Annotated in this window: 50 protein-coding genes (2 of these 50 only partly in view); 22 read left to right on the top strand and 28 right to left on the bottom strand. The window is 59.3% G+C overall.

The features are described from left to right. Window positions 1-1,603, top strand: the end of a protein-coding gene (locus J4D99_RS03165) for a hybrid sensor histidine kinase/response regulator transcription factor (protein WP_208130258.1). It extends 2,717 nt beyond the left edge of the window; 1,603 of the gene's 4,320 nt are visible here — the last part of the coding sequence; its start codon lies beyond the left edge, outside the window; the stop codon is at window positions 1,601-1,603. Between the two features lie 21 nt (window positions 1,604-1,624). Here J4D99_RS03165 and J4D99_RS22145 read toward each other — a convergent pair whose 3' ends face one another. The 6 genes from J4D99_RS22145 to J4D99_RS03135 all read right to left on the bottom strand — a co-directional run bounded on the left by J4D99_RS22145 (window position 1,625) and on the right by J4D99_RS03135 (window position 9,060). Continuing rightward, entirely contained in the window at window positions 1,625-1,867 is a 243-nt protein-coding gene (locus tag J4D99_RS22145) for an energy transducer TonB (RefSeq protein WP_370551398.1), read from the bottom strand. A 249-nt stretch (window positions 1,868-2,116) separates the two neighbouring features. Then, on the bottom strand, window positions 2,117-3,301 hold the full coding sequence (locus J4D99_RS03155; protein ID WP_208130256.1) for an acetyl-CoA C-acyltransferase: 1,185 nt from the start codon (window positions 3,299-3,301) through the stop codon (window positions 2,117-2,119). Window positions 3,302-3,319: 18 nt separating this feature from the next. Beyond that, a complete protein-coding gene (locus J4D99_RS03150; RefSeq protein ID WP_208130255.1) occupies window positions 3,320-4,126 on the bottom strand; it encodes a hypothetical protein in 807 nt (268 codons plus the stop codon). A 15-nt stretch (window positions 4,127-4,141) separates the two neighbouring features. Continuing rightward, window positions 4,142-6,547: a 3-hydroxyacyl-CoA dehydrogenase/enoyl-CoA hydratase family protein gene (locus J4D99_RS03145; RefSeq protein ID WP_208130254.1), complete on the bottom strand. Its 2,406-nt coding sequence runs from the start codon at window positions 6,545-6,547 to the stop codon at window positions 4,142-4,144. A gap of 87 nt (window positions 6,548-6,634) precedes the next feature. Further along, window positions 6,635-7,111 (bottom strand): MarR family winged helix-turn-helix transcriptional regulator, encoded by a 477-nt coding sequence (locus J4D99_RS03140; protein WP_208130253.1) that lies wholly within the window; start codon window positions 7,109-7,111, stop codon window positions 6,635-6,637. Between the two features lie 185 nt (window positions 7,112-7,296). Continuing rightward, complete coding sequence (locus J4D99_RS03135; RefSeq protein ID WP_208130252.1) at window positions 7,297-9,060, bottom strand: AMP-dependent synthetase/ligase; 1,764 nt, start codon at window positions 9,058-9,060, stop codon at window positions 7,297-7,299. Window positions 9,061-9,213: 153 nt separating this feature from the next. Here J4D99_RS03135 and J4D99_RS03130 point away from each other — a divergent pair, with 153 nt between their 5' ends. From J4D99_RS03130 to J4D99_RS03115, 4 genes are all read left to right on the top strand, one after another. Further along, window positions 9,214-10,401: a formimidoylglutamase gene (locus J4D99_RS03130; RefSeq protein WP_208130251.1), complete on the top strand. Its 1,188-nt coding sequence runs from the start codon at window positions 9,214-9,216 to the stop codon at window positions 10,399-10,401. Between the two features lie 120 nt (window positions 10,402-10,521). Next, a complete protein-coding gene (locus tag J4D99_RS03125) occupies window positions 10,522-10,758 on the top strand; it encodes a cytochrome b5 domain-containing protein (protein WP_208130250.1) in 237 nt (78 codons plus the stop codon). Between the two features lie 29 nt (window positions 10,759-10,787). Continuing rightward, on the top strand, window positions 10,788-11,585 hold the full coding sequence (gene murQ, locus J4D99_RS03120; RefSeq protein WP_208130249.1) for an N-acetylmuramic acid 6-phosphate etherase: 798 nt from the start codon (window positions 10,788-10,790) through the stop codon (window positions 11,583-11,585). A gap of 134 nt (window positions 11,586-11,719) precedes the next feature. Further along, window positions 11,720-12,286 (top strand): hypothetical protein, encoded by a 567-nt coding sequence (locus J4D99_RS03115; protein ID WP_208130248.1) that lies wholly within the window; start codon window positions 11,720-11,722, stop codon window positions 12,284-12,286. Between the two features lie 69 nt (window positions 12,287-12,355). Here J4D99_RS03115 and J4D99_RS03110 read toward each other — a convergent pair whose 3' ends face one another. From J4D99_RS03110 to era, 4 genes are all read right to left on the bottom strand, one after another. Continuing rightward, window positions 12,356-12,655 (bottom strand): hypothetical protein, encoded by a 300-nt coding sequence (locus tag J4D99_RS03110; protein WP_208130247.1) that lies wholly within the window; start codon window positions 12,653-12,655, stop codon window positions 12,356-12,358. Between the two features lie 258 nt (window positions 12,656-12,913). After that, window positions 12,914-13,135: a hypothetical protein gene (locus tag J4D99_RS03105; RefSeq protein WP_208130246.1), complete on the bottom strand. Its 222-nt coding sequence runs from the start codon at window positions 13,133-13,135 to the stop codon at window positions 12,914-12,916. Window positions 13,136-13,217: 82 nt separating this feature from the next. Beyond that, window positions 13,218-14,537, bottom strand: a complete 1,320-nt coding sequence (gene der, locus J4D99_RS03100; protein WP_208130245.1) for a ribosome biogenesis GTPase Der — start codon at window positions 14,535-14,537, stop codon at window positions 13,218-13,220. A 176-nt stretch (window positions 14,538-14,713) separates the two neighbouring features. Beyond that, complete coding sequence (gene era / locus J4D99_RS03095; RefSeq protein ID WP_208130244.1) at window positions 14,714-15,610, bottom strand: GTPase Era; 897 nt, start codon at window positions 15,608-15,610, stop codon at window positions 14,714-14,716. Window positions 15,611-15,827: 217 nt separating this feature from the next. On the opposite strand from era, the gene hemH reads away from it, so the two are divergent. Further along, the gene (gene hemH, locus J4D99_RS03090) at window positions 15,828-16,865 is read left to right on the top strand and encodes a ferrochelatase (protein WP_208130243.1); all 1,038 of its coding nucleotides are present in this window, start codon (window positions 15,828-15,830) and stop codon (window positions 16,863-16,865) included. Window positions 16,866-16,868: 3 nt separating this feature from the next. Here the strand turns inward: hemH and J4D99_RS03085 are convergent, their stop codons facing one another. Together J4D99_RS03085 and J4D99_RS03080 are read right to left on the bottom strand one after the other, a co-directional pair. Next, on the bottom strand, window positions 16,869-17,309 hold the full coding sequence (locus J4D99_RS03085) for a PRC-barrel domain-containing protein (RefSeq protein ID WP_208130242.1): 441 nt from the start codon (window positions 17,307-17,309) through the stop codon (window positions 16,869-16,871). Window positions 17,310-17,321: 12 nt separating this feature from the next. Continuing rightward, a complete protein-coding gene (locus J4D99_RS03080; protein ID WP_208130241.1) occupies window positions 17,322-17,954 on the bottom strand; it encodes a hypothetical protein in 633 nt (210 codons plus the stop codon). Between the two features lie 151 nt (window positions 17,955-18,105). On the opposite strand from J4D99_RS03080, the gene J4D99_RS03075 reads away from it, so the two are divergent. Further along, window positions 18,106-19,125, top strand: a complete 1,020-nt coding sequence (locus J4D99_RS03075) for a tellurite resistance/C4-dicarboxylate transporter family protein (protein WP_208130240.1) — start codon at window positions 18,106-18,108, stop codon at window positions 19,123-19,125. Between the two features lie 8 nt (window positions 19,126-19,133). Here the strand turns inward: J4D99_RS03075 and J4D99_RS03070 are convergent, their stop codons facing one another. The 3 genes from J4D99_RS03070 to J4D99_RS03060 all read right to left on the bottom strand — a co-directional run bounded on the left by J4D99_RS03070 (window position 19,134) and on the right by J4D99_RS03060 (window position 23,142). After that, the gene (locus tag J4D99_RS03070; RefSeq protein WP_208130239.1) at window positions 19,134-19,592 is read right to left on the bottom strand and encodes a molybdopterin oxidoreductase; all 459 of its coding nucleotides are present in this window, start codon (window positions 19,590-19,592) and stop codon (window positions 19,134-19,136) included. 11 nt (window positions 19,593-19,603) lie between these two features. Further along, window positions 19,604-21,907 carry a molybdopterin oxidoreductase family protein gene (locus J4D99_RS03065; protein WP_208130238.1) on the bottom strand — a complete coding sequence of 768 codons (2,304 nt, stop codon included), beginning with the start codon at window positions 21,905-21,907 and terminating at the stop codon, window positions 19,604-19,606. A 413-nt stretch (window positions 21,908-22,320) separates the two neighbouring features. Next, window positions 22,321-23,142 carry a hypothetical protein gene (locus J4D99_RS03060; RefSeq protein ID WP_208130237.1) on the bottom strand — a complete coding sequence of 274 codons (822 nt, stop codon included), beginning with the start codon at window positions 23,140-23,142 and terminating at the stop codon, window positions 22,321-22,323. A 288-nt stretch (window positions 23,143-23,430) separates the two neighbouring features. On the opposite strand from J4D99_RS03060, the gene uvrA reads away from it, so the two are divergent. The 5 genes from uvrA to J4D99_RS03035 all read left to right on the top strand — a co-directional run bounded on the left by uvrA (window position 23,431) and on the right by J4D99_RS03035 (window position 32,917). Then, window positions 23,431-26,277 (top strand): excinuclease ABC subunit UvrA, encoded by a 2,847-nt coding sequence (gene uvrA / locus J4D99_RS03055; RefSeq protein ID WP_208130236.1) that lies wholly within the window; start codon window positions 23,431-23,433, stop codon window positions 26,275-26,277. Window positions 26,278-26,283: 6 nt separating this feature from the next. Then, complete coding sequence (locus tag J4D99_RS03050; RefSeq protein WP_236018512.1) at window positions 26,284-26,706, top strand: hypothetical protein; 423 nt, start codon at window positions 26,284-26,286, stop codon at window positions 26,704-26,706. 467 nt (window positions 26,707-27,173) lie between these two features. Then, window positions 27,174-28,256: an efflux RND transporter periplasmic adaptor subunit gene (locus tag J4D99_RS03045; protein ID WP_208130235.1), complete on the top strand. Its 1,083-nt coding sequence runs from the start codon at window positions 27,174-27,176 to the stop codon at window positions 28,254-28,256. Between the two features lie 37 nt (window positions 28,257-28,293). Beyond that, window positions 28,294-31,485, top strand: coding sequence for an efflux RND transporter permease subunit (locus tag J4D99_RS03040; RefSeq protein ID WP_208130234.1), 3,192 nt, complete (start codon window positions 28,294-28,296; stop codon window positions 31,483-31,485). Continuing rightward, window positions 31,478-32,917 carry a TolC family protein gene (locus J4D99_RS03035; RefSeq protein WP_208130233.1) on the top strand — a complete coding sequence of 480 codons (1,440 nt, stop codon included), beginning with the start codon at window positions 31,478-31,480 and terminating at the stop codon, window positions 32,915-32,917. Before J4D99_RS03040 ends, J4D99_RS03035 begins: the two co-directional genes overlap by 8 nt. 73 nt (window positions 32,918-32,990) lie before the next feature. Here the strand turns inward: J4D99_RS03035 and J4D99_RS03030 are convergent, their stop codons facing one another. The 10 genes from J4D99_RS03030 to J4D99_RS02985 all read right to left on the bottom strand — a co-directional run bounded on the left by J4D99_RS03030 (window position 32,991) and on the right by J4D99_RS02985 (window position 44,730). After that, complete coding sequence (locus J4D99_RS03030; protein ID WP_208130232.1) at window positions 32,991-34,115, bottom strand: PepSY-associated TM helix domain-containing protein; 1,125 nt, start codon at window positions 34,113-34,115, stop codon at window positions 32,991-32,993. A 99-nt stretch (window positions 34,116-34,214) separates the two neighbouring features. After that, the gene (locus J4D99_RS03025) at window positions 34,215-36,602 is read right to left on the bottom strand and encodes a TonB-dependent receptor domain-containing protein (RefSeq protein ID WP_309509595.1); all 2,388 of its coding nucleotides are present in this window, start codon (window positions 36,600-36,602) and stop codon (window positions 34,215-34,217) included. 211 nt (window positions 36,603-36,813) lie between these two features. Continuing rightward, a complete protein-coding gene (gene trpA / locus J4D99_RS03020) occupies window positions 36,814-37,611 on the bottom strand; it encodes a tryptophan synthase subunit alpha (RefSeq protein WP_208130230.1) in 798 nt (265 codons plus the stop codon). Window positions 37,612-37,740: 129 nt separating this feature from the next. After that, entirely contained in the window at window positions 37,741-38,949 is a 1,209-nt protein-coding gene (gene trpB, locus J4D99_RS03015) for a tryptophan synthase subunit beta (RefSeq protein WP_208130229.1), read from the bottom strand. A 28-nt stretch (window positions 38,950-38,977) separates the two neighbouring features. Beyond that, entirely contained in the window at window positions 38,978-39,616 is a 639-nt protein-coding gene (locus tag J4D99_RS03010; protein ID WP_208130228.1) for a phosphoribosylanthranilate isomerase, read from the bottom strand. 6 nt (window positions 39,617-39,622) lie between these two features. Beyond that, window positions 39,623-40,429: an indole-3-glycerol phosphate synthase TrpC gene (gene trpC / locus J4D99_RS03005; RefSeq protein WP_208130227.1), complete on the bottom strand. Its 807-nt coding sequence runs from the start codon at window positions 40,427-40,429 to the stop codon at window positions 39,623-39,625. Window positions 40,430-40,437: 8 nt separating this feature from the next. Beyond that, window positions 40,438-41,433 (bottom strand): anthranilate phosphoribosyltransferase, encoded by a 996-nt coding sequence (gene trpD / locus J4D99_RS03000; protein ID WP_208130226.1) that lies wholly within the window; start codon window positions 41,431-41,433, stop codon window positions 40,438-40,440. A gap of 136 nt (window positions 41,434-41,569) precedes the next feature. After that, a complete protein-coding gene (locus J4D99_RS02995; RefSeq protein WP_208130225.1) occupies window positions 41,570-42,142 on the bottom strand; it encodes an anthranilate synthase component II in 573 nt (190 codons plus the stop codon). 38 nt (window positions 42,143-42,180) lie between these two features. Further along, window positions 42,181-43,623 carry an anthranilate synthase component I family protein gene (locus tag J4D99_RS02990; protein WP_208130224.1) on the bottom strand — a complete coding sequence of 481 codons (1,443 nt, stop codon included), beginning with the start codon at window positions 43,621-43,623 and terminating at the stop codon, window positions 42,181-42,183. 270 nt (window positions 43,624-43,893) lie between these two features. After that, window positions 43,894-44,730, bottom strand: a complete 837-nt coding sequence (locus J4D99_RS02985; RefSeq protein ID WP_208130223.1) for a CvfB family protein — start codon at window positions 44,728-44,730, stop codon at window positions 43,894-43,896. A 446-nt stretch (window positions 44,731-45,176) separates the two neighbouring features. Between J4D99_RS02985 and J4D99_RS02980 the strand changes: the two genes are divergently transcribed. Next, entirely contained in the window at window positions 45,177-45,422 is a 246-nt protein-coding gene (locus J4D99_RS02980; protein ID WP_208130222.1) for an energy transducer TonB, read from the top strand. Between the two features lie 195 nt (window positions 45,423-45,617). Here J4D99_RS02980 and J4D99_RS02975 read toward each other — a convergent pair whose 3' ends face one another. After that, entirely contained in the window at window positions 45,618-47,567 is a 1,950-nt protein-coding gene (locus J4D99_RS02975; protein ID WP_208130221.1) for a BamA/TamA family outer membrane protein, read from the bottom strand. Between the two features lie 214 nt (window positions 47,568-47,781). Here J4D99_RS02975 and J4D99_RS02970 point away from each other — a divergent pair, with 214 nt between their 5' ends. From J4D99_RS02970 to J4D99_RS02940, 7 genes are all read left to right on the top strand, one after another. Further along, window positions 47,782-49,050, top strand: coding sequence for a putative DNA modification/repair radical SAM protein (locus J4D99_RS02970; protein ID WP_208130220.1), 1,269 nt, complete (start codon window positions 47,782-47,784; stop codon window positions 49,048-49,050). A 107-nt stretch (window positions 49,051-49,157) separates the two neighbouring features. After that, window positions 49,158-49,538, top strand: a complete 381-nt coding sequence (locus J4D99_RS02965; protein ID WP_208130219.1) for a hypothetical protein — start codon at window positions 49,158-49,160, stop codon at window positions 49,536-49,538. Between the two features lie 59 nt (window positions 49,539-49,597). Further along, entirely contained in the window at window positions 49,598-49,819 is a 222-nt protein-coding gene (locus J4D99_RS02960) for a hypothetical protein (RefSeq protein ID WP_208130218.1), read from the top strand. Between the two features lie 45 nt (window positions 49,820-49,864). Further along, window positions 49,865-50,737 (top strand): alpha/beta fold hydrolase, encoded by an 873-nt coding sequence (locus J4D99_RS02955; protein WP_208130217.1) that lies wholly within the window; start codon window positions 49,865-49,867, stop codon window positions 50,735-50,737. Between the two features lie 16 nt (window positions 50,738-50,753). After that, window positions 50,754-51,683 (top strand): TIGR03915 family putative DNA repair protein, encoded by a 930-nt coding sequence (locus tag J4D99_RS02950; RefSeq protein WP_309509594.1) that lies wholly within the window; start codon window positions 50,754-50,756, stop codon window positions 51,681-51,683. Window positions 51,684-51,723: 40 nt separating this feature from the next. Beyond that, window positions 51,724-52,587: a dTDP-4-dehydrorhamnose reductase gene (rfbD, locus tag J4D99_RS02945; RefSeq protein WP_208130216.1), complete on the top strand. Its 864-nt coding sequence runs from the start codon at window positions 51,724-51,726 to the stop codon at window positions 52,585-52,587. Window positions 52,588-52,664: 77 nt separating this feature from the next. After that, a complete protein-coding gene (locus J4D99_RS02940) occupies window positions 52,665-53,126 on the top strand; it encodes a BLUF domain-containing protein (protein ID WP_208130215.1) in 462 nt (153 codons plus the stop codon). Between the two features lie 16 nt (window positions 53,127-53,142). Here the strand turns inward: J4D99_RS02940 and J4D99_RS02935 are convergent, their stop codons facing one another. Then, window positions 53,143-54,369, bottom strand: a complete 1,227-nt coding sequence (locus tag J4D99_RS02935) for an MFS transporter (RefSeq protein WP_208130214.1) — start codon at window positions 54,367-54,369, stop codon at window positions 53,143-53,145. A gap of 77 nt (window positions 54,370-54,446) precedes the next feature. Between J4D99_RS02935 and J4D99_RS02930 the strand changes: the two genes are divergently transcribed. Continuing rightward, on the top strand, window positions 54,447-54,968 hold the full coding sequence (locus tag J4D99_RS02930) for a GreA/GreB family elongation factor (RefSeq protein WP_208130213.1): 522 nt from the start codon (window positions 54,447-54,449) through the stop codon (window positions 54,966-54,968). A 13-nt stretch (window positions 54,969-54,981) separates the two neighbouring features. On the opposite strand, the gene J4D99_RS02925 is transcribed toward J4D99_RS02930, so the two are convergent. Next, window positions 54,982-55,902: an AraC family transcriptional regulator gene (locus tag J4D99_RS02925; RefSeq protein WP_208130212.1), complete on the bottom strand. Its 921-nt coding sequence runs from the start codon at window positions 55,900-55,902 to the stop codon at window positions 54,982-54,984. Between the two features lie 136 nt (window positions 55,903-56,038). Here J4D99_RS02925 and J4D99_RS02920 point away from each other — a divergent pair, with 136 nt between their 5' ends. Then, window positions 56,039-57,186, top strand: partial view of an aldehyde dehydrogenase family protein gene (locus J4D99_RS02920; RefSeq protein ID WP_208130211.1) — the 5' portion only. Its footprint extends 382 nt past the window's final position; the window shows 1,148 of its 1,530 coding nt (coding positions 1-1,148); its start codon is at window positions 56,039-56,041; its stop codon lies beyond the right edge, outside the window.

Below are 57,186 nucleotides of genomic sequence, written 5' to 3'. Positions count from 1 at the left end.
CGAGCTGCGCACGCCGCTCACGCTCATTCTGGGGCCGATGGAGGAGATAATCGGTGCGCATGGCCCCGTGAGTGGCCTCCGCGACAAGGTGCTGCTCATGCACAAGCAAACCCGCAAGCTGCTTGACTTGGTTAATCAATTGCTCGACTTCCGCAAAGTTGAAACGGGGCACGTGCCTCTGCGCGCCAGTGCCGGCAACGCCGTGCAGTTTCTCACCGACATCTTTCAGGTATTCAAGCAAAAAGCAGAGGAGCGCCGCCTTACCTATACCCTAGACGTGCCCGCCGAGCCGGTAGTGCTCTTCTTTGACCGCAGCAAGCTCGAAATTATCCTGACCAACTTGCTCGCCAACGCCTTTAAGTACACCCCCGAGGGCGGGCAGCTCACGCTCGCGGCCACGGTGGTGGGCAGCCCCGGCGGCGAGGCCGTGTTTCAGAACGGCCAGCTGCAGGGCAATCATCTGGAAATAAGCGTAGTAGATACCGGCGTCGGCATTCAGCCGACTGAGTTGGCGCGCATCTTTGACCCGTACTACCAAGCCTCGCACACCGACACGCTGCGCATGACGGGCACTGGCATTGGGCTTTCGCTCGTGCGGCAGTTTGCCGAGCGCCATCAGGGTAGCATCGAGGTCGAGAGCGTGGTGGATGCGGGTACTGCGTTCCGGTTGCGGCTGCCTTTTGGGCAGGCCCATTTACAGCCCGGCGACTTGCTGCCCGATGCCGACCAGCCGGCCCTAGCCGAAGCGCTCACCGATTTCGAAGCCGCCCCGCTAGCCCTCACCAACGAACCGCTAACCCTCGCCACCCTGCCGCGCCTGCTCGTGGTGGAAGACAACGACGAAGTAAGCCAGTACCTGCAGCAGCTCTTTGCTGCCGACTTTGAAGTGAGCACCGCCCCCGATGGCCTCGAAGGCTGGGAAAAAGCGCTTGCCCAGCTACCCGACCTCGTTATCTCCGACGTGATGATGCCGCGCAGCGACGGCCTGGAGCTGTGCCGCAAGCTCAAGCAACACCCCAAAACGGCCCACATTCCGGTGCTGCTGCTCACCGCCCGCACCGCCGCCCTACACGAAGTAGAAGGCCTTGACCTGGGCGCCGACGATTACATAAGCAAGCCTTTTAACCCGCAAGTACTGCAAGCCAAAGCCGCCGCCCTGCTGCGCAACCGCAGCAAATTGCGCGAGTACTACCAGCGCCAGCTGCTGCTCGAACCCACCGAAATTGTCATCGCCGATGCCGACCGCACCTTCCTGGAGCAGGCCATGCGCGCCGTGGAGCAGCATCTCGACGACCCCGCCTTCGGCGTGCAGGTGCTGGCCAGCGATATGTGCATGAGCCAGTCGGTGCTCTACCGCCGCATCAAGCAGATTACGGGCCAAACCACCGTCGAGTTTATTCGCGATGTGCGCATGAAACGAGCAGCCCAATTGCTCACTCACAGCCAATTACGCATTACCGAAATCGCCTTTCAGGTGGGAGTGGAGAACGTGAAGTACTTCCGCAAGACGTTCCAGAAAATCTACGGCATGGCCCCATCAGAATACGCCAAGCAGCACCGGCCCGAGGCCGAGCATAAGCTCTTGAATTTGCTGGATGAGTAGCTTGCCGGAAAGTCTACGCAGTTACTGGGTTGCTATTCGGAGAGGGATAGTAAAGCTTACGGTAACGGGCTTGCCTTGCTGGTAGCCCGGCCGAAAGGGCGGGAGTAAACGCACCGCTCGTAGTACTGCGGAGTCTACCGTCGATGACACGCTTGCCACCTTGATTCTGGCGTGTTGTACTGTTTCTGTCGGGCTCACCTCGAAGTAGACAAAAGTGCGGTAGCAACTCGGCTCAATATGGCTAGTAAGCCGCAGGCGGCTCATAATATCCGCCGCAACCTGTTGGTACCCACCGCCTCGTGGCAGCTGTGGCATTTGCTCCACGTAGGTATACACGCGGGAGGCTGGGTGTTTTTGGCCGATAGCTACTTGGCTAGCAACTGCCAAAAAAACAATCATGCTGAGCTTGCCAAGATATCTCTTGTGCGCCGTTGCCAGAATCAGGTTGATGCAGGCAACAGTTCGGTAGAGATGCTTCGGCAAGCTCAGCATGACAAGCGTTTTTAGAAGTAATTACTTCAGCAACTCGTAAATACCCGCTACGCCTTGGCCACCGCCCACGCAGGCTGTCACCATACCGTACTTCTGGCCGCGGTCGCGCAGCTCATCGAAAAGCTGGATGGAGAGTTTAGCGCCCGAGCAGCCCAGCGGGTGGCCTAGCGCGATGGCGCCGCCGTTCACGTTCAGCTTGTCGGGGTTGATGCCCAGCTCGCGCACTACGGCCAGCGACTGTGAGGCGAAGGCTTCGTTTAGCTCAATCAGGTCGAGGTCCTCGAGCTTCATGCCGGCTTGGCGTAGCGCTTTAGGCACCGCCTTAATGGGGCCCATGCCCATAATACGTGGGTCAACACCCTCCACGGCGTAGGTAACCATACGGGCAATGGGCTCCAGATTCAGTTCCTTTACCATGCGCTCGCTCATCACGAGCACGAAGGCTGCCCCGTCGGAGGTTTGCGACGAGTTGCCGGCCGTAACCGTGCCGTTGGCGGCGAACACTGGGCGCAGGCGGGCTAGCGCTTCCACCGACGTGTCGGCGCGGGGGCCTTCATCGGTATCAACTACATAGGAGCGCTTTTTCTTCTTGCCGCTGGCCTGGTCGAGGTAGATTTCCTCTACCGTAATCGGCACGATGCTCTTTTGAAACTTACCCTCTTTAATGGCTTTAATCGCCTTCTGATGCGAGTTGTACGAAAACTCGTCCTGGTCCTGACGGCTGATTTTGTAGTCGTTCGCTACAGCCTCGGCGGTCAGGCCCATGCCCATGTAGTAGTCGGGGTGGGCGTCGGCTAGGGTCGGGTTAGGCACGGTTTTCCAGCCCACGGTGGGCACCATGCTCATGCTTTCGGTGCCGCCCGCGATGATGCACTCGGCCATGCCCGCCGTGATTTTGCCCACGGCCATTGCAATAGTCTCGACGCCCGAGCCGCAGTAGCGGTTCACGATGAGGCCCGGCACATTGATGGGCATGGCCAGCAGCGAGATGAGGCGGCCCATTTGCAAGCCCTGCTCGGCTTCGGGCACCGCGTTGCCCACTATCACGTCGTCGACGCGGCTAGGGTCTAGGGCGGGCACCGATTTAATGAGGTGCTTGATAACATCGGCCGCCAGGTCGTCGGGCCGGGTAAAACGGAAGACGCCCCGGGGCGCTTTGCCTACGGCCGTGCGGTAGCCGGCCACGATATATGCGGTATTAGCCATGATAGTAGGGTTGGATTATCAGATTTGAGGTGCTGTAACCCGCGACTGCGGATTTTTACAGACAATGCTTTGCAGCTTATCCTTGAAGGATAAACAGTTTGAGTAATTGGTCAGCAGCGATGGCTTGCCGTCAAGGTAATTTTTGATTTCCTGCTCTTTCTTGTAAAGTCTGATAAAATCACCTTTTACTTGCTTCGGACTTTGCCATTCATTTACAAAGCCGTCGGTGGATACTGTTAGCAAACCGAAGCCAGAGAGCTTGCAGATTTTTAGAAACTTATTCCACTGTTTACTTGCCGTCAAACGAAATCTGACGTCTTCTGGTAACGCTAACCATTTTTCATTTCCAGCATATCTGCCTAGCTGCTCGTGAACACCTGTTGTCAGTAAGTGAGGAGACTCATTGTAAAAGCCCACTGCTAAAAGTGAAAGCAACAACACGCCACCCACAAGCAGTACTAGCCAGTACCAAGCAAGAAACCAAAAAAGAAAAACAGTTAATAAAACTGGTATAACTAGTAAGGCGCTGATTAACGCATTTTGAAAAATACTTCCTTCCTTAGCTGACGTTAATAAAGAGTAGGCTGTCTTCATTGACTTGGCCTCGATAGCTATTGAGTAATAGTTGGTCTCCTTATTTATACAAATGAGCCCATCAACTCTATCGTAGCCCTTCTTACCCTCGTACTGCTTTTTTAAAAGCATTTCTACATCAGCGAAAATTCTTTTACCAGGATTAGCTTTTGCATAACGAGAATGCAGGTAATGCAAAGCCCACGTTTGCACTACCCGTTCATCCATTACCGCAGTTGCTTGCGAAGCCATAACGATAAGAGAAACTTAGTTTCTCAGAGGTTTCCCAGTGGTAAGAATCGACTGAATGCGCTCCAGCGTCTTGCGTTCGCCGCAGAGGCTTAGGAAGGCTTCGCGCTCCAAATCCAGCAGGTATTGCTCGCTAACCTCGGTAGGGGAGGAAAGGTCGCCACCGCACATTACATAGGCCAACTTGTTGGCAATGAGCTGGTCGTGAGTCGAAATGTACTGGCCTTGCTGCATAGCATACACGCCCGTCTTGAACATGGCCAGCGCGCCCTTACCGTGTACCTTGATGTTGGTTTTCTGGCTGGGCTGCGAATAGCCGGCATCTGCCAGCTCGATGGCGGCTGCCTTAGCTTGAGCAATAACGCGGTTGGGGTTTACCACAATCTCGTCGCCGCGGCGCAGGAAGCCCAGGTCGAATGCCTCGGCTGCCGAGGTTGAAACCTTGGCCGTGCTAATGGTCATGTACGTGTTGCGCAGCAGGTTAAACTCCGGCTCGCCTTCCTCGTACTTGGCCGCCGTGCGCAGCGTCATTTCCTTGGTGCCACCGCCGCCGGGTATCAGGCCCACGCCAAACTCGACGAGGCCGATGTACGACTCGGCCGAAGCCACCACGCGGTCGCAGTGTAGGTTGAGCTCGCAACCACCCCCTAGCGTGAGGCCGTGCGGCGTGCCTACCACCGGAATGCTGCTGTAGCGCATCCGCATCATGGCCTGCTGAAACTGCTGAATCATCATGTTCAGCTCGTCAAACTCCTGCTCCAGCGCCTGCATGTACACGAGGCCCAGGTTGGCGCCGGCCGAGAAATTCGGCGCGTCGTTGCCCACCACCAAGCCGCGGTAGCCGGCTTCGGCCATCTCCACGCCCTTTAGCAATCCCTGGATTACGTCGGTGCCGAGCGAGTTCATCTTAGAGTGAAACTCGACGTTCAGGATACCGTCGCCCAGGTCGATTACCGATGCGCCAGCATTCTTCCACAGCACCTTGCCGCTAGCCCGCAGGTTGTCGAGAATAATGAAATTCTCCACGCCTGCCACCGGCTGGTACTGCTTGCTTTCCTTGTCGTAGAATTTCCGTACGCCGTTCTCGACCTTGTAAAAGGTTGAGTTGCCAGCAGCTAGCATCTCTTCCACCCAGGGTGCCACCGTGCGCCCAGCCGCTTTGGCCAGGTCAATGCCAGCTTGCACCCCTAGCGCATCCCAGGTTTCAAACGGCCCTAGCTCCCAGCCGAAGCCAGCGCGCAGCGCATCGTCAATCTTGTACAGCTGGTCAGCGATTTCGGGCACGCGGTTGCTCACGTAGGCGAAGAGACTGCCGAAGCTCAGGCGGTAAAACTCCCCCGCCTTGTCCTTGCCGCTCACCAGCACCTTGAAGCGGTCAGCCAGCTTGTCGATGGTCTTGGTTAGCTCCAGCGTGGCAAACTTTACCTTTTGGCTAGGCTTGTATTCGAGCGTGTTGAGGTCCAAGGCGTGGATTTCTGACTTGCCGCCCTCACCTTTTACTTTCTTGTAAAAGCCCTGGCCGGTTTTGTCTCCCAGCCACTTGTTCTCGCCCATCTGCTTCACGAAGTCGGGCAGCGCAAATACGTCTTTGGCCTCGTCATTGGGCAAGCCCTGGGCTAGCCCGTTGGCCACGTTGATGGTCGTGTCCAAGCCCACCACGTCCGAAGTACGCAGCGTAGCCGACTTGGCGTGGCCGATAACCGGGCCGGTCAGCTTATCAGTTTCTTCCACCGTCAGGCCCAGCTTCTGCATGGTCTGCATGGCATCGAGCAAGGCAAATACGCCCACGCGGTTGGCGATAAAGCCGGGCGTGTCCTTCGCCAAAACTACCGTTTTGCCCAGGTACAGGTCGCCGTAGTGCAGCAGGAAATCAACCACTTCCGGCTTGGTTTCCGGCGTCGGAATAATTTCGAGAAGCTTCAGGTAGCGCGGCGGGTTGAAGAAGTGCGTGCCCGCGAAGTTCTCCTTGAAATCTTCTGAGCGGCCCTCGGCCAGCAAGTGAATCGGGATGCCCGAGGTGTTGCTGGTAATGAGCGTGCCCTTCTTGCGAAACTGCTCCACGCGCTCGTAGAGGCTCTTTTTGATGTCGAGGCGTTCTACCACGACCTCAATCACCCAGTCGCACGACGCAATTTCCTTTAGGTTGTCATCGAAGTTGCCGGTCTTGATGCGGCTAGCCTCGCTCTTGCGGTAAAGCGGCGAGGGGTTGGCAACCACCGCGGCTTGCAAGGCGCTGTTTACGATGCGGTTGCGCACGGCAGGCGCGTCTAGCTTCAAGCCTTTTTTCTCCTCGTCGGCCGTCAATTCCTTCGGCGCAATGTCGAGCAGCAGCACCGGCACCCCGATGTTGGCAAAGTGGCAGGCAATACGCGAACCCATCACGCCGGAGCCCAGCACGGCAACTTTCTTGATTACTCGTTTCATATAAAAGTAGCGCGGACTTTCAGTCCGCGTTGGGTGGGGTAGTATAGATTTATTCAATCGCGAGGCGGACTAAAAGTCCGCGCTACTTCATGCCGAAGCTTCCTTGCGCAGCGGTTTCAGCTCAAAGTCATCAAAGAGCGTTTTGCCCTCAATCATACTCGTAATCTGGCTAGCCACCTTAAAGAAGGTATCGAGCTGGCTTTGGGGTATTTTGTCGCGCACCTTCAGGTTGAAGTGGCGCACCGTTTGGCGCGAAACCTCCTTCTTTTCGAGGCCTAGCTCGGTCAGGAAAATGCGCACCGACCGCTTGTCCTGCGTGTCGGCCTGTTTATAAATCAGGCCTTTTTCTTCCATGCTGCGCAAAATGCGCGTGAGAGAGCGCGTTTCGAGGCCTAGCAGGGGCGCTATTTTGGTGGCCGGCGTGCCCAGCTCCTGGTCGATATTCAGCAGCACGAAGCCGATGCTCGTGGTGATGTCGTAGCGGGCGGCCTGCGTGTTGTACATGCGCGAAATGGCATGCCAGGCTACCTTGATATTATAATCGACGGTTTCTTCAGGTTTCATATCGCAGCGAAAGTGCGGTAAACATACGAAGAAATTTGTTAGGCTTGCATACTAGTTGAGAAGTGCTCAAAAAAGAAAGAACGTCCTGCTGCACTTGTCAAAGCGTCTCTCCCGAACGACCCTGGCGGCGCGGGAGAGGCGCTTTGACAAGCGCAGCAGGACGTTGTTTTTGGCTTGAAGGCTAATTACTTATACAACCCTTCGATAAGTGCCTTATTATTCTCGGTTATCACCTTGCGCTTCACTTTCATGGTGGGTGTCATCTCGCCGCTTTCCACGGTCCAGAGCTCGGGTAGCAACACTGATTTCTTCACTTGCTCCCACTGCGCAAAGCCCTGGTTGTATTTCGCCACGAGGTCGTGGTAGAGTTTTACTACCTTCTCATCTTTCACCAGGTCAGCGTTCGACTTAGCGGCTACGCCATTCTTGCTAGCCCACTGCTTTAGCTCGTCGAAGGCAGGGACAATGAGCGCGCCCGGAAACTTCTGGTCAGCGCCCACTACCATCATTTGCTCAACGAGCGGGTCTTCTTTCATCTTGTTCTCAATGACTTGGGGGGCAATGTACTTGCCGCCGCTGGTCTTGAACATCTCCTTCTTGCGGTCAGTGATTTTCAGGAAGCGGCCGTTTACAAACTCGCCAATGTCGCCGGTATGAAACCAGCCCTCTTTGTCGATAGCTTCGGCCGTAAGCTCGGGCTTATTGTAGTAGCCCTTCATCACGGAGGCCGACTTGGTCAGAATCTCGCCATCAGGGGCGATTTTGACCTCCATATTGTCGATGAGCGGGCCCACTGCGCCAATCATGTTGTTTTCGCGTTCGTAGCCATTCACAGCAATCACCGGCGAGGTTTCGGTGAGGCCATAGCCTTCCATTACTCGGATGCCAGCGGCCCAGAACACGCGGGCCAGGCGCGGCTGCAAGGCGCCGCCACCACTCACAATGCAGCGCAAATTGCCCCCTAGCGCCTCGCGCCATTTATTGAAAATGAGCTTGTTGGCCAGGGCTAGCTCGGTGTTGTAAAGGAAGCCCTGGTCTTTCTGGGTGTCATATTTCAGGCCCAGGTCCAGCGCCCAGAAAAAGAGCTTATGCTTGATGCCGGTCTGCTCGTGGCCCTTGGCCACAATCTTGTCGTACACTTTTTCGAGCAGGCGCGGCACGGTGGTAAAGATGCTGGGGTGCACCTCGCGCAGGTTGTCGGCGATGGTTTCCATGCTCTCGGCGTAGTAAATGCTCACGCCGTGAATCATGTACAGGTACGTCACCATGCGCTCAAATATGTGGCACAAAGGCAAGAAACTCAAGGCTTTGTCATCCTTGCCTACCGGCACGTAGCGAGCCGAGTTGCGGCAGTTGCTCAGGAGGTTGTCGTGGCTGAGCATCACGCCTTTGGGGGCGCCGGTAGTACCGCTGGTATAGATAAGCGTGAGCAGGTCGTCGGGCTGCACGGCGGCTTTCAGCGGTTCGAGGTCGGCGGGGTTGCCCTGCTGGCCGAGGGCTAGCAGCTCGCTGAAGTGCCGGGCGCCGGCCACTTTATCGAAGGTGAAGACGTTCTCGGCCGGAATATCGAGGCCGGCCGTGGCTTCTTTCACCTTGTCGAATAAATGCTTGTCGGCCACGAACACGGCCCGTACGCCGGCATCGGTGAAAATGTACTTGTAATCTTCGACCGTGATGCTCGGGTACATAGGCACACTGGTGCCGCCAATTTGGGCAATGCCAAAGTCAGCGATGAGCCATTCGGGCCGGTTCATGCTGATAATAGCAACTTTATCATCTTTTTTCAAGCCCAGCTTCAGCAAGCCCAGGCTTACCTCGTTGGCCTGGTCCTGCACCTGCTGGCTGCTGAGCGGCTCGTAGTGGCCGTTGATTTTGGCCGCTAGGGAGTCACTTTTGGGAAACTTCTCGAGTTGATTGGCTAGGATATCGAAGGAGCGACGGACGTCCATAAGGCGAGGCAAAGTGCGGTCGGCGTGGGAATAAGGGACTAAAGAAACAGGATTTTCGACGAAATCTCTTCAGCTAACGCAAAGCGCGCGGCTAAAAACCCAATCTGGGCCTGACGGGCCGTAAATTTGGCGGCGCCCCGCCGCGCTTGCTGCATGAACCTGGCCCTTTTTTTTGACCCGCTGCCCGACGAGCTGACTGCCCCCACCGCCGCGCCTACTACAGTGGCGGCTTACGTGGCGCGCTTTGCCGAAGACTTTCCGGACTGGCGCTCGGCCGACCTGGCCCTCATTGGCCTCGACGAGTGGCGCGGCACGGTGGCCGGCGCGCCCCCAGCCGGGCAGCACGGCGCTAACCGGGTGCGCGAGCGTTTCTACCAGCTGCAGCGTGGCAATGGCCCGCTGCGCCTCGTCGACCTCGGCAACCTGCGCCCCGGCCTTAGCCTGGAAGATACCTACCAGCGCCTGCGCGAAATAGTGGCTGCTTTGCTGGAAGCCAATACTATACCGCTGCTGCTGGGTGGTGGCCACGACCTCGACTACGGCCAGTTTCTGGCCTACGAGCCGCAGCACGAAGAAGCCGTGCCGGCTATCAATTTCGCCGTTATCGACTCGCGGCCCGATATGGCTATGCCCGGCTACTTTGCCGCGCCCGAAGACAGCCACCTGCGCCGCCTGCTCATGCACTCGCCCAACTTCGTGTTCAGCTGTGCTCACCTGGCTCATCAGCAATATCTTACGCCACCCGATGTGCTGGCGGCCTTCGAGAAGCTGCATTTTGAGACCATGAGCGTGGGCGAGCTGCGCGCCGACCGCCGCCTGGCCGAGCCGGTGCTGCGCCAAGCCAATTTTTTGAGCATCGATATCGCGGCTATTCGCTGGCAGGATGCGCCCGGCTACTATCCGGCTAGCCCCTTCGGGCTCAGCAACGAAGATGCGGCGCAGTTATGCTGGTACGCTGGTCATAATGAGCAGCTTACCTCGGTTGGGTTCTATGGCTACCGGCCCGACCACGACCCCCACGGGCTGGCCGCCGCCACGCTGGCTACCATGCTCTGGTACTTTATCGAAGGCTACTACCACCGCCGGCCCGAAACTGGCTTTGGGACCTATCGTTTTCTCACTTACACGCTCGTGCTGCCCGGTAGCGGCGGCAGCGCCCCTAGCGAGCTGGTATTCTATAAGTCGCGCCGCGCCGACACCGACAAATGGTGGATGGAAGTCGAAAGCCTCGCCGACCACGCCGTTAAGCGCATTGTGCCCTGCACGCATCAGGACTACCTGCACGCCGCCCAAGGCGACCTGCCCCAGCGCTGGATTCGGACGCAAGCCCTGCTAGGCTAGCTTTTCATTTAGCAGCTATCATTTATCATTTGACAAACCACTAAGCACCTGAAGGAGTGATGCTCAAGCAGCTAAGCACGAAAAAGAGGGGATAAAGGATTGTTAAATGTTACTTAATACATGTTAAACGAATATACTCGCCGCCAGCTAGCCCTGCGTAATGGCCAGGACCGCGATGAAATCTGGGTGGCCTACCAGGGCAATATTTACGACGTGACGCGCTCGCGCCTCTGGCAGCGCGGCAACCACTACGAGCACTGGGCCGGCCAAGACCTCACCCGCGAGCTTGATGAGGACGCGCCGCACCTGGCCACCGTATTCGATAAGTTTCCGATTATCGGCACGCTGAAAAGCTAGCCCTCCCTAATTTACTTAAGCAGACGCCCGTGACTACCGAAACGCCTTCCACCTTTCAAGACCTCGAAACGCTACCCACGGCGGCCCTGCTCGCCGGCATGAACCAACTCGACCAGACCGTGCCGCTGGCCGTGCAAAAAGTGTTGCCGCAGGTCGGAGCCCTGGTCGAGGCCATCGTGGCGCGGCTTGAGGCCGGGGGGCGGCTGTTCTACATCGGGGCCGGCACCAGCGGGCGGCTAGGGGTGGTCGATGCCTCGGAGTGCCCGCCCACCTTTGGCGTGCCGGCTGGGCTAGTAGTGGGCATTATGGCCGGTGGCGATGGCGCCATCCGTAAAGCCGTTGAAGGGGCTGAGGACGATGCCGCGCAAGCCTGGGTTGACTTGCAGCAGTTTAAGGCGAATGAGAAAGACGTGCTGGTAGGCATTGCCGCCTCGGGCCGCACGCCCTACGTGATAGGCGGGCTGCAAGCGGCGCGCGCGGCCGGGCTAGCCACCGGCTGCGTGGTGTGCAACGCCGGCTCGGCCGTAGCCGCCGCCTGCGAGTTTCCGGTAGAGGTCGTTACTGGCCCCGAGTTTATCACGGGTAGCACGCGCCTCAAGGCCGGCACCGCTCAAAAGCTGGTGCTCAATATGCTGACTACGGCCACCTTTATCCGGCTAGGCCGGGTGAAAGGCAACAAGATGGTCGATATGCAGCTCAGCAACGACAAGCTCGTGGAGCGCGGCCAGCGCATGCTTATGGACGAACTCGGCATTGCCCAGCCCGAAGCCGCCGACCTGCTGCGCCAGCACGGCTCGGTGCGCGCTGCGCTAGCCGCCCGGCAGTAGCTAGCGCTGGTTGTACAGTCGCAGAATTTGCAACTGACAATCAGGCGGTAGCCTTTCCATAGTGTCGCCTGCCCGAACGATTCGGGCCAGGCGGCGTTTTGGCAAGTGGGCCGGCCCTAGCCAGCCTTGCCGCCATGCATACCATCGAGCCCTATTACAACTGGATTGAGCAATACTCCGCTACGGAGGACGAGCGCTCGCCGCTCTACGGGGCCGAGTATAGCCTCGATACGTTCAGCAATACTATCTACGGCTACTACATTCATCCGCAGTGGGACAGCCTGGAATCAGATACACTGTTCTTTAAAATTCTGTGGGCCGACTACGATGAAGGGGCGGCCGTGCTGGAGTTTATTGGCGAGTGGAACGACGCCATCGAAAACGACATCATGACTCTGAAGCGCAATATCCTCGATGTGCTGCTGCACGAGGGCATTAAGCGCTTTATCCTAATTGGTGAAAACGTGTTCAACTTTCACGGCTCCGATGACAGCTACTACGAAGAGTGGTTTGAGGAAGTCGAGGACGGCTGGATTGCGGGCGTCAACTTTCAGGAGCACGTGCGCCGCGAAATGAGCCAGTATAATCTCGACCATTACATCAACTTTGGCGGCGAACTCGACGACCTGCCGTGGCGCACTTACGAGCCGCGCCGCTTGGTTGAAACAGTAACCGGCTTGCTGCAGCGCCGCCTGGGCTAGCCGGCAGTCTACGCAAAAGCCCCGCCAGCACTAGTGCTGGCGGGGCTTTTTTGTGAATAAGTAACTGAGTTACTTATTCTTCTTCATTTTGCGGTCTTTCTTTGGCGTGTCGCTGGTGTTGTCGTCATCCTTCTCGGCGCCAGGAGCGTCGGTTACAATGCGGCGCTGCTCAGCCACGGTGCCTTTATACACCTCGGGGCCGTTTTGCTTGCGCTGCTTGCGGATGCGCTTCATTTCTTTGGCGCTTGGAGCCTGGCCCGCAGCGGGCGTCGTTTGGCTAATAGTAGCAGGAGCAACTACAGCGGTGGAGGGGGCAGCCTCTACGGCCGAAACACTGCCTAGCAGTGCGGCAAAAAGTAAGGTTTTCATGTTTTTCAAGATGTGTGCGGAAAGATAAGGTGCAATTTTCCGACCAATAGACGGTTAGTGATTAAAAAAGTTTAAATCAGTCGCCATTTTTTGCTATAAAGTCAGCTTGCAGTGGCCAGGGACCCCGCATTACGGGCGCTGGCGCAATAGCAGGGGCTTTGCCAGCCGTAAAAAATAATAATAAAAAAACGCTATCCTGACGGGATAGCGTTTTTAAAAGCTTGGCTGCTTGGTAAGGCCGGCAGCAAAGCCAACGAATTACTTGGGGTCTTTTGCGTCAGCAGCGTCGCCGATAGCTTCGCCTTTCTTGTCGGCTGAGTCACGAACGGCGTCAGCCTTGTTCTCCAGCGCGTCAGCTTTCGCTTCGCCGGCTTCTTTAACGGCAGTGCCTTGAGCCTCAGCAGCATCTTCTTTCTTGCTGTCGCACGAAGCGAGCGAAAGCGACATAGCAGCTACGGCGAGGAAGAGTACTTTTTTCATGGTGATGGTTGGAAAGAGAGGTAGATAGTTTCCAGCCTTAATGCCACGCTACGGAGGAGGTAACCCAAAATTCACCAAAAATTTATTTTTTCCGAAAGGCCAGCCCAATCGGTACGCCCGTGAAGTCGAAATGCTCGCGCAGGCGATTTTCGAGGTAGCGGGCGTAGGAGTCGGGGATGTACTGGGGCAGGTTGCAGAAGAACGCAAACACCGGGTTGTGCGTGGGCAGCTGCGTGGCATACTTAATGCGTACCATTTTGCCCTTCTGAATAGGCGGTGGGTACTTCTCAATCTCCTTCAGCATCACGTCGTTGAGCTGCGAAGTCGGAATTTTGCGGCGCTTGTTGCCGTACACTTCCATAATTACTTCCAGGGCCTTGTGCACACGCTGCTTGTTCAGCACCGAGATAAACACAACGGGTGGGTAAGCAATCGGCGCAATCTTTTCCTTAATCTTGGCTTCAAAATCGCGAGCGGTGTTGGTTTCCTTACCCTCAATTAAGTCCCACTTATTCACCAAGATAACGATGCCTTTGCGGTTTTTGTCGGCTAGGGCAATGATGGCCACATCCTGGGCCTCAATGCCGCGGCTCGCATCGAGTAGCACCACGCACACATCGGCGGCCTCCATGGCGCGCAGCGAGCGCATGTTGGAATAGAACTCCACGTCCTCGTTCACGCGCGCCTTGCGGCGCAGGCCCGCCGTATCAACTAGCATAAACTCGTGGCCGAAGGCGCTGTACTTGGCCTCGATGGCATCGCGGGTAGTGCCGGCCTGGTCGGTAACGATGCTGCGCTCTTCGCCTAGCAACAGATTGACAAACGACGACTTACCCACGTTGGGACGGCCGATGATGGCAATGCGCGGCAGCTCCGAGTCGGGTTCTTCTTCGCCTACTTCCTCGAAGTGGCTCACGATGGCATCGAGCAATTCGCCAGTGCCCGAGCCGTTTTGCGACGAGATAGCGAAAACTTCTGTCTCACCAAGGCCTAGCGCGTAAAACTCGCCCGAGCCGTGCGCACGCAGGTTTGTATCAGCCTTATTTGCAACTAAATAGATAGGTTTTTTAGCTACGTAGCGGCGCAATACCTGGGCAAATTCTTCGTCCAGCCCATGCAGGCCAGCTTCTGCATCTACCATGAACAGGATAACGTCGGCCTCATCAATGGCCAGCTTTACCTGGCGGTTGATTTCGCTCTCGAAAATATCGTCCGAGTTGTGCACGTAGCCGCCGGTGTCAATCACCGTGAAGTTGTGGCCGGTCCAGTCGCCGTGGCCATAGTGGCGGTCACGGGTCACCCCGCTTTGGTTGTCCATAATGGCTTGGCGGCGGCCCACCAGGCGGTTGAACAGGGTGGATTTGCCCACGTTGGGGCGGCCCACTATTGCAATGGTATTCATGTAGTTGGCTCCAGCCGCCGGCCCGACCAATGGCGCGGCAGTACCCGGAGTAGTTAAGTGGATTATGGTCGAATTATTTCATTTACCAGTTATCAATTAACATTTAACAGCCGTTCGACCTGCGGCGTACTATTGATTGAAGAGGTGTTAAATGTTAATTGATAACTGGTAAATGACTATTGGTAGCCGAAGCGGCTCAGGGCCTTGCTGTCGGTGCGCCAGTTTTCGTTCACTTTTACGAAGAGTTCCAGGAACACTTTTTTCTGGAAAAACTTCTCCATTTCCTCCCGGGCCCAGGTGCCTACTTTCTTAAGTGCCTCGCCCTTGGCCCCGATGATGATGCCTTTCTGGCTGCTGCGCTCGACGTAGATAACTCCACGAATGCGGATAATATCGTCGTCTTCCTTAAACTCCTCAATCGTGACTTCGCACGAGTAGGGGACTTCTTTCTTGTAGAGCTTGAATATTTTTTCGCGCACCATTTCGGCGGCAAAAAAGCGTTCGGGTTTGTCTGTTAGCTCATCCTTCGGGTAGTACGGTGGGTGAATGGGCAGCATTTCGAGCACCAACTGCAGCACCCGCTCGGTGCCGAAGGCGTTGAGCGCCGAAATAGGTAAAATCTCGGTAGCGTTGGGCAAGTGCTCCTTCCAGTAAGCCAGCTTGGCCTCCACGTCGGCTTGCTCGGCCTGGTCTATCTTATTGACCAAGACAATGATAGGCGTATCTTCGGTCTTACGCAGGCGCTCAACTACGGGTTCTTCGTCGTGCTTTTCGTAGATGTCCGTAACGAAGAGAATCACGTCGGCATCTTCCAAGGACGAGTACACGAAGGCCATCATGGCATTGTGCAGCTCATACTTGGGCTGAATGATACCCGGGGTATCAGAGTAAACTAGCTGAAAATCATCGCCATTGAGGATGCCCAGAATGCGATGGCGCGTGGTCTGGGCCTTGCTTGTGACGATGCTCAGGCGCTCGCCCACGAGCGCGTTCATCAGGGTCGACTTGCCCACGTTGGGCTTGCCGATGATGCTGACGAAGCCGGCGCGGTGAGGCTTGGGTTCGGGGTTCACGCGAGGTAGGGTTTTGAAAATGAGGCCGCAAAGGTACGGCAGATATCAAGGATTACTGGTTAATGCGTAATGATTGCCGATTTTTGCAACCTAATCGAAGCCTAAGCCCGGTCTTTTTGGTTAAAGGTGCAATCAACGTAAAGCAGATGGCTAGCGGCCACCGAGGTGCTTACCTAAGCATTAGTCCTTAACCACTAACCAGTAATCCGTATAAAAAATGCCTACCCCCGCCCGCCGCATTGGCGTCCTCTTAGTAAACCTCGGCACGCCCGACTCACCGCAAACCGGTGATGTGCGCCGCTACCTCAACGAGTTTCTGACCGATGGCCGGGTTATCGACATGCCGGCTGCCGTGCGCTACCCGCTTTTTCAGGGGCTAGTGGTGCCACTGCGAGCGCCCAAGTCGGCCAAAATCTACCAGCAGCTCTGGGATGCTGAGCGCGGCTCGCCGCTGCTTTTTCACGGGCTCGATTTGAAGGCGCTGGTGCAGCAGCAACTGGGCGATGAGTACGTGGTGGCTTTCGGCATGCGCTACCAGAAACCCAGCATTGAGAGCGCGCTCGAAGAGCTACGCGACGCCGCTGTGGACCGCATTATCGTGTTGCCGCTGTTTCCGCAGTATGCGGCGGCCAGCACCGGCTCGGTGCAGGAGAAGGTGATGGATATTGTAAAAGACTGGTGGATAGTGCCTACCATCAACTTCATCAGCACCTTTGCCGACGACCCGGGCTTCATTGCCAGCTTCGTGGCCAGGGGCAAAGCCGAGATGGCCAAGCACGACTACGACCACATCGTCTTCAGCTACCACGGCATTCCGGAGCGGCACGTGCTTAAGGGCAGCTTTAAGGGGTACTGCCAGCTCGGCAAGTGCTGCAATACCTATAATAAGAACAATCGCTACTGCTACCGCGCACAGTGCTTTGCCACCTCCCGCCTACTGGCGGCCGGGCTAGGCCTGCGCGACGACCAGTACACCGTGACGTTCCAGAGCCGCCTGCAAAGCCGCCTGCGCGACCCCTGGCTGCAGCCCTACACCGACGAGGTTATTAAAGACTTCCCGGCCAAAGGCATTAAAAACGTGCTGGCCTTTTCGCCCGCTTTCGTGGCCGACTGCCTCGAAACCACCGTGGAGGTCGGCATGGAGTTCAAGGAGCTATTCGAAGAGAATGGCGGAGCACACTGGCAGCTAGTGCCTTCGCTCAACTCGGAGCCGCAGTGGGCCAGGGCCGTGGCGGATATGATTCGCAGCAACTAGCTGCTAGACAATGGTCTGAAAGTAGGAGTTGTCGGAAGAAGCCTTTCCTTCTTCCGGCGCTACTCCTAAAGCCTGGAGCATGGAGTGCTCAAAATCGGGTGGCAGCATAAAATCGACGAAGAGGGGGTAGTGCTGCACGGTGTCGCGGCTCAGGGCCGTGACAAACACGCTGCGGCCTTCGCTGTCGAGGTTCACCACCGAAAGCGGCAGCAGAATACGGCGGTCGGCATGGGGGCCGGGCGCTGGCACGCCGGGCAGGCCGGTTTCAAGCTGCACATCGAGGTAAAGCACGCGCTGGGCGGTGGTATCTACCAGCAGCTCGTGCACGGTGCCAAACGAGTGGCCGTCGCTGCCGCGCACGGCCCAGCCCCGCGGGTCGGGGTCGCCGGCTACCAGCTCAAACGTGGGAAGGTCGCGCAGGCGACGCAGAATAGGGGAACTCATAAACAAAGAAGATTAGGGCTGGGGAGTGGCTGGCTCGCTAACGGCTTTCAGCAAGTCGGCTGCCTTGCTGAGGTAGGCGCGGTTTTGGGCCTGCTCGGCGGGCGTGGCGTCGCGGCCCGATAGCTGGCTGGCTTGCAGCGACAGGTTGTTAGCGTCGGTTTCGAGCTGCGGATAGGCCTTTTGCTGCACGGCCAGCAGCAGGTTGGCGGCTGCTACAAAGCCGGGGCGCAGGCTGGCCTGCGGGTCGCCGCTGGCCAGGCGGTCGGTGGCGCTCGTGAAGTTGTCGCGCTGCTCACGCACCTGCGCATCGTCGCGCAGGTCGGCGCGGTCGCCGAGCTGCGTCAGCGGCTCGCGCAGCTGCAGCAGTTGGGCGCTGGCACCCGTGCCGTTGGTGCCAGGAGGGGGGCTAGCCACGGGCGCAGCCGAGCTAGCCGAGTCAGCGCTGCTGGGCGAAGCCGGGGCGCTGCCCGGCGCTGCGAGGCTGTCGGGGGCCACTGTGGTAGCGGCCGGCGCCGGGGCCCGCTCGTCGGCCGGGTCGGGCCGCAGGAAGAAGTAAGCCGCCGCGGCCAGGGCTAGCAGTGCCAGGGCCACCAGTAGCCAGGGGCTGGGAGAAGATTTTTTGGGTTGAATCCGAAGCTCGGCCATAAGAAAAAAAAAGCTGCTGCACTTTACGCAGGCGGCCCGAAGGTAGTTAGCCGGCTACCCGGGCCGGATAAGATTATGCAGGAAAGTAAGCTCACAGCTGTAGCAAGCGGCTCTTGGTACCCGTATAGACGGGCTTCCTTCTCTGCTTGCTATGAAGCTTCTGATTAAGCAGTTTGCACCTGTCTACTTTGCCTTCGTGATGTCGACGGGCATTATCTCGCTGGCGGCGCACGCCCAGCAGCTCGACTGGCTAGCCAAGGGCCTGTTCTACGTCAACCTGGTGGCTTATCCGGTGCTACTGGCCTTGCTAGTGCTGCGGCTGGTCTTGTTTCCGCAGGCGTTTTGGGCGGCCCTTACTTCGCACAAGGACGGCCCTACCTTCCTGACCCTGGTGCCGGCTACGGCGCTGCTAGGCAGCCAGTTTGTGCAGCTAGCCAACAATCAGTCGATGGGCGCGCTGCTGTGGCTCGTGGCGCTGGCGGCCTGGCTAGGGCTGGGTTATTGTTTTGTGCTCGGCGTCAGCCTCAAGAAAGAAAAACCACCGCTGGAGCAGGGCCTGAACGGCGGCTGGCTGCTGCTCGTCGTGGCCACCGAGTCGCTGGCTGTGCTGGGCGCCTTGCTGTTGCCCACAAGCAGCCTGCCGTCCGCCGTGGCCGGGCTGGGCGTGTTAGGGCTGTTTTCGCTCGGCAGCCTGCTGTATGTGCTGCTTAGTACCCTGCTCTTTTATCGCCTCACCTTTGTGCACCTCGGTGAGGAAGAAGTAGGCGCCGCGTATTGGATTAGTGTGGGGGCCAGCGCCATTGTGGTGCTGGCGGGTACTGGCCTGGCCACGGCCATGCAGCACACGCAGACCCTAGCCGAGCTGTTGCCCTTCGTGAAAGGATGCAGCGTGCTGTTTTGGGCCGTGAGCACGTGGTGGCTGCCCATAGTGGCCATACTAAGGTTCTGGAATCACTACACCACGCGCCCGGCCTTCGCCTACAGCCCGGCTTATTGGAGCATGGTTTTCCCGTTGGGCATGTACACAGCCGCTACCGGCAAGCTGGCGCAGGGCCTGCCGGTAGCGGCGTTGCAGGTAGTGCCGCAGTACTTCATTTACCTGGCCCTAGCGGCCTGGGTGCTGACAGTGGGCGCCATGTGCTACCATTTTGTGGCTGGTCGCAAGGCCTAGCCACCAGCTCAGGCAGCCACCAGCAGCGTTTGGGGCGCGGCCTGCTTGATGCGGCCGAGCAGCCACTCGGCCTGGCGCTTGGTGCGGGCGTAGCAAAACGTGTACGTTGCTTTGAGGTCTTCATCGCGCAGGCCCAGCGCAGCTTGCTGAATCACCGTCCAGCAGAGGTGCACCTCCTGGGTTAGTAGCCAGAGGTCGTGGAGGTCGCGGAGCAGCGCCAGGCTGCCGCTGCGCTTCTCCGAAAACAAGTCGCGGCGCAGGTCTTTGGGCTCCTTGCTTTTGTCCTTCGAATATTTTTCGACGAAGGGCATAACCTTGCCGCGGTGCTCGCGCGACCATGCCGAGAGCTTGGCGCACATCTGCTCGATGTCGGGCTCGTCGCGGTGTTTTTTAGAAACGTGCTCGAAGGCGTCGCAGAGCTGCTTTTCGCTGTTTTCGAGCAGGCCGAGGTAGTTGCCGAGATGCATAAGAAGAGAGATTAAGCGAGGACTTTGCGAATGCGAACGGCGGCGTACTTGTAGTGCGGCTGCTTGCTCACCGGGTCCCACTCGGTGATGGTCAGCTCGTTGGCGGCGCGGGGGCGGCCGGGCTTATCCCAGTAGCCGTAGTGGAAGGGAATGAATACCAGCCCCGGCTCGATGTCGCCCACGCGGGCGGGCTCCAGCACGCGGCCCCGGCGCGACGTCACCTCCACCATATCGCCATCGACGATGCCGTAGCGGGCGGCGTCTTCGGTTGCCAGCTGCACGTAGCTGTCGGGCGCGGCGTCGTTCAGGGCTTTCGAGCGGCCGGTTTTGGTGCGCGTATGGAAATGGTACACCAGGCGGCCCGTAGTCAGCCAGAGAGGGTAAGCCTCGTCGGGCACTTCGTGGGGCACCTCGTAGTCCACGCCTTTCAGAAAGGCCTTCCCCTTAGGGTCAATCAGTTTGTAGTCGTCGTGGGTGTGGGGGGCGCCGGTTTCGAGGTCGTGGCCGTAGGCTTCGCAGTTGTCGATTTGGGTGTTGAAGACGCCGTCGGTGTAGAGGTGCTCGGTGCCGTCGGGGTGAGCCTCGTTGCAGGGCCACTGAATGCCCGAGCCTTCGCTAAGCTTGGCGTAGCTCATGCCGGTGTAGTCGCAGGGCCGGCCTTTCGTACATTTTTTCCAGGCCTCGAAGGCGTCTTCGGTGGTTTGCCAGGTGCTGGTGAGCAGTGGCGAACCGTCCTGACCCCGAAAATCCATGCGCCGCGAATAGTCCACGAAAATATCGAAGTCGGAACGCGCCTCGCCGGGCGGGTCAATGGCCTTGTGCGAGATGTGCACCGTCCGGTCGACGTTGGTAAAGCAGCCCGTCTTTTCGCCCCAGATAGCGGCTGGCAGCACCACGTCGGCATACTTGGTGGTTTCGGTCGGGAAAGCATCCTGGGCAATCACAAACAGGTCCTCCTTCTCGATAGTCTTGCGCACACGGTCGAGGTCGGGCAGCGACACCAGCGGGTTGGTGCCGCTAATCCAGAGCATCTTGATGGAGCCGGTTTCGCAGTAGCGCCAGATTTGCATGGCGTGCGTAGGCGGCGACCAGTGCGGAATCTGGTCGGGGTGCACGTTCCACAAGTCGGCCAGCTGCTGAATATGGTCGGGGTTGCCCCAGTTGCGGAAGGCCGGCAGGTCGCCGTCGGCGCCGCACTCGCGGGTGTTTTGCGAGGTAGGCTGGCCGTTCATCTGGTAGATGCCTGCGCCGGGCTTGCCAATGAGGCCGCGCAGCAGGTGCAGGTTGTTGATTTGCACCGCCGCTGCCGTGGCCTGCATCGACTGGTACACGCCCTGCAGCGCCGTTGATACCAGTGTCTTGCAGGTGCCCAGAATGTTTGCTGCTTCGCGCAGCTTATCGGCCGGCACGCCCGTGAGGCGCTCCACGCGCTCGGGCGTCCACTTATCCACGATTTTCTTCAACTCCTCAAAGCCCACGGTGTGCGCCGCGATGTAAGCCGGGTCGATGTGGCCGGCCTCGATGAGTAGGCGCAGCAGCCCGTTCATTACCGGGATATTGGTGCCCACGCGGGGCGCCAGGTGCACGGTAGCTTTTTCGGCCGTAAACGTCAGGCGCGGGTCAATGACGACCAGCTTCGGCGGGTTGGGCCCCGCCAGCCGGTCCAGAATGCGGGCCCAGAGTACCGTTTGCTGCGAAGCCATGTTGTGGCCCACCAGCAGCACGGCCTCGGTGGTATCGAGGTCGGTGTAGGAGCCCGGCTGCCCATCGGTGCCAAATGATACCTTGAGCGCGGCGGCCGCCGTGGCCGTGCACAGGCGCGTGTTGCCGTCCATGTGCGGCGTGCCCAGCCCGGCTTTCCCGATTATGGCTAAGGCATAGTATTCTTCCAGAAACATTTGGCCCGAGGTATAAAAGCCGATGGCGCCGCTGGTATGCTCCTTAATAATCTGCTTGGATTTACTCACAATCAGCTCCATAGCCTCGTCCCAGGTAGCATCTTCCAGCTTGCCGTTGCGCCGAATCTGCGGCTTGGTGAGGCGGTCGGGGCTCTGGTTGGCCACCCAGCCATTCAAGCCTTTAGGCCCGAGCCGGCCGTAGTTGGTGCGGTCGACGGCCCGGCCGCGCACGCCCACAATGCGGCCGTCTTTCACGCCAATATCAATGCCGCAGCCGTTGGAGCAAAGCACGCAGGCCGACTGCACCCAATGGTCGGGGGTTTCGGTGGTTTGTTCATCCACACGCACCGGCCACTGGCCGGTATAGCCCGTGCGGGGCCCCCAAATGTCTTTGATACTGTCGCGCGTTTCAGTCATGGTGTGGGTGGAGGAAATAGCACTGATGAGGAGGGGCTAGCCACTGACCATCGGCGCCGGGTGAAAGAGCAGGCTATTCGCTAAGCACGAATAGCCGCTTGTACGCCCCCACTAGCTCAAAAGGATTAAGCTGAATGTCAAAATTTTAATGAAGTTTTGATGTGTGTGGTCAAGGTAGTTGGTTATCAAAAACTACCACCGTGATACTGCTGAGGCAGCTGCTAAGAATTTTCTGGGTTGCTTTTTGAGAGGCCATGTGCCAGCAGTCATTGTCGGCGTCCCATGCGAGGCCGGTGCTTGCCGGGGGCCGAGTGCTTGGTAACGTTCCATAAGCTGTGACTAGCAGCTTAAGTCGGGGCCTTTGGAGCCCGCGCAAAATCTTATCGCTTTCAGCGCTAATCTTACTGAACTACCTAGAACGCAACGGCCACCTTCTGGCGCCGCACATCGGCCGGAAGCAGCGCTTCTATATAAATGGCGTTGGCAAGATGGTCTTTCGCGCTATAATTGGTATAGATAAAAATTGGTTTTCCCTGATAAGATGCTGATACGCTAGAGCCTTTTAGCGGCTTATTGAAAGAAAACAGGTATGTCTTTTTACCTGCCTTATCTGGCAATGGCAGTGTCAGGTGCTTGTGGTGGAGAAGCAAAAAGCGGCAGACTTCGAGCAAAATATCCTTCCAGGTTTTGATTAACCTAACTGAGCCATCGGGCAGACGCAGGCTGGTGGGCTTCTGCCCAGGCATGAGGGCTAGTGTATTCAAAAAGGCCAGTTCAGTAAACGATTTGCCGACTAGTACAGCCCTCTCGGTGCTTGGCTTTTCATGTCTGACTTTGCCGCTTTTAGCAACCGGCACCGGGCTAGTGAGTGGTGTTGATTGAATAGTTAAAACCTGCGGCAGCCCGTAGCCGCCATGTGCTGCATCCAGTAGCTGGAGCAGCTGAAGCGCCGCTGGCAATAGCGCATCTTCGGTGAGGTGCAGCGAAACAGTGGGCTCATAATGCGAGTGTGCGGGCGAGTAACAGTGCCAGTGCAGCCCGTCGGTAATGAAAAAAGCGGTAGGCTTGAGCGAAAATGCATAGCCAATAAGTGCCCCTACGTGTCCAAGTCGGTCGAGAGGCTCGCCTAGTCTTTTGGCTTCAATTACGGCTTGGATGGTGCCGCTGCGGCTTCGCAGCACGTAGTCGAGCGACTGCTTGTTTTGCACTGTATGCTCGGGCTCTACCATGCGCACATCGGCCGTGTCCCAGCCTAAGGCCCGCAGTACAGGGTCAATAAGAGCAGACCGGGTGGCCGCTTCGTTTTTACTTAGCAGCGACTGATGCTGCCGGGCTTGCTGGCATACATCAGCCAGCGTGTTGATTAGCGTAGCGAGGGGGCTAGGGAGGGGCATTGTAAAGTATTTGGCCACAAGTATACAGGTTCGTTGCAGTAGGGCTCAACCACGCCGCGGGCCCACATTACGCCCGACCTTTGTACCGCCGCCGAAACCTTCCGACCCTTTCGAACGGTTAGTCTATTCATGTCCGACAATTCCGCTCTGCAAGTGGCCGCTCCGGCCCACGACGAAATCGACCACCTCGACCCGCGCCAGTTTATCGTTATTAAAAACGCTAGGGTCCACAATCTGAAAAACCTGAGCGTGGCGCTGCCGCGCAATAAGTTTATCGTGGTCACGGGCCTGTCGGGCTCAGGCAAGTCGAGCCTGGCTTTCGACACCTTGTATGCTGAAGGCCAGCGCATGTACGTGGAAAGCCTGAGCAGCTACGCGCGCCAGTTTCTGGGCCGTATGGACAAGCCCGACGTGGACTACATCCGGGGTATTTCGCCGGCCATCGCCATCGAGCAGAAGGTCAGCATCAAGAACAACCGCTCGACGGTAGGCACCAGCACCGAGATTTACGACTACCTCAAGCTGCTGTTTGCCCGCGTAGGTCGCACGTATTCGCCCAAGAGCGGCGAGCAGGTGCGCAAAGACACGGTGGCCGATGTGGTCGATTATTTGTTTTCGCTGCCCGCCGATACGCGCGTCACTATCCTGGCGCCGCTGCTGCACAACGATGCCGACCGCCCCATGAGCAAGGAGCTCGATTTGCTCTTGCAGAAAGGCTATGGCCGCGTGGTGCTGGCCAGCGGCGAGAATGCGTTTATCGAAGACCTTATTGGTGAGGGCAAGCCCGAGGTGGAAGGCGAGGTGTATATCCTCATCGACCGCTCGGCCATTCAGCCCGACGACGAAGACCTGCAATTCCGCCTCTCCGACTCGGTGCAAACGGCCTTCTTCGAAGGGCACGGCACGTGCATCGTGAAGCTCGATAACGAGACCCGCACGTTCTCCGACAAGTTTGAGCTGGACGGCATGACGTTTGAAGAGCCGAACGTTAACTTCTTCTCCTTCAACAACTCTTACGGCGCCTGCCACACCTGCGAGGGCTTCGGCTCGGTGCTGGGCATTGACGAAGACTTGGTAATACCAGACAAAAGTCTGACGGTGTATGAGGGCGCCATCGCGCCCTGGCGCACCGAGAAGCAGGGCGAGTGGCTCAAGCCGCTGCTCAAGCATGGTATCCGGTTCGACTTCCCCATTCACCGGCCATTCAACGAGCTGAGCGCCGCCGAGCAGCGCCTGCTCTGGACCGGCAACAAGTACTTCGAGGGCCTCGATGCCTACTTCCGCTGGGTGGCCGAGCAGACGCATAAAATCCAGTACCGGGTGCTGCAAAGCCGCTACCGGGGCCGCACCACCTGCCCCGACTGCCGCGGCACCCGCCTGCGCAAAGACGCGCAATACGTGAAAATCGACGGCCGTAGCATCACCGATATCGTGCTGCTGCCCATCTCCGAAGCCCTCACATTCTTCGAAAACCTCAGCCTGAGCGAGCACGAAATGGCCGTTGCCGACCGCCTGCTGGCCGAAATCACCAACCGGCTAGGGTACCTCAACCGCGTGGGCCTGGGCTACCTCACCCTCAACCGCTTGAGCAATACGCTGAGCGGCGGCGAGAGCCAGCGCATCTCGCTGGCCACCTCGCTAGGGTCGGCACTGGTGGGCTCGATGTACGTGCTCGACGAGCCCAGCATTGGGCTGCACCCCAAAGATGCTGAGCAGCTTATCGGCGTGCTGCGCTCGCTGCAAGAGCTGGGCAACACAGTAGTGGTAGTAGAGCACGAGGAGAAAATGATGGAGGCCGCCGACCAGATTATCGACATCGGCCCCGAGGCCGGCAGCGGCGGCGGCAACCTCATGTTTCAGGGCACTTTCCCGGAGCTGATGCAGGATACGGCCACCTACACCGGCAAGTACCTCAGCGGCCAGCTCGACGTGCCGGTGCCCGCCGTGCGCCGCCCCTGGCGCAACGCGCTGGAGCTGAGCGGCGCCCGCGAAAACAACCTGAAGAATGTGAGCGTCAAGGTGCCGCTAGGGGTGATGACGGTTGTAACAGGCGTGTCGGGCTCGGGCAAATCGACGCTCATCCGGCGCATCCTGGCTCCGGCGCTGATGAAAATGCTAGGGGGCGGCGCGGGCGAAACCACCGGTAAATTCGACAAGCTAACCGGCGTGAACGGGCAGGTGACGCACGTCGAATTCGTAGACCAAAATCCTATTGGTAAGTCGTCGCGCTCGAACCCGGTGACCTACGTGAAGGCCTACGACCAGATACGCTCGCTCTTTGCCGAGCAGCCGCTGGCCAAGGCGCGCGGGCTCAAGCCCTCGCACTTCTCGTTCAACGTGGAAGGCGGGCGCTGCGAGGTGTGCCAGGGCGAAGGCCAGGTCAAAATCGAGATGCAGTTCATGGCTGACATCTATCTGACCTGCGAAAGCTGCGGCGGCCACAAGTTCAAGCAGGACATTCTGGAAATTAAATTCCAGGACAAGAACATCTTCGAGGTGCTCGACCTCACGGTGGAAGACGCCGTGGCGTTCTTCAAAGGCCAGCCCAAAGTGGCCGAGCGCCTGCAGCCGCTGCTTGACGTGGGGCTAGGGTACATCCGGCTGGGGCAGTCGGCCAATACGCTCAGTGGGGGCGAGGCCCAGCGCGTGAAGCTGGCAAGCTTCCTCACCAAAGGCGCCACGCTGCAGCAGGATAAAATCCTGTTTATCTTCGACGAGCCCAGCACCGGCCTGCATTTCCACGACATTGCCAAGCTTCTAGCGGCGCTCAACGCGCTGGTAGAGCAGGGCAACTCGGTGCTCATCATCGAGCACAACATGGACATCATCAAGTGCGCCGACTGGCTTATCGACCTGGGCCCCGAGGGCGGCATCAACGGCGGGCACCTGCTCTTCGAGGGTACGCCCGAGCAACTGGTGAAGCTTAAGGCTACCAACCACACGGCGCGCTTCCTGGCCGAAAAAGTGAAGGGCTAGCCATGCATGGCTAGCCCCCTTAAGCAGCAGATAATGAAGCCAAAGTATCTTATTGTGGCCGCAGTAGCCCTGCTGCTAGGCTGGTTTGTGTTCGACTCGCTGAGCCAGCCGGGCGTGGGCGACCTGAAGGGTAATTTTCAGGAAGTTGCCATCTACCGCAACGAGAACAATACCGGGCCCATCGTGCGCGTGTACGCCGTGACGGTGGCCGACACGCTGTGGCGCGAAATGCGCCAGTACGGCGACTTTATGCCCCATACCAAGTACGGGAATACGAAGGTGTATTTCTTCCGGCAGGGCCAGCCGGTGCCCAGCGCTGTGCGGCCGGGTGCCGTCAATTTTGACGCCGTTTTCAACCAATACTGCCTGGCGAAATACGAGAAAGAGGTGATGGGCAACGTGACGTTTCAGCGCTACCCGTTGCGGTAAATGAATGCAATAGGTAGGAGCGGTTGAAAAAAAAGATGAAGCTCAGCCCTAGTTGCTGTAAATACTTGTTAATAAAAGTAAAACGAGTTTGTAATTGGGCTTTTTTTGCCGGTTAGGATGGTTCGACATGCGGTTATTCATGCTTCTTTAATGTAGTTGGAGGCTATTTTGTATTACTCAGCCGCCGCGAGTCAAGGCTTGCGGTCTTTTCCCACGATTCTGCCCATCTAATCTGAACTGGTTACGGGCAATTTTGCTGAACTTCATTGACTTGCTGCCATGTTGGTACTGTCAAGTGCGCAGCTTACAACGGATATGATTTTGGCTACACCTTTTAGTTGACTTAGTGGGATGAAGAGGGCTAGCCGTCATATTACCGACGGGCTGGCCTTTAGCGCGTGGTGTTCCGCCGGTGGGGCGCCTAACTATCAGATTATTAATTACCTACCCTCATACGCATGGTTTTGATGAAAAGAATGTTCTTGTTGCTGAGTTTGTGCAGCGTGTACGGTCTTGCAAGCTGCTCGCACAAAGAGGAAGAAAAAGAAGAACAGATAAAGTTGCTGGTTACTAGCCCCTTGATGAAGGACACGACTGTCACCAAGGAGTACGTAGCCCAGATTCACGCTTACCAGCACATCGACCTGCGGGCCCAGGAGAAGGGCTATCTGCAAAAGATTTTCGTGGATGAAGGCCAGACTGTGCACCAGGGGCAGGCCATGTTCCAGATTCAGCCGCTGCTTTACCAGGCCGACTTGCAGAAGTCGCAGGCCGAAGCCAACTACGTAGGCATCGAGTACAAGAACACCAAGGCGCTGGCCGACAGCAACATCGTGTCGAAGAACGAGTTGGCCCTGTCGCGCGCCAAGTACGACAAGGCAAAGGCTGATGTATCGCTGGCCAAGACGCACCTGCAATTCACCGATATCAAGGCGCCTTTCAACGGCATCATGGACCACTTCCAGGCCCGGCTAGGCAGCCTTGTGAATGAGGGCGACCTGCTGACGAGCATCTCCGACAACAGCAAGATGTGGGTGTATTACAACGTGCCCGAGGCAGAGTATCTGGCTTATAAGGAGCACGTGAAGGGCGACAGCACCATGACCGTGCGGCTGCTGATGGCCAACAACGAGGTATTCCGCTACCCCGGCAAGGTGCAAACCATTGAGGCCGACTTCAACAACGAAACCGGCAACATTGCCTTCCGTGCCACCTTCCCCAACCCCAACAGCCTGCTGCGCAACGGCGAAACCGGCAGCGTGCTCATGACCGTGCCGCTGCGCCATGCGCTGCTCATTCCGCAGAAAGCAACTTTTGAGGTGCTGGAAAAGCGTTTTGTGTATGTGGTGGACAAAAACAACGTGGTGCACCAGCGCGAAGTGAACATCGGTTCGGAAATGCCCGACCTGTACGTCGTTAAAGGTGGGCTGGCCCCGACTGATAAAATTCTGCTCGAAGGCATCCGGAAGGTGAAAGACGGCGAAAAAATCAGCTATACCTACGAGGCACCGGAGAAGGTGCTGCCCAAGCTGAAAGTGTACGCGGAGTAAGCTGCCCCGCTAGGTACTTATTTATTACTAGTGTAATATGTTCAGTAAATTCATTCGTCGGCCGGTGTTTGCCATCGTGATTTCGGTGGTAATCGTGTTCATGGGCATGCTGGCCATCAAGACGCTGCCCACCTCGCAGTTTCCCGAGATTTCGCCGCCCATGGTAATGGTAAGCTGCGCGTATCCGGGGGCTAGCGCTAAGGTGCTCACCGAGTCGGTTCTCATCCCGCTGGAGCAGGCCGTGAACGGCGTGCCCGGTATGAAGTACATGACCTCCGACGCCGTATCGGCCGGTGAGGCCAACATCCAGATTGTGTTCAACCTGGGCACCGACCCCGAGCAGGCGGTAGTAAACGTGAACACCCGTATTGCGCAGGTAGTAAACCGCCTGCCGGTGCTGGTGCAGCGCGAGGGTCTTATTGTAAACCGCGTGGTGCCCAACATGCTCATGTACGTGAACTTGTACAGCAAGGACAAGGGCACTGACATGAAGTACCTGTTCAACTACGCCGGGGTAAACATGATACCGGAAATCCAGCGGATTAACGGTATCAGCCGCGCCACCATCCTGGGTAGCCGCCAGTACGCCATGCGCATCTGGCTCAGGCCCGACCGCATGCGTGCCTACAACATCTCGGCCGACGACGTGATGAAGTCGCTGGGCGACCAGAGTGTGATTGGCTCGCCGGGCCGTATCGGCCGCGCTGACGGCGGCAACCCCGCCGCCCTGGAGTACGTGCTGACTTACCAGGGCCGCTTCAACGATGTGGAGCAGTACAAGAACGTAATTCTGAAGGCTAACCCCAACGGGGAAATTCTGCACCTGAAGGACGTGGCCGACGTGTCGCTAGGGTCCGAATTCTACGATATCTACTCGTATCTCGACGGCGACCCTTCGGCGGCCATCGTGCTGAAGCAGACCTACGGCTCGAACGCCAACGAGGTGATTGAGAAGGTAAAAGACAAACTTGAAGAGCTGAAAAAGACCTTCCCGCCGGGCATGGACTACAAAATCAGCTACGACGTGTCGAAATTCCTCGATGCCTCGACTGAGAACGTAATTCACACCCTGCGCGACGCCTTTATTCTAGTGGCCATCGTGGTATTCCTGTTCCTGGGCGACTGGCGCTCGACCCTGATTCCGATTCTGGCCGTGCCGGTGTCGCTTATCGGGGCATTCGTCGCCATGCAGGCGTTTGGGCTTACCATCAACATGATAACGCTCTTCGCGCTGGTGCTCGCCATCGGTATCGTGGTCGACGACGCCATTGTGGTGGTGGAGGCCGTGCACGCCAAGATGGAGGAAAAGCACCTGTCGCCATTTGGGGCGGTGAAAGAAGTAATCGGTGAAATCAGCGGCGCCATCATCGCCATCACCATCCTGATGACGGCCGTGTTCGTGCCGGTGGCCTTCATGAGCGGCCCGGTAGGTATTTTCTACCGGCAGTTCTCCATCACGATGGCGACCTCGATTGTGATTTCGGGTATCGTGGCCCTGACGCTGACCCCCGTGCTCTGCGCCATGATTCTGAAGAATACCCACGGCCAGCCGCGCAAGAAGACGCCCATCAACCGCTTCATCGACTGGTTTAACCGTGGCTTTGAGCGCCTGACCGGCGTTTATACCAACTTGCTGGAGAAAGTAGTAGACCGACGTCTCATCACCTTCGCCGTGCTGATTGCCTTCGCGCTCGGCATCATGGGCATTACGGCCAAGCTGCCGTCGGGCTTCATCCCGGGCGAAGACCAGGGTATGCTCTACGCCATCATTCAGACGCCTCCCGGCTCGACCCTGGAGCGCACCAATGATATTTCGCGGAAGCTGTCGGAGCTGGCCAAGGATGTGCCCGGCGTGGAAAGCGTATCGTCGCTGGCTGGCTATGAAGTACTGACCGAGGGCCGCGGCTCGAACGCCGGTACCTGCTTAATTGACCTCAAGCCCTGGGGCGAGCGCAAGCAGTCCATCCACGACGTGATTGTGTCGCTAGAAGAAAAAGCCAAGGAAATCCCCGGCGCGACTGTCGAATTCTTCGAGCCACCGGCAGTACCTGGCTACGGCGCGGCAGGTGGTTTCCAGCTGCAGCTGCTCGACAAGACCAACAGCGGCGACTACAAGGCGCTGGAGCAAGTGAACCAGGACTTCATGGCTCAATTGCGCAAGCGCAAGGAGTTGGCCGGGCTGTTCACCTTCTACTCGGCCAACTACCCGCAGTACGAGCTGAAGATTGACAACCAGCTGGCCATGCAGAAAGGCGTGAGCATCGGCAACGCCATGAACACGCTCAGCATCATGATTGGCTCGACCTACGAACTGGGCTTTATCAAGTACCAGCGCTTCTTCAAGGTGTACGTGCAGGCCGAGCCGCAGTACCGCCGCCTGCCCCAGGACATCCTGAATATGTGGGTGAAAAACGACCAGGGCCAGATGGTGCCGTTCTCGGCGTTCATGCGCATCGAGAAGAGCCAGGGTGCCAACGAGATTAACCGCTACAACATGTACACCACGGCGGCTATTCGCGGCGACGCAGCCCAGGGCTACAGCTCGGGCGAGGCCATCAAGGCCGTGCAGGAGGTGGCGGCCAAGACCCTGCCCCGCGGCTACGACATCGACTGGGGTGGCTTGTCGAAAGACGAAGTAGGCCGCGGCAACGAGGCCGTGTACATCTTCCTCGTCGTGCTGGCCTTCGTGTACCTGGTGCTAGCCGCCCAGTACGAAAGCTTCCTGTTGCCGCTGGCTGTAATCTTCTCGCTGCCAGCCGGGGTGTTCGGCTCGTTCCTGCTCATCAAGACGATGGGGCTAGCCAACAACATCTACGCCCAGGTGGGACTCGTGATGCTGGTGGGCCTGCTGGGTAAAAACGCGGTACTTATCGTCGAATTTGCGGTGCAGGAGCACGAGCATGGCAAGTCGGTGCGCGAGGCGGCCATTGCTGGCGCCAAGGCCCGTTTCCGTCCGATTCTGATGACCTCCTTCGCCTTCATCGCCGGTCTGATTCCGCTAGTGCTCGCCACCGGCGCCGGGGCCATCGGCAACCGCACCATCGGTACGTCGGCGCTAGGGGGTATGCTGTTCGGTACCGTGTTTGGGGTAATCATCGTGCCCGGCTTATACTTCATCTTCGGCACCCTGGCCGAAGGGCGCAAGCTGATTGATGACGAAAATGAGTACCCAATAAGCGAAGGATTTGAGCCACGGGTTATAGTCGAAGAAGTAGAGTCTCATGCTTAAAAGATGCATCTATCAAGGGATGACCGCCGCCGGCCTGGCGCTGGCGGTGGCAGCCTGCAAAATGCCCCAACTGGTGCAGCGCAACGTGAACCGCACGGTGCCCGCCACTTATAACAACAGCACCCAAGACACGACCAGCACCGCCCGGCTGCGCTGGAAGCAGTTCTTCACCGACCCCAACCTGGTGGCGCTGATTGACACTGCGCTGCAGCGCAACCAGGAGCTGAACATCACGACCCAGGAGCTGCAGATTGCCCGCAACGAAATCCAGATTCGGAAGGGCGACTACCTGCCTTCGGTATCGATTGGCATTCGCAGCGACATGGAGAAGCCCGGCCGCTACACGCTGCAAGGCGCCACCGAAGAGGCCATCAACATTCAGCCCGACCGCCGCACGCCCACGCCGCTGGCCAACCACCAGCTAGGGGCCTACGCGAGCTGGGAAGTCGACATCTGGCACAAGCTGCGCAATGCCCGCAAGTCGGCCGCCGCGCGCTACCTGGCCTCGGTTGAGGGCCGGAACTTCACGATAACCAACCTCATTGCCGAGATTGCCAACTCGTATTACGAGCTGCTAGCCCTCGACAATCAGCTGGCTATCATCAAGCAGAACATTGAGATTCAGGAAAATGCGCTGCGCATTGTGCGGCAGGAGAAGGAGAACGCCCGCGTCACCGAGCTAGCTGTAAAGCGCTTCGAGGCCCAGGTGCAAAATACCATTAGCCTGCAATACAATACCCAGCAGCGCATCGTCGAAACTGAGAACCAGATTAACTTCCTACTCGGCCGCTACCCGCAGCCCATCACGCGCGACTATGAGGCCTTTAATAGCCTGGTGCCGCAAACGGTGCAGGCCGGCATTCCGGCGCAGCTGCTAAGCAACCGGCCCGACATTCGGCAGGCCGAGCAGCAGCTGGTAGCTGCCAAGCTCGATGTGCAGGTGGCGCGGGCCAATTTCTACCCCTCGCTCGGCATCTCGGCCGGCGCCGGGTTTGAGGCCTTCAAGCCGGGGTTGATTTTCAACTCGCCCGAGTCGATGCTCTATAACTTGGCCGGCGACCTGATGGCCCCGCTTGTTAACCGTATCGGCATCAAGGCCCTCTACTCGACGGCCAACGCCTTGCAGATACAGGCCGTGTACAACTACGAGCGCACCGTGCTGAATGCCTACGTGGAGGTGGCCAACCAGCTCTCGAACATCAGCAACCTGCAAAACAGCTACGACGCCAAGCTGAAGGAAGTGCAGGCCTTGAACCAGTCTATCCGCATCTCCAACAGCTTGTTTAAAGCCGTGCGGGCCGACTATACCGAGGTGCTCTTCACCCAGCGCGACGCCTTAGAATCGAAGTTTGACCTGACCGAAACCAAGATGAAGCAGCTCAATGCTACGGTGAATGTGTACCGGGCCCTGGGCGGCGGCTGGAACCAGTAGGAGGCCTAGCCGACTACGGCAGTGCCATAAAAAGAGCGGCCTCTGCTTCAGCAGAGGCCGCTCTTTTTTGCGTTTAAGCAGTGGCTAGTGCGGGCCGGCGTCTGGGCGCTTTGTGGCGGCGCCCCCACCACAGCACCACGCCCGTAACGGGCATGCTAGCCGCTACCAGGCTGACTACGAACGCGATGACTTTGCCGCCGAAGCCCAAAATCAAGCCGGTATGCAGGTCGTAGTTCATATCTGCCAGCTTTTTGCCGTTGCTTTTGCTGGCGTGGGGCTGGACTAGCAACAGCTGGCCGGTGCGCGGGTGAAAGCGGTATTCATCGCGGTGGTAATAGTGCAGGGCTTTGCCATAGGCCGTGCACCACACCGGTGCAGTAGCATTGTCAGCGGGGCCGATGAGCAGCATTTCGGCCTGGGGCGACTGCTGCCGCATGCGGGTGTAGGCGATATCTACCACCGGGCGGGCGGGGCGCGCCGTAAGCAAGGTATCGACTGTGGGCTCCGCGTTTTCGGCGGCGATGCTGCGGCCGCCGTTGGCTAGGGCCCCCACGCCGGTCATCAGCCACTCGTAGCTGATGCACAGACCGGTGAGGGCTAGCACCAGGGCGAAGGCACTGGCGTAGAAGCCCAGCACATTGTGCAGGTCGTAGTTGCGGCGCTTGGGCGAGGCGTCCCACTTCACCGAGAAGCGCTGCTTGCGGGCAGCCTTGTTGCGCGGCCACCACAGTACGATGCCCGAAATGAGCATCACCACGAACGTGATAACGGCGACATCGACCACCCACTTGCCGATGGCGGGCGGCAGTAGCAAATACATGTGCAGGTATTGCACGAGGGTAAAAAAGTCGCTCCGCAGGTTTTGTACCTTCAGCAGCTGGCCGGTATAGGGGTTCAGGAAGGCATAGTACACTTCCTCGCCCTTGCTCAAATACACCGCTGTGGAGCGGTCGGAGCCATTGTAGGTCGTCCAGGAAGGGGTGAAGCCGGGCTTGGCCTGGGCGGCGGTGGCTTGCAGCACCGAAGGCGGCAGCATGGGCCGGGCCTGCACCGCCACCTTGCGCCAGGGCTGGGTCAGGTCCCGAATTTCGTCCTGAAACACAAACACCGCTCCCGACAAACTCACGATGAGCACAATCAGCCCCGAGGCTAACCCTAGCCACAGGTGCAGCTTGCCGATAGCTTTGCGAAAGGTCATAGTTTCATAAGCTGTTAGCTCCTAGCTGTTGGCCGTTAGTTTTTTTCTCGCTCGAAAAAACTAACGGCCAACAGCTAGGAGCTAACAGCTGAAAAAGGATTAAAACTTATACGCTACCTGGCCCACGATGCTGCGCAGCTTCTGCGGATTCATCGAGCCGTAGCCAATCCAGTAGTGCTGGTTGGTAAAGTTGTCCACTTTCACCGAGAGGCGGTAGTGCGGCTGGTCGTAGAAAGCGCTGGCATTCAGCACCACATAGCTCGGCAGCGTAAACTGGCCGTTGTAGGCGTCGTTGACTACCACATTGTCGCTGGCGTAGTTGCCGCCCGCGCCCAGGCCCAAGCCTTTAAGCGGACCGTTGCTCAGGCGGTAGCTCAGCCAAAGGTTGGCTAGGGCCGGCGAGCCGGCGGTGCTGGGGCGGCGGCCCTGGGTGGCGGCCACGTCGTTGGTCAGCTCCGAATGGTTGTAGGCGAAGCCGGCCACCACGTTGAAGCCCGTGAAGGGGTTGGCTACCACGTCTACTTCCACGCCGCGGCTCACTTGCTCGCCGCTCTGCACCTGGGCAAAAAGCGCGGCGCCAGCCGGGTTCGAGTCGGTGCGCAGAATGTTCTTGACGCGGATATCGTACACGCTCAGCGTGGCCGTGAAGCGACCCCCTAGCCGGTCAAACTTCACGCCAGCTTCTACCTGGTTGGCCTGCTCCAGTTTGGCCGTGATGGGGGCCGTCAGTGAATTGGTAGCGGCATCGTAGCCGTAGTACGTGCCCCGGTTGGCGAAAGAGTTCTGGTAGTTGGCAAAAACCGACAGCTGCTCGGGCACCAGCTGGTACACGGCCCCAAACTTGGGCGAGGCGGCCGTTTGGGTATAGCCGGCGTTGGCCCCGTCGGCGCCTTTGTTGGCAAAGCGGTCGAGGCGCACGGCGGCCAGCACGCTGAAGCGCTCGGTCAGGTTCAGCACATCCGAAAGGAAGGCGCTGTAGGTGTTAGTTTCGTTGAAAACCGGGTACGTGTAGCCTGGCCCCCGCTTAGCGTACAGCTGGGTCATGTTAGCCCCGTTAAACTGGCTGTAGTCGTAGTTCGAGCCGATAGTGGGCCTGGCGAACGTATTGCCAAAGAAAAACTGGTCGTTGCGAACGTGCAGAAAATCAAAGCCCAGCACTACTCGATTGCGCAGGCTCCCCAGTTGAAAGTCACCGTTGAACAACTGCTGCACCTGCACCAGGCGCCCGCGGCTGTTGCGGGTCGACTGGTCGGAGAGCACGAGCGTATCGAGGCTAGCGATGGGCGCGGCCCCGGCCTTGAGGCCGATGTACGGCCCAAAGCCGTCGGAATAGCTGCGGCTCGTGGCAAAGTTGGTGGATGAGCGGAAGGCCGGCGAAAGCTGGTAGTTTACCTGCCCAAACAAGTTGGTGGCGCGGCTAGCCGTCCAGAGCCCCGAGCCCGAATACGCCTTGCGGTAGTCGACGGGCACTTGGTCGGCCCGGTCGAACCCTAGCTGGCTGACGGGCGAGTTGGGAAAGAAAAAAGTGCGCCCGGTGGCCGTCGACCACTGAAACTCGCCGTCGAGCGTGATGCTCAGCCGCTCATTAGGCCGAATGGTGAGGGTAGGCGCCAGGGCATAAGAGCGCCGGAAGCCGATATCCTGGAAGCTGTTTTCGTAGTTCCAGGCCCCATTTACCCGAAACAGGACCGTCTTGGCATTATTGAGCGGCGTGTTCAGGTCCAGCGTGGCGCGGTTGAAATTGTAGCTGCCGGTCGCATAGCTCACTTCACCGCCAAAGTTGTCGTAGGCCTTCTTGGTCACGCGGTTCAGCAGACCCCCATACGTGGAGAGCGCGCTGCCATAGAGCGTGCCCGATGGGCCTTTGAGCACCTCCAGCTTGTCAAGATTGGCGGCATCAATCGAAGTGGTAACGTTGCCTACCAGGCCGTTGCGCAGCTGCGACTGGGTCACGAAGCCGCGCATGGTGTAGTAGGTGCCGCCATCGCCGGCGCGGTCCGTCGATTCCCACATCCGCTGAATACCTGGCACGTTGCGTGTGGCATCGTCGGTGGTAAATACCAGCTGCTCGGTCAGCAGCTCCTTAGTTACAGTGCTGTATACCTGCGGATTCTCTACGTTTTTGAGCGGCATCTTGGCTACGTCCACGCTGTTGGTGCGACTGAACTTATTGGTGCGGCCGCCGCTCACTACTACTTCTTTCAGCTCGGCCGCGCTTTCGGCTAGTACCACTTTCAGGGTGGCCGTTTGCCCGGCCGTAACCGTTACCTGCTGCTCCTCGGTCTTGAGCCCCACGGCCGACACAACCAGCGTATAGGTGCCCGGTACCACGCGCCGAATTTGGAAGCGGCCCTGCTCATCGGTGATGTCGCCCATTGGTTGGCCTTGCAGGCCTACACTCACCGCCTCCACGGCGCCACCGCTGCTGCTCGTTACGCGGCCCTGTACGGTGCCAGTGGTTTGGGCCTGGGCCGTCGTGGTTAACACGCAGGACGCCAGGGGAAAGAGCAAATAACGACTACTATTCATGGAGGTTGTCTATTTAGACGCAATCTAAAGATTGTGCAAAGTAACCCCCTGAATAGGCCAGTCTCAAAATTTATTTAGAATTAATCTACATAAAAAAAGAGACCGGTTGGCATAACCGCCTCTTTTTTAAGTTGCCCTAGCGGGCTAGGGCTGTTCTTATAAAATTTGCTTACGCCAGGTTAGCCATGGGCCGGATACCGGCCACAAATTCCTGGATGGCGGCCGGGCGCTCGCTGGCCGGCGTGCTTTGCAGCAGCCGGATAAACGCGCTGCCGATGATAGCGCCCGTAGTATGCCGGCTAGCCGCCGCGAAGCTCGCCGCATCGCTGATGCCGAAGCCCACTAGGGTGGGGTTGCGCAGGCCGAGCGCTTTAGTGCGGCTGAGGTAAGCATCCACGTCGGCATTCATGTCGGTTTGCGCGCCAGTAGTGCCGGCGGCCGCCACGAGGTAAATGAAGCCATCGGCCAGGGCATCGAGCTGGCGCACACGGGCCGCACTGGTTTGGGGTGTCACGAGGAACACCACTTGCAGGCCGTACTGGGCGAAGAGCGGCTGGTATTCACGCGCATACACCTCCAGCGGCAGGTCGGGCAAAATGAGGCCATCGACGCCCACTGCCTGGCATTGCTGGCAAAATTTCTCAACCCCAAACTGTACTACCGGGTTGAGGTAGCCCATGAGCAAAATCGGCACCGTAATGCCTTGCTGGCGAATGCCTTGCAACTGTTCGAACAGCGTGGCTACGGTCATGCCGTTTTCCAGCGCCTGTTGGTTGCTGCGCTGAATGGTTTCGCCATCGGCCACCGGGTCCGAGTAAGGCATGCCGATTTCAACCAAGTCGGCGCCCGCGTCTTGCAAGGCTTTCAGGATGGGCACGGTGTCGCCGAGCTGCGGAAAGCCGGCGGTGAAGTAGACGTTGAGCACGTCGGTAGTTTTGTGCTGGAATAGGGAGGTGAGGCGGTTCATGAGCAGAAATAAAAATCGTCTGTCCTGCTGAGCTCGCCGAAGCATCTCTACCGCTTAGCCAAATTGGTGACCCTAGCGGCACAGTAGAAATGCTTCAGCAAGCTCAGCAGGACGTTTTTGCATAAAAGCTTAGGCAGAATACTCGTCCAAGTGCTTGGTGTAGGTAGCCAAATCCTTGTCGCCGCGGCCCGAAAGGCATACCACCACCACGTCATCTTTCTTAGCCCCGATGAGCGGCAGGCAGGCTAGCGCGTGGGCCGTTTCGAGGGCCGGAATAATGCCTTCCAACCGGCTGAGCTGGAATGCCGCATCGAGCGCCTGCTTGTCGGTAATCGATAGAAACTCGGCGCGCCCGGTAGCAAACAGCTGCGCATGCTGCGGCCCAATACCAGGGTAGTCGAGGCCCGCCGAAATCGAATAAGGCTCAGTTACTTGTCCATCCTCGGTTTGCATCAGAATGGTGCTAGCCCCGTGCAGGATGCCCGGCTTGCCCAGGGCCGTAGTAGCTGCCGAATGGCCGGAGGTTACGCCCTGGCCGGCGGCCTCGGCGGCCACCAGGCGCACGTTGGGCTCGTCGAGGTAGTGGTAGAAAGCGCCCGCCGCGTTGGAGCCACCGCCCACGCAGGCCAGCATAAAATCGGGGGTGGCGCGGCCAGTTTGCTGCAACAGCTGGCTGATGGTTTCGGCCGAAATGATGGACTGAAACCGGGCCACCATGTCGGGGTAGGGGTGGGGGCCCACTACCGAGCCAATGATGTAGTGCGTGTCGGTGGGATTCGAAATCCAGTGGCGCATGGCCTCGTTGGTGGCATCCTTCAGGGTTTTGCTGCCGCTCTTGGCGGGCACCACTTTGGCCCCTAGCATGCGCATGCGGTCCACATTGGGCTTCTGGCGCTCGATGTCGATTTCGCCCATGTAAATAATGCACTCCAGGCCCATGAGGGCGCAGGCAGTAGCCGTGGCCACGCCGTGCTGGCCAGCGCCGGTTTCGGCCACAATGCGCTGCTTGCCCAGGCGCTTAGCCACCAGTATTTGCCCTAGCGCATTATTAATCTTGTGGGCGCCGGTGTGGCACAAATCTTCGCGCTTGAGGTAGATGGTAGTGCCAATTTCCGCCGACAGGCGCTGGGCCAAGAACAGCGGCGTGGGCCGCCCCACGTAGTCGGTGAGCAGCTGCGTAAACTCACGCTGAAACTCGGGGTCGTCGATGATGCGCAGGTAGTTGTCGCGCAGCTCTTCCACATTGGGATAAAGCATTTCGGGCACGTAGGCCCCACCAAATGGGCCGTAGTAGCCGCCGGCATCGACGCGGTAGGGGGAAGGAGCGAGAAGCGTCATTGAGTGATAAGTAGTTGTCAGTGAAAACTTAAAAATTGGCGCGCTGCTCGTGCAGGTGGGTGAGCATCCGGCCAGTGGCCTCCACATCTTTGAGGCCGGGCGCCAGCTCGAGCTGGCTATTGAAATCGTACCCCGCCAGCTGCGGATGGTGAAAGCGCAGCAATTCTTCCATCGTTTCGGGCCCCAGGCCGCCGCTCAGCAGGAAGGGTGTAGCGCCGTGGTACTGCTCCAGCAGCTGCCAGTCGAAAACGTGGCCATTGCCGCCGGGCTGTGCGCCTTTTGTATCAAACAGAAAAAGCTCGCAGTAAGGCATATAAGGCGCCAAATTATCGAAGTCGGCCGCCTCGGCTATTGAAAAGGCCTTGATAATGCGCAGCCCCTGCTCGTGCACGGCTTGGCAGTAGGCGGGGGTTTCGTGGCCGTGCAGCTGCACGTAGTCGAGGCTGTAGTGGTTGGCGGTGGCCAGCAGCTCGGGAAGGGGCGCATCTACAAATACGCCCACCTTGCCCACCGACTCGGGCAAGGCGCGCAACACTTCGGTGTCGAGGGCATCGCCCACGTAGCGGGGTGACTTTTCGTAGAAGATGAACCCCAGAAAATCGGGGTTGAAATCGACGACCGACAAGATATTGGCCGCCTCACGCATACCGCAGATTTTGACTTTCATAGTGGCCTAAGAAGCCGAAACGGGGGTGGATAGTTCGGCCACGAGGCCCGCCAGGGCCGCCGCTGGGTCGGGCGTTTTCATAAACGTTTCGCCGATGAGAAAACCCTGATAGCCCGCCTGGCGCAGTGCCAGAATGGTGCTGGCGTGCTGCAAGCCGCTTTCGGCCACCTTCACAAAACTGTCGGGAATGAGACTGGCCAGCCGGGCCGAGGTATCTACATCGGTCACGAAGGTGCTCAGGTTGCGGTTGTTCACGCCCACCAGGTCTACGCTGCTGGTGAGGTGGCTGCGCAGCTCGGCTTCGTCGTGCACTTCCAGCAGCACTTCGAGCCCTAGCAAGTGCGCAAACTGGCTAAGCTGCACCACCTCGGCCGGCGTGAGGCAGCTGGCGATGAGGAGGATGAAATCAGCCCCTAGCGCACGCGCCTCCGTTATCTGATATTCGCTGATAACAAAGTCTTTGCGCAGGATGGGGGTGCCAGGATTAGCGGCCCGGGCGGCTTGCAGGTCGGCCGGCGTACCGCCAAAAAATGGCTCATCGGTGAGCACCGACAGGCAGGCCGCACCCGCCGCCACGTAGCCAGCCGTAGTAGCGCCCGCCTCGGCCGTGCCATTGATGACGCCCTTGGAAGGCGAGCGCCGCTTAAACTCGGCGATGATGCCCGACGAGCCGGCGGCCGTGAGCGCCGCCCGCGCCGACAGCACCGGCCGCGCGAAAAGCGGGGACTTTTGCAGCTGGGCCGCCGAAGTTTCGGCCTCGCGGCGGACTACTTCCTGGCGCTTTTCCGCAATGATTTTATCGAGGATAGTCATAGGTAGGCTCAGTTCAAAGACAATAGTTTTTCAAACGCCTGCCGGGCGCGGCCGCTGTCGAGGCTCTCGGCGGCCAGGGCCAGGCCCTCGGCCGCAGTGGCAGCGCGCCCGGCGGTGCGTAGCGCCAGCGCGGCGTTGGCCAGCACGGCATTGCGGTGGGCGGCGGGCGCTTCGCCGTGCAGTACTTTCTGGAAAATGTGAGCGGCCTCAGCCACGGTGTCGCCACCAAAGAGCGCCTCGGGCGTGGTAGTGGGTAGGCCCAAGTCGCTGGGATTCAGTAATTCCTCGCCCCTGCGGCCGATGAGCTTCACCGGCCCGGTCAGGGACACCTCGTCGTAGCCGTCGAGGCTGTGCACGATAAGAAACTCGCGGTTGGCTTCCTGCTGGTGCAGGTAGGCGTAGAGGCGCGCCAGCTCCAGGCTGAACACGCCCACCAGCTGCAAGCGCGGCCGGGCCGGGTTCACGAGGGGGCCTAGCATGTTGAAAAACGTCTTCACCCCGAGCTCTTTACGTAGCGGCGCCACGTTTTTGAGGGCCGGGTGAAACAGCGGTGCATGCAGAAAGCAGATGTTAGCCTCATCGAGCTGGCGCCGCAGAGCGTCGTTATCGGCCGTGAATTTCACGCCCATGTATTCGAGCACGGTGCTGCTGCCGCTGATGCTCGACACGCCGTGGTTGCCGTGCTTGGCCACCGGCTGGCCGGCGCCGGCCACCACAAAGGCCGATAAAGTGGAGATATTGAAGGTGTTGCGGCCGTCGCCACCAGTGCCGCATACGTCCATGGCATCGACGCCGCCCAGGTCTACGGGCCGGCACAGCTCGAGCAGCGCGTTGCGGAAACCCGCCAGCTCCTCTACCGTCACGCTGCGCATGAGGTACACGGTGAGGAAAGCGGCAATCTGGGCCGGGTTGTACTGACCCTGCGCAATGCCGAGCACCACGCGGTGCGCCTCATCCTGGGGCAGCGTGCGGTAGGCAAACAGGTGGTTGAGGGTGTCTTTCAAGGGAGAAAGTACTTGATAAAGAACGTCATGCTGAGCTTGTCGAAGCATCTCGCCCGGTTAGTAATTATGTGTAAGCCAACGACCCTAGCGAGATGCTTCGACAAGCTCAGCATGACGTTCTAGGTTTTAGAAGCAGTCAACTATTCACCCAGTTGGCTAGCATGGTTTTGCCGTGCTCGGTCAGCACCGACTCGGGGTGAAACTGCACGCCTAGCACGTCGTAGTCGCGGTGGGCGAGGGCTAGCACCTGGCCATTTTCGTCCACGGCCGTGATGCGCAGCTCGGCGGGCACGCCCTCGGGGGCGATGGTCCAGGAGTGGTAGCGGCCCACGCGCACGTTGTCGGGCACATCCGCGAAGAGCCGGTTGCCGGCCGCCTCGGGCGTTTGGTGCAGCGTGTGGGCCACGCCGTGGTGTACCTCACCGAGGTTAGCAAGCTGGCCGCCGAAGGCCTCGCCGATGGCTTGGTGGCCCAGGCAGACCCCCAGAATGTGCTTGCTAGGGGCATAGCGCTTGATGAGCTCGGGCATGATGCCCGCTTCGCTCGGAATACCGGGACCCGGCGACAGCAGAATATGCGAGTACTTATCGACCTCATCGAGGCTGATTTTATCGTTGCGATATACGTCCACTTCCTGCCCTAGCTCGCGCAGCATATACACGAGGTTGTAGGTGAACGAGTCGTAGTTGTCGAGAACCAGGATAGCCATTGCGTTGCTTCGTAATTTATTGTGCTTGTTATACTAGATTACACTTTCTCAGCCTGTTGCAGGGCGGCCCGTAGCGCCCCAAGCTTGTTGTGCACCTCCTGCAGCTCGCTGGCGGGCACCGACTTGGCCACTACGCCCGCGCCGGCTTGGTAATACAGCGTATTATCCTTGCTGAGGAAGGTGCGAATCATGATGGCGTGGTTGAAGTCGCCGCCGAAATCGAGCGCCCCAATGCAGCCGCCGTAGAAGCCGCGCTGCGTGCTTTCATATTCATCGATGAGCTGCACGGCCCGGTACTTGGGCGCGCCCGAGAGGGTGCCGGCCGGGAAGGTTTCGCCTACTACATCGAGCGGCTCGGTGGCGGCTCCTAGCTGGCCCACCACCTTAGAAACCAGGTGAATAACGTGCGAGTAGTACTGAATTTCCTTGAAGCGCTCGACCTGCACCACGTCGCAGCGGCGGCTCAGGTCGTTGCGGGCCAGGTCTACCAGCATTACGTGCTCGGCGGTTTCCTTGGGGTCGTCGTGCAATTGCTGGGCTAGCCGGGCGTCGGCCGCGTCGTCGCCGGTGCGGCGGAAGGTGCCAGCAATGGGGTAGAGCACCGCCTGGCCCTTGTTGACCACAATCTGCGACTCGGGCGAGGAGCCAAAAATCTTGTAGCCGCCGTAGTCGAAGAAGAACAGGTAAGGCGACGGGTTGAGCGAGCGCAGCGCCCGGTACACATTAAATTCATCGCCCTGAAACCCTTGCTGAAAGCGCCGCGACAGCACAATCTGAAACACGTCGCCGCGCTGGCAGTGGTGCTGCCCTAGCCGGATTAGCTCCAGGAATTGCTCATCAGTAGCATTCGAGCTTTCCTCGCCGGTGAGATGGAAGGAATGCGTGGCGAAGTTGCGGTTGTGGATAAGCGTTTCGATAGCGTCGAGCGTATCGGCCGCCGGCTCTTCGCCCTCAGCCAGGTACTGATGCTCAAATAGGTACAGCTCGTCCTTGAAGTGGTTGATGGCGATAACATAGCGGAATGCCTGATACACAATGGCCGGCACCGTGCTGGCCCCGGGCTTGTCGCGCAGGGTCACATCTTCAAAATATTGCACCGCCTCATAGGCCATGTGCCCAAACAGCCCGTTGGTGATAAACGGCAGCCCCGACGGCGCATCGGGCTCAAAGCTTGCCCGAAACGCCCGCAGGTGCCCTAGCGCCGTGCGTGGGTCGGCGAGGGTGGTGGTCTGGGCGGGCTGGCCGGGGTGCTGGGTAGTCAGCTCATGCTTATCAAGCTCAAAGCGCGCTACCGGGCTGAAGCACAGATACGAGAAGCTGTTGCTGTTGCCGTGGTAGTCAGAACTTTCGAGTAGCAGCGTGCCCACAAACTGGTCGCGCAGGCGCAGGTAGAGGCTCACCGGCGTGAGTGTATCGGCCAGCAACCGGCGGTGGCGGCTATGAACGATGGTAGCGGAAGAAGTGGCGGTAGCAACCGGCATGGCTAAGAAAAACGAAAGACGAAGACAATAAAAAAGCCCGCTGCGGTGAGCAGCGGGCTTGGAGAATCTCTAGGGGTTCAACCAACTATAATGCCTAATGCTCAGCCTCTTGGGAAGGTTGAGTGCCACCAGCTTTGCGAAACGGTTGCGAAGAAAGACATGAGATTGAGTCGGTTTGCGGGGGCAAAGGAACGACGCTTTTTTGAAAAAGCAAATTTTTGGGTGGATTTCTTGCCGACCTCCACGCAAAAACGCGAAAGCAGCCAGAAGCTATTCGGGGCTAGCCAGGCGGGTTTCTTCAGGGGCGAGTACCACGAGGCCCTGCTTGTAGAGCGACCCTAGCGCTTTTTTGAAAATCTTTTTGCTCATGCCCAGGCGGCGGTATACGTCGTCGGCCAAGCTTTTATCGCCGAGAGGCAGGCGGCCGTCGGGGCGCTGCTTGAGGGCGGCCAGCACGAGATTGGCAGCCGTTTCGACCTCATCGTAGCCAGCCTGGCCGAGGCGCACATCGAGCTTGCCGTCGGGCCGAATCTGGCGCAGGTGGCCGGGCAGCAGCTCGCCCACGCGCAGCGGACGGAATACCTCATTATGATAGAGTAAGCCCAGGTGTGTGCCATTCACAACGACAGAGTACCCTAGCGGGGTTTCTTCGGCTACCAGCACTTGCACGGCCTCACCCACCGCGCCGCCAAACGGCTCGGGGCTGAGAAACTGCTGCCACTTGGCCGAGGCTACGAGCCGGTCGCTAGCCTCGTCGAGGTACACGTATACGAGCACGCGCTCGCCCACGCGCACGGCTTGGCGCTGGTTGCGATGGGGCAGCAGCAGGTCTTTTTCGAGCCCCCAGTCGAGGAAAGCGCCGGCCGCACTCACATCGCGCACGGTGAGCGCGGCAAAGCTATCAACCACCGCCAGCGGCTCTAAGGTGGTGGCAATGAGGCGGTCTTCAGAGTCGCGATACACAAATACCCGAATCACATCGCCCACGTGCGCGCCTACGGGGCGGTACTTCTCGGGTAGCAGCAGGTCGCCATCGTCGCTGGTAAGGTAGAGGCCGATGCTGACTTCGCGGGCTATTTCGAGGTCGTTAAAGTCGCCGAGGCGCATAGAATAGGGGCGGCAAGCGCACTAAGTAAGAAGACGAAGGTAGGGCCAGGGTAGAGCCCCAGGCAAAAGCAATCCGAAACAGAGAAATTATGGTATAATTTGAGGAATCGGTGCCGATAGCGGAAAAATAACATTAAGTAGTCGTGCGAGCGTCGTAAATTTGAGTAGCAGGAGTTCTACTATTCGTCATATATTCCACAGAAGTGTTTATGAGTACACGATACGCTTGGGGCTTAGTAGCAATGAGTTTAGGGCTTCCGTATACGGTGGCCGCGCAAGCCGGAGGGCGGCCTAGCCTAGCTGCTATAGCAGCCCCTAACACCACGCCGAGCGGGGGCAATGGTAGCTTAAAAGCCACTGTAGCGGCTTTTAAGCCCGATTCAATCTTTATCAATCCTGAAGTGCGGCCGCAGTTTACGGGCGGCGATGCAGCGCTAGGCGCCTATATGGCAAAGAACATGCACTACCCTGAGGGCGCGCGGCAGCAGAAGACGACGGGTAAGGTTTATATACGTTTCGTCCTAAGCGCAGCTGGTAAAATCACCGATGCATCGGTGATGCGGGGCCCCGGTAACGGTCTAAATGAGGAGGCTTTGCGCCTGGTGTGGCTCATGCCCCCCTGGAAGCCTGGCTACCAGAATGGGCAAGCCGTGCGGGTGGTGTGCACCATGCCAATTGAGTTTCAACTGTGAGTTGAACAGCGGTTTAGAAAGATGCCTGTAAAGATTATAAAATTGGGCTGCCAGCGCCCGACCGAGTAGTTGAGCGGGCTGGTGAGGCTAACGTCTTTCTTGCCGTCAACCGGACGGCTTGCAGCCGTCTGACTGATTCCGTGAGGGTCATGGGAATACTTTTAAACTGCGTCGGCCGGTTTAAACCAGCAAGCGTTATTGCACTCCGTACTGCACCACGCTAGGCTGCCCGAAACTGAAATCGGAGAACTGATACGAGTCGCGGTTGCTCTCGAAGAGGCGCGTGCCGTTGGGGTTGAGCTGGCCGCGTGGGTAGTAGCCTAGCAAAATTTGGAAGGTGCGCAGCACTGTGAGCTCGTTGCGGAAGCGCAGGCCAAGCCCGAAGCCCGTGTAGGGCGCATCGCCGCCGAAGGGCGAGCCGCCGCCAATGTGCTGATTCACAATGGCCATATCGGCGAAGGCCAGCAGCGCTACCCGGAAGCCCAGCAGCGAGAGGGGCGTGTATACGGTGCCCTCGTAGTTGGCCAGTAAGCGGCTGGTAGCCAGTATCTGGCCAGTGGGCTGGAAGCCGCGCACGCCATCGGGGTTGGAGTTGATGCCCGACAGCAGCACCTCGGCCGGGTAGCGGTTGAAGCCCGCCGTGACGCGCGTAGTGAGCAAGTGGCGACTCTGGTAGTTGCCCATACGGTAGCGCCGCGTAAAATACAGTAGCTGCCCGCCTAGAAGGCCCTGCTCCCAGCCGCCATCCTGAATGCGCTGAAACGTACCAAAGTCGAGGCTGCCGTAGAGGTAGCCCTGGCGCTCGGAGTAGCCAGCCGCCGCAATGCGGGCATCGAGGTAGCGGCGGGGCCCGACGGGGTTGTTTTCGAGGCCGGCCGTGAGGCTGAGCAGCGTGCCGGCCGGCACGTCTTCGGTGCGGCCAAAGCCAAAGAGGTACTTGTCTTTATAATAGCGGCGCACCGAGTAGCCCACCGTGCCCAGTATAAGGGTGCGGGTGCGGTCGTCGGGGCTGCCGGCCGGCGTTTCGGGGGTAGCGGTGGGATTAGTCGTGTGGTTTTCGTGGGCTACGCTGGCCGATACGATGAGGCGGCCGGGGTTTTCGTACCCCAGGTCGTAGGAGCGCAGCCGGAAGGCCCGGCCTACCCACAGGCTCTGACTGGTGAAGGAGCGAATGCGAAAATTGGGCTCCTGGCCCGGTAGCGGGGGCGCATCGCGGGGCAGCACGATGCGCAGGTTGTTGGCATCGGCGGTGAAGGCGCCGGCCCAGCGGGCGCTAGGGGAGTAAAAATCGCGCCGTACCGAGATGCCGCCCGAGTGCGACTCAAACTCATTAAAGTAGTGTCCCTCAGCATACACGAAGTTGCGAAACGGCACCCGGTAGTTGGCTTCATAGCCCCAGGTCTGGGGCAGGTCGCGGCCGTACTGATAGCGGTTGTCGAGGCGGTGGCCCAGGCCCAGAAAGTTCTGGTCACCGAGCTGTACAATGGCTTGGTTAGGGCTCCCGCGCAGCTCGTAGCCCGCCGTGATGCTGAATACGTCGGTGGTATATACCAGAATGTCAACGCTATCGCGAGTGGCGGTGTGCTCATTTACAAGCACCCTGGCGTCCAGTATTTCGTCGGTTTGGCGCAGCAGGCGCTCGCTCTCGGCCAGAGCCTGGGGCAGCAGCGGCTGGCCGGGCCGAAACAACAGCACCTGCCGGATGCGTGAGCGCGCCGTGCGGATATGCAGCGCATTGCCCGACTTTTCCAGAAACGTGCGCGGCTGGCGCAGCGAGTCGTTTAGGCTATACCCAAAGGCATCGTAGGGCGTGATGATGACGCGGCGCACAATCTTGAAGTTGTGCTGGTCGAACTGCCGGTTGAGCAGCACTGCATCGAGGCCATGGTCTTCCTGCTGGGGCTTGGTAAGCCTGAAAAAAGCCTGTAGCGCCTTGCCCATAATAGTCTTGCGCCGGGTGTAGCGCTCCAGGCTCAGGCGCACGCGGGCCTCGTCGAAGCGGCGGCCCAGCGAGTCGGTGGGCAGGCTTTCGGCCTCATCGGCGGCGTTCAGCGAATCGGGCGGCACGGCCATACGCGGGCTGAAGGCCGGCACCTGGGCCTGCACACAGGCTAGCCCGCCGAGCAGTAGCCAGCTGAGCAACACAAGAAAGCGACGAGTAGAAACAGACAGCATTGGGCGCGGCAGCACTACGCGCAAGGTACGGCGGCTAAGGGAGGTTTAGTGTATGAGTTGCCAGGTAGAGCGCCCGTAAATGAAGACCTGGTAAGAAACTTTTTCTAAAAAAATTAGCTTATCAAAAGCTTGCCAATACCAGTGGCTAGCCCTACTTTTACCCCCGCTAAACCACCCTGCTACGATGAACGAGCGCATTCAGGAAAAGCTAAGCATCTTAGCCGACGCCGCCAAGTACGATGTATCGTGCAGCAGCAGCGGCGGCAAGCGCAAAAACGAGCAGAAGGGCCTCGGCAACGCCGAGGGCATGGGCATCTGCCACAGCTTTACTGAGGATGGCCGCTGCGTGAGCTTGCTGAAAATCCTGCTCACCAATCATTGCATTTTTGACTGCGCCTACTGCGTGTCGCGCCGCTCGAACGACGTGAAGCGCGCCGCCTTCACCGTAGAGGAAGTGGTTGATTTGACCATCAACTTCTACCGTCGCAATTACATCGAAGGGCTGTTTCTGAGCAGCGGTATTTTCTCCTCGCCCGACTACACGATGGAGCGGCTGGTGCGCATCATTAAAAAGCTGCGCACCGAGCACAATTTCAACGGCTACATCCACGTCAAGACCATCCCCGGGGCTTCGCCCGAGCTCATTCAGGAAGCTGGCCTGTATGCCGACCGCCTGAGCGTGAACATCGAGCTGCCTTCTGAGCTAGCCCTCCAAAACCTGGCGCCGGAAAAAAACTACGCCGAGATTCTCACCCCGATGGGCCAGATTCGCGACGGCATCATTCAGAATAAAGAGGAAAAAGCGCTGTTTAAGAAAGTGCCGCAGTTTGCCACAGCCGGGCAGAGCACCCAGCTCATTGTGGGGGCTAGCAACGAGAACGACCTGCAGATTATCAAGCTCTCCGACAGCCTGTACCAGGGCTATGGCCTGAAGCGTGTTTATTACTCGGGCTATGTGCCCGTGACCGACGACGCCCGCCTGCCGCAGGTAACCCAGCCGCCGCTGGTGCGCGAGCATCGCCTCTACCAGACCGACTGGCTAATGCGCTTCTACGGCTTCGAAGCCGACGAAATACTTGACCCCGCGCACCCCTACCTCGACCTCGAAATTGACCCCAAGCTTGCCTGGGCGCTGCGCAACCGCCACCTCTTTCCGGTAGATGTGAACGTAGCCGACCGGGCTATGATACTGCGCATTCCCGGCGTGGGGGCCCGCTCGGCCGAGCGCATTGTGCAGGCCCGGCGCTTTACCTCGCTCACGGCTGAGCACCTCACGCAGTTTGGGGTGGTAATGAAGCGCGCCAAGCACTTTCTCACGGCTCGTGGCATGGCCCCAACCCGGCTGGGCGAGCTGAGCGAGCAGCAGGTGCGCCGCCAAATATTATTTGGGGGCAAGGCCACGCGCTCAGCCCTCGTGACGCAGCAATTGGATTTGTTTGCCCAGGCTGGCTAGAGAATTGGGCGGCGCAGGCTGGCCTTGTGTCGAATAGAGTTGGTTGAGGCAGACTAGTAGTTGGTACTTCGAGTCAACCTTTTTTGAGCCGGTTGGCTCTTCTACGCATGAAATACTACTTGCTTGCCTTTGTTGCCCTCAGCGCCACCAGCTGCCTCAATGTGGGCCCTGATTCGTGCAACACTACCTTGCTCACACCTGTCACGAGTGTGAGCGGCCCCAAGACCATTGCCGTAAATCAGACGGCTACCTACTCGCTCAGCTACCTGCCGGCCGGCGGCTGCGGCACCCTGGCCAACCTCACGGAGCAGAACTCTGGCAACACGCGCGCCATTAGCGTCAACGTTAATTACACCAATTGCTCGTGCCCTACTGCCGCCGTGCCGGGGCAGACTACCTACACGTTTCAGCCCACCCAGGCCGGCACGTACTACCTCAAGTTTGTGGGCATTAATACCTACATCGTCGATACCCTGGTAGCGCAATAGCTGCCGGTAGGTTGCCCGTCGTGTTCGCGCCGGGATTCTTAACTGGTTTATTTTCACTCATGAAAATCACCCATCGCGCAATTGCCGACGCGTCGGCCCCTCTTTCTATCGCCGCCGAGCCAGCCCTGGAGCTGAGTGCCGGTGCTAGCAGCCTCGACAAAGCTCCGCGCCTCTCGTGCTGCTGCCGCATCTCTGAGCTGCTGCCCCTGGTGCGCCAAGTGCACGATGCGGCCCGCGCCGCCCGGCTGGCCAATGAGCCTCAGCCCGGCGTGGCGGCTTAACGCTGGGCCGCAACCTTTGGACCGCCGGCCAGGGTATAGCAGGGCATGAACTACCCGCTCGAGCACCACTACGTGCCCACCAATGGCCTGCGCCTGCACGTGGTGCAAGCTGGCCCGGCCACCGGCCCCCTGGTGGTGCTGCTGCACGGCTTCCCGGAGTACTGGGCTAGCTGGCGGGCACAACTGCTAGCCCTGTCCGCCGCGGGCTACCGCGTGTGGGCTCCCGACCAGCGCGGCTACAACCTCAGCGACAAGCCTTTGGGTATTGAGGCCTACGCGCTGCCCACGCTGGCTGCCGATATTATGGGGCTGCTCGATGCGGCGGGTTGCCAGCAAGCCAGTATTGTGGGCCACGACTGGGGTGGGGTAGTAGCCTGGTACCTGGCGGCGCATTACCCGCCGCGCATTGCTGGCACTACTATTATCAACGTACCGCATCCGGCCGTGGTGCTGCCCAACCTTTGGCGGGTGCCTGGCCAGCTGGCGCGCAGCTGGTACATCGGCTTTTTCCAGTTGCCTATGCTGCCCGAGCGCCTCATACGGCGGCACAACTGGCGCTTTGGCGAGCGCGCGCTGCTAAGCACGAGCCGGCCCGGTACCTTCAGCGCCGCCGAGGTGGCGCGCTATAAGGTAGCCTGGGCGCAGCCGGGCGCCCTCACGGCCATGCTCAACTGGTACCGCGCGCTGCGGCTGCCCAGCGGCACGTGGCCACGCATTCGGGGGCCAGTGCAGATTATCTGGGGCAAGCACGATGCCTTTCTCGATGCCCGGCTAGCCCAGCTTAGCCTACAGGAGTGCACAAGCGGGCAGCTACACTATTTCCCCGACGCAACCCACTGGGTGCAGCTGGAAGAAGCCGAGGTAGTAAACGACCTGCTCGGGGCATTTCTGAGTAAGCATATGCCAGCCATCAGTTGATTAATAAGCTATTACCGTGAGCCAACTTACTCCCCTTCGCCGCCCGGCGGCCAGCACAGCCGTGGGCCCGGTGGCCGCCCGCCCACCCGCGCCCGAGCTGCACAACCCGCCCGCCGACTATACCTACGACGGCAGCTTCGAGGGCTTGCTCACGGTACTGTTTCGGGTGTACGACCGCAAGTCGGCCCCTAGCAGCATTCAGGTAGAAGGCACGGCGCAGGGCGGCCTGTTTGCCCAAGCCGTAGCCATCACTACTGAGGAAACCCTGGCCACGCGCACCTGGGAAGGCCTGCTGCGCTTCATGCCTGAGCCGGCGCGGGCGCGGCTCTACCACGTCTTTCTCAGCGAAGACCCCGAGCGCGAGCTGCTCATTTTTCGCTACGCCGATATGGCCCTGCGGGCGGGCCGCGACATCTCCGACAACTACGCCGATGCCACCGTGCGCCGCTGCCAGCGGCTGGCCCAGCAGCTGTTCCGCGAGAAGCACCGCATGGAGGCCTTCGTGCGCTTCGAAAAGGCGCAAGATGGCTTGTTTCATGCCACTATCGAGCCCGACTTTGACACGTTGCCGCTCATTGCCAGCCACTTCACTAAGCGCTACGCCGACCAGCGCTGGCTCATTTTTGACCGCAAGCGCCGTTACGGGCTGTATTACGATTTGGTGCAGACAACCATTGTAGAGTTTGAAACTGATGGGGCTAGCCCGCGCCGGGGCGAGGTGTCAGCCACGGTGCTCGACGAGCGCGAGCCGCTATTCAAGATTTTGTGGCAGGCGTACTTCGACCACGTCAATATTCCGGAGCGGAAAAACCTGAAGCTGCACCAGCGCCACATTCCGAAGCGCTACTGGAAGTACCTGAGCGAGAAGCAGCCCCGCGAGCGCCGCTTCGAGCCTATTAAGAATAAGCGCCCACCGGGGCCACCCGCGCTGCCGGGCCCGGCTTAACTTGCGGCCCAGATAACACGCCGCCTGCTAGGGCCATTTTATGACTGCACTAAATACAACGCTGGTTTTTGGGGCCTCGGGCCAACTTGGGCAGTGCCTGACGCAAGTGGCGCAAGAGCGCAACCTGAACGGGTTAATTTCTCCACCCGAAGCGCAGGCTAATATTCTGAACCCGAATGGTCTACGCAGTTTGTTCGAGCAGCACCGCCCGGCCTACATCATCAACTGCGCTGCCTACACGGCCGTTGATAAGGCCGAAGACGAGGTAGACCTGGCTCGCCGGGTAAACCGCGACGGCGTGGAAAACCTGGCTCGGCTGTGCGGCGAGTTTGGCACTACGCTCATTCAGATTTCCACCGATTTTGTATTTGCCGGCACTGGCAATCAGCCGCTGGTTGAAACCGATGCGCCCACGCCCATCAGCGTTTACGGCCTCACCAAGCTAGAGGGTGAACAAGTGATTCCGGGGCTAGCCCCTAAGTATTTCATTATACGCACTAGTTGGCTGTACTCCGAATTTGCGGGCAACTTCGTGAAAACCATGCTTAAGCTGGGTCGCGAGCGTGACGAGCTGCGCATTGTCTGGGACCAAGTAGGCACTCCCTGCTATGCCATCGACCTGGCCGGCTGCATTCTACACATTATTGAAAGCCAGAGCCAAGCCTACGGGCTTTACCACTACAGCAATGAGGGGCTAACCTCGTGGTACGACTTTGCTACGGCCATCTTCGAGCTGAGCGGCCTACCAGTGAAAACCATCCCCATCCGCACGGCCGAGTACCCTACCAAGGCTACCCGGCCGGCTTATTCGGTGCTGGATAAGACCAAGGTAAAACAGGCGCTGGGGGTCGCTATTCCGCACTGGCGCACCAGCCTGCGCACGTGCTTCGAGCGGTTGAGCTAGGGCTGGTCAGTGCCACACCGCTACCCGCAACAGCCGCGCCGCTCGCTATCTTAGGCAGCAATTTCGTTCTCTAGCCGATGCCGCTATTTCACCTCATCTACGAAAGCCGCGCTAGTCAGCCGGTTACAGAGCCTGACCTGCTAGCCCTGCTCCAAGCCTCGCGGGACTACAATACCCGGCACGACCTGACCGGCTTGCTGCTTTATTCTCCCGAGGGGCGTTTTCTGCAAGTGCTGGAAGGGCGGCAGGCCGAAGTGCTGGCATTGTACCAACGCATCAGCCAGGATGCGCGCCACACGGGCTGCGTGCTGCTGCTGAGCGGGCCGCTGGCCAAGCGGCGCTTTGCCGAGTGGCGCATGGGCTTCCGGGCCACCTGCCACTCCGACCTGTCGGCCTTGCTCGGGCACGTCGACACGTCATCGCCCGATTTTTTGTTGCCCTTGCTGCCCCAGCTGTCTACCTCACTGCTCGACCGCCTGTTTGACTATGTGCACACTACCCCCGCGCATACCGGCCTGGATGAGAGAGTAACTACCTGATTCTTTCGAGCGGCTGTCAGGCTCCCGTGGTAGGCACTGCCGCCGGGGAGCCGTAGCTGCGGTGAATGGCCAGCGCCAGGGCCATAAAAAGGCCGCCCAGCACGCACACGCCGGGCCAGCCAAAGTGCATCCAGGTCCAGCCACCGGCCAGCGAGCCGAGCGAGCCGCCCGTGAAGTAGCCGGTCATATACACCGTGTTGAGGCGGCTGCGCGCCTCGGGCCGTAGCGAAAACACGAGCGTCTGGTTGGAGATGTGGGCCGATTGCACGCCTACATCGAGCAAAATAACCCCTAACACTAGTCCAGCCAGCCAGCCGCCCGCTAGCCCCAGCAGCAGGTACGCCGCCAGCGCCAGCGCTATGCCCGCCGTAATGGCATAGCGCGGTCCGCGCCGGTCGGCCAAGCCACCGGCCAGCGGTGCGGCCAGTGCGCCCATCGCCCCAACAAGGCCAAAAAAGCCGGCTACGTCGCTGCCATAGTGGTAAGCCGGGCTTTCGAGGTAAAAGGTCAGGGTAGTCCAGAACACGCTGAAGGCGGCAAAGATGCTGGCGCCCACCAGTGCCGAGCGTCGCAGAGCCGGCAGCTCGCGCACCAGCGTGCCGAGCGAGCGCATCAGCGAGGCGTAGGTGCCTGTAAAATGCGGCTGGTCCTGAGGTAGTCGCCAGGCCAGCAGGGCGGCCAGGGCCAGCATTAGGGCTGCTGCTCCTTCAAACACCACGCGCCAGCCCAAGTGCGCGCCCACGAAGCCGCTCACGGTGCGCGAAAGCAAAATGCCGATGAGCAGGCCACTCATGATACGGCCCACGATACGGCCCCGGTCGGCCTCGGGAGCCAGGTGGGCAGCCATAGGCAGCAGCAGCTGCGGCACCGCCGAGCAGATACCTAGCAGGACGCTAGCCCCCGCCAGCATAGGAAAGCTGGGTGCGAGCGCCGCCGCGCCCAGGCAGCCCGCCGCGCCAAGTATCATCCAGAGGATAAGGCGCTTGCGCTCCAGCATATCGCCCAGTGGTACTACCAGCAGCATGCCCAGCGTGTAGCCCACCTGGGTGGCGGTGGCAATGAGGCTGGCCCGGCTGTCGGACACGTGAAAGGTGCGGCCGATAGCGGCCAGCAGCGGTTGGTTATAGTAAATATTGGCCACCACCAGTCCGCAGGTGAGGGCCATGAGCCACACTAGCGCGGTATCGAGCCGGGGCTTGGTGGCCGGGCCGGGGGCTAGTGAGGGGGGCAATACAGTAGGCATAGGGTGGTAGAACCCGGTACAGCGGCCGAAGGTTGCGCCCGCCGCAACCCGGCCGCCCGGTCTGCGTTCAGCCAGCCATGAGCCGAGGATTTGTAAAAGAAGACGATGCCCAGGCGCCGCCCATTGTGCCGCCGCGCGCCGCGCTGCCGCCTGGCTCGCCCAACTACGTCACGCCCAATGGCCTGGCCCAGCTGCGCGCCGAGCTAGCCACCCTGGAAGCCGAGCGTAGCGCCACCGAAACCAACCGCACCGGCAACGACACTGACCGCAGCCACCAGCTTTCCTTATTAAATGGCCGCTTGGCGCTGCTAGCCGAGCGCATTGCCAGCGCCAAAGTCATCGACCCCGCCGCCCAGCCGCCCGGCGAGGTGCGCTTTGGCGCTACCGTGACGCTGCGCACCCGCCAGGGCGGCAAGGTTGGTTTCGAACGCACATTTACCATTGTGGGCGTCGATGAGGCCTCGGTCAAAGAGGGTAAAGTGGCTTTTGTGGCGCCCATTGCGCGGGCCGTGCAGGGCGCCCGGCTGGGGCAGGTGCTCACCCTCACGCTAGGGCCGCAGCCCGAAGAAGTAGAGGTAACGGCCGTGACTTATTCGTGAGCGCACCACGTGCTTACTGCTTTTTATAAGCGCCGGGCGTCAGCCCCTCGTGCTTTTTAAATAGAGCTTGGAAGTACGACAGGTTATTAAAGCCGGCGCGCAGGCACACCTCGGCCACGCTTAGTAGCGGCTGGCGCAGCAGGCGCTTGGCCTCGGCCAGGCGCTCGCGCACGATGTACTCGACGGGCGTCAGGCCAAACTCGCGCTTGAACAGCCGGAAAAACGTGGCCTTGCTCATGCAAGCCAGGGCGCTAAGCTTGTCTACCGACAGGTTTTCGGCCAGGTGCTCTTTTATATACTGCACCACTGCCGCGAAGCGGTGCGTGGTGAGGTGCCGGGCGTAGTCGTGAAAAATCAGCTCGCGGGCCTGGGTTTGCATCAGGCGCACCAGCAGCTCTTGCAGGGTGAAGCCGGCCAGCACGTCTTTTGCCGTATCCGTAGTGCGCGACACGGCCACCAGGCGCTCCAGCGTGCCCGTCAGCTCGGGGGTATTGGTGAGGTGGGCGTACTCCGGGCCGGCCAGCGCCCAGGGCGTGTGCGTTTCGGCGCGCGGGTAGCGTTCGTTCAGTAAGTCAACGGTTTGGCGGATGGTATCAGGCGCAATGGCTACGGCCAGGCACTGGGTGGGCTGGCACAGGCAGGCCTCCGGAAAGTCTATTTCCATCAGCTCGTCCTCGCCCACCACTACCGTTTCGCCGGGCAGGTAGTCGAAGGCCGGGCGGTCGGGCAGGTGCATCACTTTCTTGCCCCGCAGCATGGTGGTGAGGGCTAGCCCGTCGAGGCGCAAGGGTACGCGATGCGCCGCCTGGTGCGTCTCAAAAATATTCAGCTCAAAGGCGTCGAGGGCAAAAACGGTGCGGTTTTCGACCAGCGAATGCAGCCGGCTTGGCGCCAGTGTGGGCACGGCGGCGGGCAAATGAACGCGGGTGGGCATGAGAGGCTGAGTGAGGGCTTACTTCTGCAAGTTGCGACAATGTCGGTATTTTTTGCGACAATACCACAACCTCAACAGCTACTTGAAAAACCACCTTTGTCGTGTTCTCCCACCTAGCTAAATTTTACCTTCCGCCATGGCAGAAACGCTTGAAGCACCCACCACGCTGGTGGCCCGGCCCCAGTTTAAGTCGCACTACGACAACTTCATTGGTGGCAAATGGGTGGCCCCGGTCAAGGGGCAGTATTTTGACAACCCGTCGCCCATCGACGGCAAGAACTTCACCAAAGTAGCCCGTTCTACGAAGGAAGACATCGACCTTGCGCTCGATGCGGCCCACGAAGCCTTCAAAACCTGGGGCAAAACCTCGGCCACCGAGCGCAGCAACATCCTCAACAAAATTGCCAACCGCATCGAGGAAAACCTGCCCATGCTGGCTGCCGTGGAGTGCGTGGAAAACGGCAAGGCCATCCGCGAAACGACCTACGCCGACTTGCCGCTGGTAGTAGACCATTTCCGCTACTTCGCCAGCGTTATCAGGGCCGAAGAAGGGAATGCTACCGAGTTGAACGCCAGCACGGTATCGCTAAATATCAACGAGCCGCTAGGGGTCATTGGCCAGATTATTCCCTGGAACTTCCCGCTGCTGATGGCCACCTGGAAGCTGGCCCCCGCCATGGCTGCCGGCTGCACCGTGGTGATGAAGCCCGCCGAGCAAACCCCCGCCAGCATCATGGTGCTGATGGAGCTGCTCGAAGACCTTATTCCGGCCGGCGTGGTGAACGTGGTAAACGGCTTCGGCCTCGAAGCCGGCAAGCCGCTGGCCTCGTCGCCGCGCATCAACAAAGCCAGCTTCACGGGCGAGACGACCACCGGCCGCCTCATCATGCAGTACGCGGCCGAAAACCTCATTCCGGTGACCATGGAGCTAGGGGGTAAGTCGCCCAACATCTTCTTTAAGAGCGTGCTGGATGCCGACGACGACTTCCTCGACAAGGCCATTGAAGGCGCGGTAATGTTTGCCTTGAACCAGGGCGAAATCTGCACCTGCCCCTCGCGCATGCTTGTCCACGAAGACATCTACGACGAGTTTATCGCTAGGGTCATTGCCCGCGTGAAAGCCATCAAGCTCGGCAACCCGCTCGACATGGAAACCATGATGGGTGCCCAGGCCTCGAACGACCAGTACGAGAAAATCCTGAGCTACCTCGAAATTGGCAAGGCCGAAGGCGCCGAAGTCCTGGTAGGCGGCGAGGCCTATTCGCAACCCGATGGCGCGCTAGG

Origin of the sequence: Hymenobacter sp. BT559, from assembly GCF_017571525.1 — a bacterium.
Lineage (GTDB): Bacteria > Bacteroidota > Bacteroidia > Cytophagales > Hymenobacteraceae > Hymenobacter > Hymenobacter ginsengisoli.
The sequence above is the reverse complement of the archived record's forward strand: the minus strand, read 5'-3'. Positions and strand labels throughout refer to the sequence as shown.

Excerpts from the sequence above, each read along its gene's own strand:
- J4D99_RS03135 (WP_208130252.1), bottom strand. The coding sequence starts at position 9,060 with ATGGACGTCCGTCGCTCCTTCGATATCCTAGCCAATCAACTCGAGAAG.
- J4D99_RS03040 (WP_208130234.1), top strand. The coding sequence starts at position 28,294 with ATGTTCAGTAAATTCATTCGTCGGCCGGTGTTTGCCATCGTGATTTCG.
- trpA (WP_208130230.1), bottom strand. The coding sequence starts at position 37,611 with ATGAACCGCCTCACCTCCCTATTCCAGCACAAAACTACCGACGTGCTC.
- J4D99_RS02960 (WP_208130218.1), top strand. The coding sequence starts at position 49,598 with ATGAAAATCACCCATCGCGCAATTGCCGACGCGTCGGCCCCTCTTTCT.
- J4D99_RS03080 (WP_208130241.1), bottom strand. The coding sequence starts at position 17,954 with ATGGCCGAGCTTCGGATTCAACCCAAAAAATCTTCTCCCAGCCCCTGG.
- J4D99_RS03035 (WP_208130233.1), top strand. The coding sequence starts at position 31,478 with ATGCTTAAAAGATGCATCTATCAAGGGATGACCGCCGCCGGCCTGGCG.
- uvrA (WP_208130236.1), top strand. The coding sequence starts at position 23,431 with ATGTCCGACAATTCCGCTCTGCAAGTGGCCGCTCCGGCCCACGACGAA.
- J4D99_RS03130 (WP_208130251.1), top strand. The coding sequence starts at position 9,214 with ATGAACCTGGCCCTTTTTTTTGACCCGCTGCCCGACGAGCTGACTGCC.
- J4D99_RS02990 (WP_208130224.1), bottom strand. The coding sequence starts at position 43,623 with ATGCCGGTTGCTACCGCCACTTCTTCCGCTACCATCGTTCATAGCCGC.
- J4D99_RS03115 (WP_208130248.1), top strand. The coding sequence starts at position 11,720 with ATGCATACCATCGAGCCCTATTACAACTGGATTGAGCAATACTCCGCT.
- J4D99_RS02925 (WP_208130212.1), bottom strand. The coding sequence starts at position 55,902 with ATGCCCACCCGCGTTCATTTGCCCGCCGCCGTGCCCACACTGGCGCCA.
- J4D99_RS03010 (WP_208130228.1), bottom strand. The coding sequence starts at position 39,616 with ATGAAAGTCAAAATCTGCGGTATGCGTGAGGCGGCCAATATCTTGTCG.
- J4D99_RS03125 (WP_208130250.1), top strand. The coding sequence starts at position 10,522 with ATGTTAAACGAATATACTCGCCGCCAGCTAGCCCTGCGTAATGGCCAG.
- rfbD (WP_208130216.1), top strand. The coding sequence starts at position 51,724 with ATGACTGCACTAAATACAACGCTGGTTTTTGGGGCCTCGGGCCAACTT.
- J4D99_RS03065 (WP_208130238.1), bottom strand. The coding sequence starts at position 21,907 with ATGACTGAAACGCGCGACAGTATCAAAGACATTTGGGGGCCCCGCACG.
- J4D99_RS02970 (WP_208130220.1), top strand. The coding sequence starts at position 47,782 with ATGAACGAGCGCATTCAGGAAAAGCTAAGCATCTTAGCCGACGCCGCC.
- trpB (WP_208130229.1), bottom strand. The coding sequence starts at position 38,949 with ATGACGCTTCTCGCTCCTTCCCCCTACCGCGTCGATGCCGGCGGCTAC.
- J4D99_RS03050 (WP_236018512.1), top strand. The coding sequence starts at position 26,284 with ATGGCTAGCCCCCTTAAGCAGCAGATAATGAAGCCAAAGTATCTTATT.
- J4D99_RS03075 (WP_208130240.1), top strand. The coding sequence starts at position 18,106 with ATGAAGCTTCTGATTAAGCAGTTTGCACCTGTCTACTTTGCCTTCGTG.
- J4D99_RS03140 (WP_208130253.1), bottom strand. The coding sequence starts at position 7,111 with ATGAAACCTGAAGAAACCGTCGATTATAATATCAAGGTAGCCTGGCAT.
- J4D99_RS02955 (WP_208130217.1), top strand. The coding sequence starts at position 49,865 with ATGAACTACCCGCTCGAGCACCACTACGTGCCCACCAATGGCCTGCGC.
- J4D99_RS22145 (WP_370551398.1), bottom strand. The coding sequence starts at position 1,867 with ATGAGCCGCCTGCGGCTTACTAGCCATATTGAGCCGAGTTGCTACCGC.
- J4D99_RS03145 (WP_208130254.1), bottom strand. The coding sequence starts at position 6,547 with ATGAAACGAGTAATCAAGAAAGTTGCCGTGCTGGGCTCCGGCGTGATG.
- J4D99_RS03105 (WP_208130246.1), bottom strand. The coding sequence starts at position 13,135 with ATGAAAAAAGTACTCTTCCTCGCCGTAGCTGCTATGTCGCTTTCGCTC.
- J4D99_RS03070 (WP_208130239.1), bottom strand. The coding sequence starts at position 19,592 with ATGCATCTCGGCAACTACCTCGGCCTGCTCGAAAACAGCGAAAAGCAG.
- J4D99_RS03045 (WP_208130235.1), top strand. The coding sequence starts at position 27,174 with ATGAAAAGAATGTTCTTGTTGCTGAGTTTGTGCAGCGTGTACGGTCTT.
- J4D99_RS02940 (WP_208130215.1), top strand. The coding sequence starts at position 52,665 with ATGCCGCTATTTCACCTCATCTACGAAAGCCGCGCTAGTCAGCCGGTT.
- J4D99_RS03030 (WP_208130232.1), bottom strand. The coding sequence starts at position 34,115 with ATGACCTTTCGCAAAGCTATCGGCAAGCTGCACCTGTGGCTAGGGTTA.
- J4D99_RS02985 (WP_208130223.1), bottom strand. The coding sequence starts at position 44,730 with ATGCGCCTCGGCGACTTTAACGACCTCGAAATAGCCCGCGAAGTCAGC.
- der (WP_208130245.1), bottom strand. The coding sequence starts at position 14,537 with ATGAATACCATTGCAATAGTGGGCCGCCCCAACGTGGGCAAATCCACC.
- J4D99_RS02980 (WP_208130222.1), top strand. The coding sequence starts at position 45,177 with ATGGCAAAGAACATGCACTACCCTGAGGGCGCGCGGCAGCAGAAGACG.
- J4D99_RS02930 (WP_208130213.1), top strand. The coding sequence starts at position 54,447 with ATGAGCCGAGGATTTGTAAAAGAAGACGATGCCCAGGCGCCGCCCATT.
- J4D99_RS02935 (WP_208130214.1), bottom strand. The coding sequence starts at position 54,369 with ATGCCTACTGTATTGCCCCCCTCACTAGCCCCCGGCCCGGCCACCAAG.
- J4D99_RS03085 (WP_208130242.1), bottom strand. The coding sequence starts at position 17,309 with ATGAGTTCCCCTATTCTGCGTCGCCTGCGCGACCTTCCCACGTTTGAG.
- J4D99_RS02995 (WP_208130225.1), bottom strand. The coding sequence starts at position 42,142 with ATGGCTATCCTGGTTCTCGACAACTACGACTCGTTCACCTACAACCTC.
- J4D99_RS03155 (WP_208130256.1), bottom strand. The coding sequence starts at position 3,301 with ATGGCTAATACCGCATATATCGTGGCCGGCTACCGCACGGCCGTAGGC.
- J4D99_RS02965 (WP_208130219.1), top strand. The coding sequence starts at position 49,158 with ATGAAATACTACTTGCTTGCCTTTGTTGCCCTCAGCGCCACCAGCTGC.
- hemH (WP_208130243.1), top strand. The coding sequence starts at position 15,828 with ATGCCTACCCCCGCCCGCCGCATTGGCGTCCTCTTAGTAAACCTCGGC.
- trpC (WP_208130227.1), bottom strand. The coding sequence starts at position 40,429 with ATGACTATCCTCGATAAAATCATTGCGGAAAAGCGCCAGGAAGTAGTC.
- J4D99_RS03150 (WP_208130255.1), bottom strand. The coding sequence starts at position 4,126 with ATGGCTTCGCAAGCAACTGCGGTAATGGATGAACGGGTAGTGCAAACG.
- J4D99_RS03110 (WP_208130247.1), bottom strand. The coding sequence starts at position 12,655 with ATGAAAACCTTACTTTTTGCCGCACTGCTAGGCAGTGTTTCGGCCGTA.